Source organism: Pseudomonas sp. S2_F03 (genome assembly GCF_054668335.1).
The window spans coordinates 5,967,017-6,024,687 of sequence record NZ_CP162759.1 but is presented as its reverse complement, the minus strand read 5'-3'; the positions used below and the strand labels follow the sequence as shown (position 1 = coordinate 6,024,687).

General features: G+C 59.1%; 45 protein-coding genes and 13 pseudogenes (2 of these 58 running past the window's edge). 31 read left to right on the top strand and 27 right to left on the bottom strand.

The window, feature by feature from the left end:
• From AB4N76_RS28395 to AB4N76_RS28380, 4 genes and pseudogenes are all read left to right on the top strand, one after another.
• Positions 1-6: pseudogene (locus AB4N76_RS28395) on the top strand (ArnT family glycosyltransferase); its annotated part reaches 1,561 nt to the left of the window's first position; the annotation flags it as partial.
• Positions 7-192: 186 nt separating this feature from the next.
• Entirely contained in the window at positions 193-636 is a 444-nt protein-coding gene (locus AB4N76_RS28390) for an Hcp family type VI secretion system effector (protein ID WP_460164652.1), read from the top strand.
• An 81-nt stretch (positions 637-717) separates the two neighbouring features.
• Entirely contained in the window at positions 718-1,128 is a 411-nt protein-coding gene (locus AB4N76_RS28385; RefSeq protein WP_460163853.1) for a DUF4225 domain-containing protein, read from the top strand.
• A 34-nt stretch (positions 1,129-1,162) separates the two neighbouring features.
• Positions 1,163-1,459, top strand: coding sequence for a DUF4225 domain-containing protein (locus AB4N76_RS28380; RefSeq protein ID WP_460163852.1), 297 nt, complete (start codon positions 1,163-1,165; stop codon positions 1,457-1,459).
• 248 nt (positions 1,460-1,707) lie between these two features.
• On the opposite strand, the pseudogene AB4N76_RS28375 reads toward AB4N76_RS28380, so the two are convergent.
• Positions 1,708-1,976, bottom strand: a pseudogene (locus tag AB4N76_RS28375) (LysR family transcriptional regulator); the annotation flags it as partial.
• A 7-nt stretch (positions 1,977-1,983) separates the two neighbouring features.
• Here AB4N76_RS28375 and AB4N76_RS28370 point away from each other — a divergent pair.
• The 5 genes and pseudogenes from AB4N76_RS28370 to AB4N76_RS28350 all read left to right on the top strand — a co-directional run.
• Positions 1,984-2,463: pseudogene (locus tag AB4N76_RS28370) on the top strand (MmgE/PrpD family protein); the annotation flags it as partial.
• A gap of 141 nt (positions 2,464-2,604) precedes the next feature.
• Positions 2,605-3,784, top strand: a pseudogene (locus tag AB4N76_RS28365) (MFS transporter).
• Between the two features lie 158 nt (positions 3,785-3,942).
• Positions 3,943-4,651, top strand: a pseudogene (locus AB4N76_RS28360) (HPP family protein).
• Between the two features lie 132 nt (positions 4,652-4,783).
• Complete coding sequence (locus AB4N76_RS28355; protein ID WP_460163851.1) at positions 4,784-5,890, top strand: enoyl-CoA hydratase/isomerase family protein; 1,107 nt, start codon at positions 4,784-4,786, stop codon at positions 5,888-5,890.
• A gap of 3 nt (positions 5,891-5,893) precedes the next feature.
• A pseudogene (locus tag AB4N76_RS28350) lies at positions 5,894-7,046 on the top strand (acyl-CoA dehydrogenase family protein).
• A 116-nt stretch (positions 7,047-7,162) separates the two neighbouring features.
• Here the strand turns inward: AB4N76_RS28350 and AB4N76_RS28345 are convergent.
• From AB4N76_RS28345 to AB4N76_RS28320, 6 genes and pseudogenes are all read right to left on the bottom strand, one after another.
• Complete coding sequence (locus AB4N76_RS28345; protein ID WP_077430195.1) at positions 7,163-7,936, bottom strand: enoyl-CoA hydratase; 774 nt, start codon at positions 7,934-7,936, stop codon at positions 7,163-7,165.
• Positions 7,937-7,949: 13 nt separating this feature from the next.
• Positions 7,950-9,077: an acyl-CoA dehydrogenase gene (locus AB4N76_RS28340; RefSeq protein ID WP_046027328.1), complete on the bottom strand. Its 1,128-nt coding sequence runs from the start codon at positions 9,075-9,077 to the stop codon at positions 7,950-7,952.
• A 145-nt stretch (positions 9,078-9,222) separates the two neighbouring features.
• The gene (locus AB4N76_RS28335; RefSeq protein WP_046027329.1) at positions 9,223-10,416 is read right to left on the bottom strand and encodes an acetyl-CoA C-acyltransferase; all 1,194 of its coding nucleotides are present in this window, start codon (positions 10,414-10,416) and stop codon (positions 9,223-9,225) included.
• Positions 10,417-10,427: 11 nt separating this feature from the next.
• Complete coding sequence (locus tag AB4N76_RS28330; protein ID WP_046027330.1) at positions 10,428-11,189, bottom strand: SDR family NAD(P)-dependent oxidoreductase; 762 nt, start codon at positions 11,187-11,189, stop codon at positions 10,428-10,430.
• A 16-nt stretch (positions 11,190-11,205) separates the two neighbouring features.
• Positions 11,206-12,870, bottom strand: coding sequence for an AMP-binding protein (locus tag AB4N76_RS28325; RefSeq protein WP_460163850.1), 1,665 nt, complete (start codon positions 12,868-12,870; stop codon positions 11,206-11,208).
• A 252-nt stretch (positions 12,871-13,122) separates the two neighbouring features.
• Positions 13,123-14,140: pseudogene (locus AB4N76_RS28320) on the bottom strand (AraC family transcriptional regulator).
• Between the two features lie 275 nt (positions 14,141-14,415).
• On the opposite strand from AB4N76_RS28320, the pseudogene efeU reads away from it, so the two are divergent.
• The 5 genes and pseudogenes from efeU to AB4N76_RS28295 all read left to right on the top strand — a co-directional run bounded on the left by efeU (position 14,416) and on the right by AB4N76_RS28295 (position 20,029).
• Positions 14,416-15,254 (top strand): annotated as a pseudogene (gene efeU / locus AB4N76_RS28315) (iron uptake transporter permease EfeU).
• 8 nt (positions 15,255-15,262) lie between these two features.
• The gene (gene efeO / locus AB4N76_RS28310) at positions 15,263-16,459 is read left to right on the top strand and encodes an iron uptake system protein EfeO (protein ID WP_460163849.1); all 1,197 of its coding nucleotides are present in this window, start codon (positions 15,263-15,265) and stop codon (positions 16,457-16,459) included.
• Positions 16,460-16,476: 17 nt separating this feature from the next.
• Positions 16,477-17,760: an iron uptake transporter deferrochelatase/peroxidase subunit gene (gene efeB / locus AB4N76_RS28305; protein WP_460163848.1), complete on the top strand. Its 1,284-nt coding sequence runs from the start codon at positions 16,477-16,479 to the stop codon at positions 17,758-17,760.
• A gap of 22 nt (positions 17,761-17,782) precedes the next feature.
• Positions 17,783-18,607, top strand: coding sequence for an iron uptake system protein EfeO (efeO, locus tag AB4N76_RS28300; RefSeq protein ID WP_046027335.1), 825 nt, complete (start codon positions 17,783-17,785; stop codon positions 18,605-18,607).
• A 207-nt stretch (positions 18,608-18,814) separates the two neighbouring features.
• Positions 18,815-20,029: an MFS transporter gene (locus AB4N76_RS28295; protein WP_046027336.1), complete on the top strand. Its 1,215-nt coding sequence runs from the start codon at positions 18,815-18,817 to the stop codon at positions 20,027-20,029.
• Here AB4N76_RS28295 and pssA read toward each other — a convergent pair.
• The gene (pssA, locus tag AB4N76_RS28290; RefSeq protein ID WP_046027337.1) at positions 19,986-21,329 is read right to left on the bottom strand and encodes a CDP-diacylglycerol--serine O-phosphatidyltransferase; all 1,344 of its coding nucleotides are present in this window, start codon (positions 21,327-21,329) and stop codon (positions 19,986-19,988) included. The two genes, AB4N76_RS28295 and pssA, sit on opposite strands and share 44 nt — an antisense overlap.
• 247 nt (positions 21,330-21,576) lie before the next feature.
• Here pssA and AB4N76_RS28285 point away from each other — a divergent pair.
• Positions 21,577-22,141, top strand: a pseudogene (locus tag AB4N76_RS28285) (TetR/AcrR family transcriptional regulator).
• 57 nt (positions 22,142-22,198) lie between these two features.
• Positions 22,199-22,675, top strand: a complete 477-nt coding sequence (locus AB4N76_RS28280; RefSeq protein ID WP_460163847.1) for a nuclear transport factor 2 family protein — start codon at positions 22,199-22,201, stop codon at positions 22,673-22,675.
• Positions 22,676-22,790: 115 nt separating this feature from the next.
• On the opposite strand, the pseudogene sfnG reads toward AB4N76_RS28280, so the two are convergent.
• Positions 22,791-23,887: pseudogene (gene sfnG / locus AB4N76_RS28275) on the bottom strand (dimethylsulfone monooxygenase SfnG).
• 267 nt (positions 23,888-24,154) lie between these two features.
• On the opposite strand from sfnG, the gene AB4N76_RS28270 reads away from it, so the two are divergent.
• Positions 24,155-24,934: a TSUP family transporter gene (locus tag AB4N76_RS28270; RefSeq protein ID WP_046027341.1), complete on the top strand. Its 780-nt coding sequence runs from the start codon at positions 24,155-24,157 to the stop codon at positions 24,932-24,934.
• Here AB4N76_RS28270 and nudC read toward each other — a convergent pair.
• The 3 genes from nudC to AB4N76_RS28255 form a co-directional block, all read right to left on the bottom strand.
• Entirely contained in the window at positions 24,902-25,732 is an 831-nt protein-coding gene (gene nudC / locus AB4N76_RS28265; protein WP_460163846.1) for an NAD(+) diphosphatase, read from the bottom strand. The genes AB4N76_RS28270 and nudC overlap by 33 nt on opposite strands.
• Positions 25,733-25,738: 6 nt before the next feature.
• Positions 25,739-26,551 (bottom strand): crotonase/enoyl-CoA hydratase family protein, encoded by an 813-nt coding sequence (locus tag AB4N76_RS28260; protein ID WP_046027343.1) that lies wholly within the window; start codon positions 26,549-26,551, stop codon positions 25,739-25,741.
• A gap of 161 nt (positions 26,552-26,712) precedes the next feature.
• Positions 26,713-27,483, bottom strand: coding sequence for a class I SAM-dependent methyltransferase (locus AB4N76_RS28255; protein ID WP_460163845.1), 771 nt, complete (start codon positions 27,481-27,483; stop codon positions 26,713-26,715).
• Positions 27,484-27,642: 159 nt separating this feature from the next.
• Between AB4N76_RS28255 and AB4N76_RS28250 the strand changes: the two genes are divergently transcribed.
• The 3 genes from AB4N76_RS28250 to AB4N76_RS28240 all read left to right on the top strand — a co-directional run bounded on the left by AB4N76_RS28250 (position 27,643) and on the right by AB4N76_RS28240 (position 29,501).
• Positions 27,643-28,185: a tetratricopeptide repeat protein gene (locus AB4N76_RS28250; protein ID WP_046027345.1), complete on the top strand. Its 543-nt coding sequence runs from the start codon at positions 27,643-27,645 to the stop codon at positions 28,183-28,185.
• 66 nt (positions 28,186-28,251) lie between these two features.
• Positions 28,252-28,737: a sigma-70 family RNA polymerase sigma factor gene (locus AB4N76_RS28245; protein ID WP_080942989.1), complete on the top strand. Its 486-nt coding sequence runs from the start codon at positions 28,252-28,254 to the stop codon at positions 28,735-28,737.
• Entirely contained in the window at positions 28,734-29,501 is a 768-nt protein-coding gene (locus AB4N76_RS28240) for an anti-sigma factor family protein (RefSeq protein ID WP_460163844.1), read from the top strand. The genes AB4N76_RS28245 and AB4N76_RS28240 overlap by 4 nt, the downstream gene beginning before the upstream one ends.
• 256 nt (positions 29,502-29,757) lie before the next feature.
• Here AB4N76_RS28240 and AB4N76_RS28235 read toward each other — a convergent pair whose 3' ends face one another.
• Together AB4N76_RS28235 and AB4N76_RS28230 are read right to left on the bottom strand one after the other, a co-directional pair.
• Positions 29,758-31,059 (bottom strand): ATP-binding protein, encoded by a 1,302-nt coding sequence (locus AB4N76_RS28235; protein ID WP_460163843.1) that lies wholly within the window; start codon positions 31,057-31,059, stop codon positions 29,758-29,760.
• Between the two features lie 4 nt (positions 31,060-31,063).
• Positions 31,064-31,765, bottom strand: coding sequence for a response regulator (locus AB4N76_RS28230; protein ID WP_109784784.1), 702 nt, complete (start codon positions 31,763-31,765; stop codon positions 31,064-31,066).
• Positions 31,766-32,058: 293 nt separating this feature from the next.
• Here AB4N76_RS28230 and AB4N76_RS28225 point away from each other — a divergent pair.
• The 8 genes and pseudogenes from AB4N76_RS28225 (at position 32,059) to AB4N76_RS28190 (ending at position 40,389) form a co-directional block, all read left to right on the top strand.
• Positions 32,059-33,215 (top strand): annotated as a pseudogene (locus AB4N76_RS28225) (efflux RND transporter periplasmic adaptor subunit).
• A gap of 15 nt (positions 33,216-33,230) precedes the next feature.
• Positions 33,231-36,328, top strand: a pseudogene (locus tag AB4N76_RS28220) (multidrug efflux RND transporter permease subunit).
• 131 nt (positions 36,329-36,459) lie between these two features.
• Complete coding sequence (locus AB4N76_RS28215) at positions 36,460-36,936, top strand: hypothetical protein (RefSeq protein ID WP_460163842.1); 477 nt, start codon at positions 36,460-36,462, stop codon at positions 36,934-36,936.
• Positions 36,933-37,397, top strand: coding sequence for a hypothetical protein (locus tag AB4N76_RS28210; protein WP_460163841.1), 465 nt, complete (start codon positions 36,933-36,935; stop codon positions 37,395-37,397). Before AB4N76_RS28215 ends, AB4N76_RS28210 begins: the two co-directional genes overlap by 4 nt.
• Positions 37,398-37,523: 126 nt before the next feature.
• Positions 37,524-38,159, top strand: coding sequence for a DUF1345 domain-containing protein (locus AB4N76_RS28205; protein ID WP_460163840.1), 636 nt, complete (start codon positions 37,524-37,526; stop codon positions 38,157-38,159).
• A 76-nt stretch (positions 38,160-38,235) separates the two neighbouring features.
• Complete coding sequence (locus AB4N76_RS28200; protein WP_046027353.1) at positions 38,236-39,075, top strand: AraC family transcriptional regulator; 840 nt, start codon at positions 38,236-38,238, stop codon at positions 39,073-39,075.
• A gap of 50 nt (positions 39,076-39,125) precedes the next feature.
• Positions 39,126-39,731 (top strand): LysE family translocator, encoded by a 606-nt coding sequence (locus AB4N76_RS28195; RefSeq protein WP_046027354.1) that lies wholly within the window; start codon positions 39,126-39,128, stop codon positions 39,729-39,731.
• Positions 39,732-39,930: 199 nt separating this feature from the next.
• A complete protein-coding gene (locus AB4N76_RS28190; RefSeq protein WP_046027355.1) occupies positions 39,931-40,389 on the top strand; it encodes a hypothetical protein in 459 nt (152 codons plus the stop codon).
• A gap of 54 nt (positions 40,390-40,443) precedes the next feature.
• On the opposite strand, the gene AB4N76_RS28185 is transcribed toward AB4N76_RS28190, so the two are convergent.
• The 11 genes and pseudogenes from AB4N76_RS28185 to AB4N76_RS28135 all read right to left on the bottom strand — a co-directional run bounded on the left by AB4N76_RS28185 (position 40,444) and on the right by AB4N76_RS28135 (position 52,597).
• On the bottom strand, positions 40,444-41,883 hold the full coding sequence (locus tag AB4N76_RS28185; protein ID WP_460163839.1) for an autotransporter outer membrane beta-barrel domain-containing protein: 1,440 nt from the start codon (positions 41,881-41,883) through the stop codon (positions 40,444-40,446).
• Positions 41,828-43,012 (bottom strand): beta strand repeat-containing protein, encoded by a 1,185-nt coding sequence (locus tag AB4N76_RS28180; protein WP_460163838.1) that lies wholly within the window; start codon positions 43,010-43,012, stop codon positions 41,828-41,830. The genes AB4N76_RS28185 and AB4N76_RS28180 overlap by 56 nt, the downstream gene beginning before the upstream one ends.
• 265 nt (positions 43,013-43,277) lie before the next feature.
• On the bottom strand, positions 43,278-43,811 hold the full coding sequence (locus tag AB4N76_RS28175) for a hypothetical protein (protein WP_460163837.1): 534 nt from the start codon (positions 43,809-43,811) through the stop codon (positions 43,278-43,280).
• A 131-nt stretch (positions 43,812-43,942) separates the two neighbouring features.
• On the bottom strand, positions 43,943-44,365 hold the full coding sequence (locus AB4N76_RS28170) for a hypothetical protein (RefSeq protein ID WP_460163836.1): 423 nt from the start codon (positions 44,363-44,365) through the stop codon (positions 43,943-43,945).
• A 125-nt stretch (positions 44,366-44,490) separates the two neighbouring features.
• Positions 44,491-45,324 (bottom strand): hypothetical protein, encoded by an 834-nt coding sequence (locus tag AB4N76_RS28165; RefSeq protein ID WP_460163835.1) that lies wholly within the window; start codon positions 45,322-45,324, stop codon positions 44,491-44,493.
• Between the two features lie 196 nt (positions 45,325-45,520).
• Positions 45,521-45,856, bottom strand: a complete 336-nt coding sequence (locus AB4N76_RS28160; RefSeq protein WP_460163834.1) for a hypothetical protein — start codon at positions 45,854-45,856, stop codon at positions 45,521-45,523.
• 166 nt (positions 45,857-46,022) lie between these two features.
• Positions 46,023-46,235, bottom strand: coding sequence for a hypothetical protein (locus tag AB4N76_RS28155; RefSeq protein WP_460163833.1), 213 nt, complete (start codon positions 46,233-46,235; stop codon positions 46,023-46,025).
• Positions 46,236-46,667: 432 nt separating this feature from the next.
• Positions 46,668-47,896 (bottom strand): annotated as a pseudogene (locus tag AB4N76_RS28150) (pyridoxal phosphate-dependent aminotransferase).
• A gap of 43 nt (positions 47,897-47,939) precedes the next feature.
• Positions 47,940-49,565: a methyl-accepting chemotaxis protein gene (locus AB4N76_RS28145; protein WP_046027359.1), complete on the bottom strand. Its 1,626-nt coding sequence runs from the start codon at positions 49,563-49,565 to the stop codon at positions 47,940-47,942.
• Positions 49,566-50,068: 503 nt separating this feature from the next.
• Positions 50,069-51,205: a glycerate kinase gene (locus tag AB4N76_RS28140; protein ID WP_460163832.1), complete on the bottom strand. Its 1,137-nt coding sequence runs from the start codon at positions 51,203-51,205 to the stop codon at positions 50,069-50,071.
• A 279-nt stretch (positions 51,206-51,484) separates the two neighbouring features.
• Positions 51,485-52,597, bottom strand: a complete 1,113-nt coding sequence (locus AB4N76_RS28135) for a sugar diacid recognition domain-containing protein (protein WP_046027361.1) — start codon at positions 52,595-52,597, stop codon at positions 51,485-51,487.
• Between the two features lie 168 nt (positions 52,598-52,765).
• Between AB4N76_RS28135 and AB4N76_RS28130 the strand changes: the two genes are divergently transcribed.
• The gene (locus AB4N76_RS28130; protein ID WP_077430212.1) at positions 52,766-54,076 is read left to right on the top strand and encodes an MFS transporter; all 1,311 of its coding nucleotides are present in this window, start codon (positions 52,766-52,768) and stop codon (positions 54,074-54,076) included.
• 226 nt (positions 54,077-54,302) lie between these two features.
• On the opposite strand, the gene AB4N76_RS28125 is transcribed toward AB4N76_RS28130, so the two are convergent.
• Positions 54,303-54,668, bottom strand: coding sequence for a DUF6124 family protein (locus AB4N76_RS28125; protein WP_223525285.1), 366 nt, complete (start codon positions 54,666-54,668; stop codon positions 54,303-54,305).
• 549 nt (positions 54,669-55,217) lie between these two features.
• Between AB4N76_RS28125 and AB4N76_RS28120 the strand changes: the two genes are divergently transcribed.
• A complete protein-coding gene (locus AB4N76_RS28120) occupies positions 55,218-56,231 on the top strand; it encodes an aldo/keto reductase (RefSeq protein ID WP_460163831.1) in 1,014 nt (337 codons plus the stop codon).
• A gap of 194 nt (positions 56,232-56,425) precedes the next feature.
• Positions 56,426-57,313: an EamA family transporter RarD gene (gene rarD / locus AB4N76_RS28115; protein WP_046027365.1), complete on the top strand. Its 888-nt coding sequence runs from the start codon at positions 56,426-56,428 to the stop codon at positions 57,311-57,313.
• A gap of 53 nt (positions 57,314-57,366) precedes the next feature.
• Here the strand turns inward: rarD and hppD are convergent, their stop codons facing one another.
• On the bottom strand, positions 57,367-57,671 hold the final stretch of the coding sequence (gene hppD / locus AB4N76_RS28110; RefSeq protein WP_046027366.1) for a 4-hydroxyphenylpyruvate dioxygenase. 772 nt of this gene lie beyond the right edge of the window; the window shows 305 of its 1,077 coding nt (coding positions 773-1,077); the start codon falls outside the window, past its right edge — the gene reads right to left on this strand; the stop codon is at positions 57,367-57,369.

Sequence of the window (57,671 nt, the reverse complement as noted above, 5' to 3'; positions counted from 1 at the left end):
AATGATTTGTGCTGCTGCACTTCGTGCAGTAGTGCGGCAACGCGCCGCGCAAAACACCTTCGTCCCACCGAAAACTCAGAAACCTCCTACATCCTCCCTGAGACATTTTCAATATGGTGCCTCTCCGACGAAAAGGAGTGGCACCCCTATGGCCAATCACGGCTACATGACCATCACAGGCAACACCCAAGGGTGGCGGGCTGTTCAACTCAAGCGTCCATCGGCAATAAATGTCAGACAGGACATACAGACGAAATCATGGTGCTGTCCTACAGCCACAACATGGCCAATATAGGCAACATCAATAAGCCTACGCACAGCCCTCTCGTCATCACAAAGAACGTCGACAAGTCCTCTCCGTTACTCGCTCAAGCGCTATCGACCCGAGAAGAAATAAGCGGTGCAATCAATTTCTATCGAATTTCTGCGTTTGGTCTCCAGGAGAAGTTTTTCAGCATTGAAATCGAAGGCGGCATTATTGCCAACCTGACACTTGATATGCCCCACGTTGTTTTACAAAACGACGTCGAACCCCAAGAGCACGTGGCTATTCGTTATCGCGAAATCACCTGGAGGCACCACCTCGCGGGCACCAGCGGGCACGGATCCTGGGGAAACAGCGAATGGGACAGTTGAAGGTGCGCTGCGAGGACAGAAGTTGCGATGACTGGGCCGTCAGCAAAGCGGCGGCTAATTTGATCCAACAAGCCTCGCACGTTGGGCGCCCGTTATATCAATGACGGGACGCTGCGCCTGCAGTTCAATCGCGAGGTGTCTTACTACGCGAGGGGAATTGTTAATGATGTGGCTCAGGGACGGAAGAACGCTGATCAGGGTTTGAACGAGATAAAGAGCGAACAGAGTAGTTTGCTCAGTCAGGCGTCGGAGATTGCACAGAAAGGGGTCGGTGTGATTGCAGGCGCACTTCAATTCGCAACGGGTGCCGGAATTTGTTATGGATCGGCGGGTACGCTGTGTCTTTTTATTGGGACGCCCATGATGGTCCATGGCGCGAACAATGTTTATGAAAACGGAAGAAACCTCCTAGAGAACCGCGGTGACACTGAAGGGCCGATTAGAAAAGGATATCAAGCGGTGGCCAAGTCATTTAAATATACGGAGCTGTGAAGGAAACATCGCCTATGGTTCCCTCGACGTCGGGATGTCTATATATAGCGCTGGAAGACTCGTATTAAAGCCTGATGCATGGCGACTATTTAGATACGCACGAACAGACTATGTTCGCGCATACAAAAACACACATACCCCTGTGCTTCTATTGGAGCGAACTGCCGACACAATAACCACACAAGGAATATATAAAGAATGGAAAAACAAAGATAGGGACCAACTAATGATTACTGCAAAAAATACAAACCATAATATTTTCCGCTCGAATTTATCTATTAATCATTGCTTGTGCCGGATTCCACACCATGGTCATCTTATCCGCAATTAATTACTTTATAGATATGAATTATATGATTGCCAGACTAGTAGGAATCATTTGCTTTTTCGGCTTATCAGCTTATTTTTTAATAGCCTTCTCAAAAAACTTCGGGAAGCGTTACAAGGAAAACTGGAACAATAAAAACAATTGACACCCCGCATTAACTCAACGACAAAAACCTAACTTTACCTAGGCATTCCAGCCCCGGATACGCTGTCTGCATTTGTCCCAATTTACACGTTAGATATATTTTACTTTCAAACCGCCGCCTTCAAATCCACACCCAACGCATGCGCAAACGCCTTAACTAACGGACTGCGTACCGTGTTGTGACGCAGGTTCAAATTGAACGGCGTAACGATGTTGATCAGGTCCGGGCGTACGGCGCGAAACGGCCCTTTAGCTTAGATGTCTGCGGCGAAATGCTGCGAAAGCCCCCCGTCCTGACCAAGAGCGCCACGGCCTCCACCTGGGTGGCGGACGCCGAGAAGCTGTCGTAGTGAGCGAAATTCAGCTTGTCCCGATGAGACGTCGATCAGGTCGAAGACATTCATGTTTCTCTGTGCGGGTTTCTTCAAGGCATGTGCGATGACCATGAAGTCAGCACATTGGCGGCGGCGCAGATGAGTTTGCCGTATGCCCTGCTGCAAGGTTGGCTCATGGTCTTGGCCGGTTGCAGGCGCATGACGATGCGCAACGCAGCGATCCGCGTATCGTGCACTGGATGTCGCGCATTCGTCTTGAAGTGGACCCGCAACTATCAGAGGATGGCGAACCGGTCGTCAGCCTGCGCACCGTGGACGGTCGGCAGGCGAGCCTGTGCGTTGAAGTGCTGCTGGGTGCGCCCGGGAATCCGTTGAGTGCTGCGGAGCTGGAGCATAAATTTTTCAGCCTGGCTGGGCGGGTGATGTCGCAGGAACGGGCTGCTGGATTGCTTGGGCAGTTGAGGCGGATGGATGAGATGGAAATCGGTTCGTTTACTGGATCGGTGGCTGGGTTGGATCAAGAGGTAAATCGGCGCTGACGCCATCGCGAGCAAGCTCGCTCCCACAGGGGGAACGCATCTCAAATGTGGGAGCGGGCTTGCTCGCGAATGGCCGCGCCTCGGTCCAGCGCCGAGCACTGAAAAACTAAATAAGGAAATTTGCCCCACCGTGGCCACTTACTCGCTCGTTATCCAGCCGCTTGATGATCGTCTCGCTGACGATTGTCGTCAGCCGCGCCATCACCAGCCCGTTGCTCACGCTGTTTGTGAGCGACAAGCTTGACCTCAACCAACAGGACGTTGGTTTGCTGCTGGGCATCGCCGTGTTCGTCGCCACCCTGCTCTCTCTTTACGGCGGCTACATCATCGATCGCTTCGAGAAGCGTCGATTGCTGATCCCTCGCCATGCTCTCCAGCGCTGTCGGCCTGGTGCTGCTGACCTTTGCTGAAAACCTGTACCTGACCACCCTCACATTAATTGTCACCGAAACTGCATCATCGTTATTCCTGATCGGCTCTGAAGGCGATCCTCAGCGACAACCTGCCCGTGGGCCAGCGCGCCAAGGCATTTTCCTTGAGCTACACGTTGACCAACATGGGTTACGCGGTCGGGCCGATGCTCGGTGTGTTGATCGCCGGCGTTTTTGCCAGCGCGCCGTTCCTGATTGCGGCGGCCATCGCTTTTTTCAGCATGTTCTTGATGACCGGCATTGCGAAAGACCCGGGCACGGCTCCCTCATCGGCCAGGCCCAGAGTTTCCTCAAGACGCTGGTCACCCTGAAAAACGATCGCACCCTGATCATGTTCACCGGGGCTGCTTGCTCAGCACGGTAGTGCATGGCCGCTTTACCTTTTATCTGTCGCAGTACCTGCTGGCGACCAGCAACCCAAAGCACACCATGGAAATCATGGCCGCCCTGCTCGCCTGCAATGCCATCAGCGTGATCCTGCTGCAATACCAGATCGGCCGGTTCCTCAAGCGCGAGCAATTGCGCTACTGGATTGTCGGTGGCACAGGCCTGTTCATTGTCGGGTTGATTGGCTTCAGCCTGGCTGACAGTCTGGTGTCGTGGTGCGTGGCGATGTTCATCTTCACCCTCGGCGAAATAATCATTTACCCCGCCGAATTCCTCTTCGTCGACACCCTCGCCCCGGAAGAACTGCGCGGCAGCTATTACGGCGCGCAGAACCTCGCAGCGCTCGGCGGCGCGTTGAGCCCGGTGATCTGCGGTTTCCTGCTGATGCACACGCCCGCACCCACGATGTTCTATGCCCTGAGCGCATTGGCAGCGATGGGCGGCTGCCTGTGTTTCATGAGTGGGCGACGCGGCTCCATACTGCAAAATTAGTGCACTGAAAGCTCATTAATATGAATTTGTCAGTGCCAGGAATGCGCGGCAAACTGTGTCCCGTTCCTCCCCCAATAGTGGGAACAACTTCAAGGGCTTTCTGGGTATCCCAGCCAAGCCTTTTTTGCTCACGTTTTTGTCCTCGGATCGATTTCATCATGCTCGCTCGCTGGTTGCCCGCCGCCATCAACACCCGTCCCTCCGAATGGAGCCGCGCCGCCATCGGCATGGCCCTTGGGACGATGCTCAGCGTCTGGTTGTGCGGTCAGGTATTCGGCATGGAGGTAGCATTGCATTTGATCGGACCACTGGGCGCATCGGCGGTGTTGTTGTTCGCCGTCTCCTCCGGCGCCCTCGCCCAGCCATGGTCGATTCTGGGCGGCTACTTGAGCGCCGGTGTCGTTTCGTTATTGGTTGCGCACGTGCTCGGTCGCACGCTGGGCAGTGCTTGCCCTTGCGGCCGGCATTGCGCTGGTGTTGATGTGCTGGCTGCGTTGCCTGCACCCGCCAGCCGGCGCATTGGCCTTGCTCCTGGTGTTGGCCGACCCGGACACCATTGCCATGGACTGGAAAGCCCTCGGCCCGGTGATGCTCGGCGCCTGCACCATGCTGTTCTGCGCCCTGGCCTACAACAACCTGACGCACATTCGCTACCCAAAACGCTCCGCCGAACCGGTAGCCATATTACCCGCCGGCCCTCCGCCCATCGACAGCCAGGCCATCACCGCCCAAGATCTGAAACTGGCCTTGGCGGACATGGACGCGTTCATCGACGTCACGCCTGAAGACCTCGAACAGCTTATCCATGCCAGTGAGCTGCACGCCAAGCGACGCAGTATCAGTGAAGTGTTTTCCAGTCGGCCTTAGATGTCTCCCATGCATTAATGCAAAGACGACCTGCATTATTCCGGGTTGTACAGGGCAAATTTGCACTGGTACGATCCGGGATCGCTCGCGTGCGAGCATCCTATAAAGAACAATAAAAGCAGGGAGTTAGTGATGACTGCTCAGGTTTCTTCTCCGGGGACTGGCTCCATGGACCCCACGCAAAATGAAGTGCTGGCCGAAGTTCGCAACCACATTGGCCACCTGACCCTCAATCGCCCCGCCGGCCTCAACGCCCTGACCCTGGACATGGTGCGCAACCTACAACGTCAGCTCGACGCCTGGGCGCTGGATTCACAGGTGCACGCGGTGGTTTTACGCGGTGCCGGTGAAAAGGCTTTCTGTGCTGGCGGCGATATTCGCTCGCTGTATGACAGCTTCAAAAGTGGCGACACGCTGCATCAGGATTTTTTCGTCGAGGAATACGCCCTCGACCTCGCCATCCACCATTACAGCAAACCCGTACTGGCCTTGATGGACGGCTTTGTCCTCGGGGGCGGCATGGGTCTGGTGCAAGGCGCCGATCTGCGAGTGGTCACCGAGAAAAGTCGCCTGGCGATGCCGGAAGTGGGCATCGGTTATTTCCCGGATGTCGGCGGCAGCTACTTCCTGCCACGCATTCCGGGCGAGCTGGGGATATACCTCGGTGTCAGCGGTGTGCAGATTCGCGCCGCCGATGCGCTCTATTGCGGTCTGGCCGACTGGTATCTGGACAGTGCCAAACTGGCGTTGCTGGACGAAAAGCTCGATCAACTGAAATGGCACGACACACCACTCAAAGACCTCCAAAACCTGCTGGCCACACTCGCCGTGCAGCAATTGCCCGACGCGCCGCTGAAAGCTATGCGTCCGGCCATCGACCATTTCTTCGCCCAGCCCGATGTGCCGAGTATTGTTGAGCAACTGCGTGCAGTGAAGGTTTCCGATAGCCATGAGTGGGCACTCACCACCGCCGACCTGCTGGACAGCCGTTCGCCGCTGGCCATGGGCGTGACGCTGGAAATGCTGCGCCGTGGTCGGCACTTGAGTCTGGAAAACTGCTTCGCCCTTGAGCTGCACCTGGACCGTCAATGGTTCGAGCGCGGCGACCTGATCGAAGGCGTGCGCGCGTTGCTGATCGACAAAGACAAGAGCCCGCGCTGGAACCCGCCGACCTTGCAGGCGCTGGACGCCGAGCACGTCGCGAGTTTTTTCAGCGGGTTTGATGAGAGCGGGAACTGAGCCATGCACGATATCGAATTGAGTGAAGAGCAAGTCATGATCCGCGACATGGCCCGGGACTTTGCCCGTGGCGAAATCGCGCCCCACGCCCAGGCCTGGGAAAAGGCTGGCTGGATCGACGATGGTCTGGTGGCGAAGATGGGTGAGCTGGGCCTGCTGGGCATGGTAGTGCCCGAAGAATGGGGCGGCACCTATGTCGACTACGTCGCCTACGCCTTGGCGGTGGAAGAGATTTCCGCTGGCGACGGCGCGGTCGGTGCGCTGATGAGCATCCACAACTCGGTGGGCTGCGGGCCGGTGTTCAATTACGGCACTGAAGAACAGAAACAGACGTGGTTGCCGGATCTGGCCAGCGGCCAGGCCATTGGCTGCTTCTGCCTGACCGAACCGCAAGCCGGTTCCGAAGCGCACAACCTGCGCACTCGCGCCGAACTGCGCGACGGTCAGTGGGTGATCAACGGCGCCAAGCAATTTGGTCAGCAACGGCAAGCGGGCGAAACTGGCGATTGTGTTTGCCGTAACTGACCCGGCCTTGGGCAAACGCGGCATTTCGGCCTTTCTGGTGCCGACCGACACCGCCGGTTTCATCGTCGATCGCACCGAACACAAGATGGGCATTCGTGCCTCGGACACCTGCGCGGTCACCCTGAATAACTGCACCATCCCCGAAGCGAACCTGCTGGGCGAACGCGGCAAAGGCCTGGCCATCGCCCTGTCCAACCTCGAAGGCGGCCGCATCGGCATCGCAGCGCAAGCGTTGGGCATTGCTCGTGCGGCGTTTGAAGCGGCGCTGGCGTATTCGCGGGATCGGGTGCAGTTCGGCAAAACGATCAATGAACACCAGAGCATCGCCAACATGCTCGCCGACATGCACATGCAATTGAACGCCGCCCGGTTGATGATCCTGCACGCCGCACGCCTGCGCACGGCCGGCAAACCCTGCCTGTCGGAGGCGTCACAAGCCAAGCTGTTTGCGTCGGAAATAGCGGAAAAGGTCTGCTCGTCCGCCATTCAGATTCATGGCGGTTATGGCTACCTGGAAGACTATCCGGTGGAGAAGTACTACCGGGATGCGCGAATTACGCAGATCTACGAAGGGTCGAGCGAGATTCAGCGGATGGTGATCGCCCGCGAGCTCAAAAACTATCTGGTCTAAAGGTTAAAAAGCTTCGCGAGCAAGCCCGCTCCCACCTTTGACCGTGTTCCTCCTGGAAGAATGCGATCAAATGTGGGAGCGGGCTTGCCCGCGATGGCGTCAGCGAAAACGCCGCATTACTTACCGACGAACTGCGCCTCACGCTTGGCAATAAACGCCGCCATCCCTTCTTTCTGATCCTGCGTCGCAAACGCTGCATGGAACACGCGACGCTCAAAGCGCACGCCTTCGGACAGGCTCACTTCAAACGCGCGGTTCACGCTTTCCTTGACCATCATTGCAATCGGCAGCGACTTCTTCGCGATCAGCGCCGCGACTTTCAGGGCTTCTTCCAACAATTCATCCGCCGGAACAATCCGTGCGACGATCCCGCAACGCTCCGCTTCCACGGCATCGATCAAACGCCCGCTCAGGCACATTTCCATGGCCTTGGCCTTGCCCACTGCGCGAGTCAGGCGTTGAGTGCCGCCCATGCCTGGCAGCACGCCGAGGTTGATTTCCGGCTGACCAAATTTGGCGTTGTCGCCGGCCAGGATGAAGTCGCACATCAGCGCCAATTCACAGCCACCACCCAAGGCAAAACCATTGACCGCCGCGATGATCGGCTTGCGGCGGTTGGCCACGCGGTCGCTGTCGCTGAACAGGTCGTCGATGTAAATCTGCGGGTAGGTCAGCTCGGCCATTTCCTTGATGTCGGCACCGGCGGCGAAGGCTTTTTTCGAGCCGGTCAGCACGATGCAGCCGATGTTCGAATCGGCTTCCAGGCCATCGAGGGCGTGGTTCAGTTCACTGACGATCTGCGCATTCAACGCGTTCAGCGCTTGTGGCCGGTTCAGGGTAATCAGGCCAACGCGACCGTGGGTTTCCAGCAAAATCGTTTCGTAGCTCACAGGGGACTCCTTCTCAAAGATTGCGCGAAATAACCATGCGCTGAATATCGCTGGTGCCTTCGTAGATCTGGCACACCCGCACGTCGCGGTAGATCCGCTCCAGCGGGAAGTCATTCAAGTAACCGTAACCGCCGAGGGTTTGCAACGCCGAAGAGCAGACTTTTTCAGCCATTTCCGAGGCAAACAGTTTGGCCATGGAGGCTTCGACCAGTGCCGGTTTGCCGCTGTCCCTCAAAGCCGCTGCGTAATGCACCATCTGCCGGGCCACGGCAATTTGCGTGGCCATGTCGGCAAGGCGGAACGCGACGGCCTGATGTTCGATGATCGGTTTGCCGAAACTCTCGCGCTCACGGGCATAGTCGCGGGCTGCTTCGAACGCGGCACGGGCCATGCCCACCGATTGCGAGGCGATGCCGACACGGCCGCCTTCAAGGTTGGCCAGGGCTATTCGGTAACCTTCACCCTCCTCACCCAAGCGGTTGGCCACCGGCACTTTGACGTCTTCAAACAGAATCTGGCAGGTGTCGGACGCGTGCTGGCCGAGTTTGTCTTCGACCCGGGCGACTTTATAGCCTGGCGAATCGGTCGGCACGATCAATGCGGTAATACCGCGCTTGCCGGCACTTGGATCAGTCACGGCAAACACAATCACCACCCCGGCGTTCTGCCCGGAGGTGATGAACTGTTTGCAGCCGTTGAGCACGTAGTGATCGCCTTCCAGGCGCGCACGGGTTTTCAGGCCGCTGGCGTCGGAACCGGCCTGCGGTTCGGTCAGGGCAAAGGCACCCAGCATCGCTCCGCTGGCCAGGGGCTTGAGGAAGCGCTCTTTCTGGTCGTCGTTGCCGTAGTGCAGGATCGGCACGCAACCGACCGAGTTGTGCACGCTCATGATGGTCGAGCAGGCGCCGTCGCCGGCCGCGATTTCTTCCAGGGCCATGGCGTAGGCCAGGTAACCGGTGTCGCAACCGCCCCACTGCTCAGGCACCAGCATGCCAAAGAAGCCCAGGTCGGCCATCTCAGCGATGGCTTCCTTGGGGAAGCGGTGTTCGCGGTCCCACTCGGCGGCGAACGGTTTCAGCCGTTCCTCGGCGAATTGCCGAGCCATGTCGCGAATTTGTTGTTGGTCGTCATTGGGAATCATGCCAATTCCTTAAAAAATTTAGCCTGAAGGCGCAGAACCTGTGGGAGCGGGCTTGCTCGCGAAAGCGGTGTGTCATTCAACATTGATGTCGACTGACACGGCCTCTTCGCGAGCAAGCCCGCTCCCACATTGAATAGCGCCAGCCTCAATAGAGGCATTCAACCGCCATGGCCGTGGCTTCACCGCCGCCGATGCAGATCGCAGCAACGCCACGCTTCAGACCTTTCTGGCGCAGGGCCGAGAGCAAGGTCACCAGGATCCGTGCGCCGGATGCGCCGATCGGGTGGCCCAAGGCGCACGCGCCGCCGTGAACGTTGACCTTCTCGTGCGGGATTTCCAGTTTGGCCATCGTCACCAGACTGACCACGGCGAAGGCTTCGTTGACTTCGAACAGCTCAACTTCATCCAGCGACCAGCCGGTTTTCTTCATCAGTTTTTTGATCGCGCCCACCGGCGCCACCGGGAACAGGCCCGGCGTATCGGCAAACGCGGCATGGCCGTGAATCACTGCCAGCGGTTTCAGCCCTTGTTTCTCGGCATCGGAACGGCGCATCAGCACCAATGCCGCCGCGCCGTCGGAAATGGAACTGGAGTTCGCTGCCGTCACCGTACCGCCATCGCGGAACGCCGGTTTCAACGACGCGATTTTGTCCAGCTTGGCTTTCGGTGGCTGCTCATCGTTGCTGATCAGCACCTGTTCTTTACCGACCATCACCGACACCGGGACGATCTCGGCGTTGAAGCTGCCGTCCTTGATTGCCTGTTGCGCACGGGTGGTCGACGCGACGGCAAACGCGTCCTGCGCCTCGCGGGTGAAGCCGTTGGTTTCGGCGCAATCCTCGGCGAAGGTGCCCATCAGGCGGCCCTTGTCGTAGGCATCTTCCAGGCCGTCGAGGAACATGTGATCAAGCACCCGACCGTGGCCCATGCGGTAACCGCTACGTGCGCGGTCCAGCAGGTACGGCGCGTTGGACATGCTTTCCATGCCGCCCGCCACCACCACGTCGGCGCTACCGGCCACCAACATGTCGTGGGCCAGAATCGCCGCTTCCATGCCCGAACCGCACATTTTGTTCAGCGTGGTGCAACGGGTCGATTTATCCAGCCCGGCACCCAGCGCGGCTTGACGCGCTGGCGCCTGACCGAGGCCTGCGGACAGAACGCAGCCGAACAGCACTTCTTCTACCGATTCGGCGTTGATGCCGGCGCGCTCGACCGCGGCGCGGATCGCGACAGCGCCGAGTTGCGGTGCGCTCAGGCTTTTCAGTTCGCCCTGAAAACCGCCCATCGGGGTGCGGACGGCGCTGACGATAACGATGGGATCGTTGGCAATAGTCATGACAAATCTCCTTACTTGGCGGCCATGCGCAAGGCACCGTCGAGACGGATCACCTCGCCGTTGAGCATGCTGTTTTCAATGATATGCCGGACCAGCGCGGCGTACTCGCCAGGCTTGCCCAGACGCGGCGGGAATGGCACGCCAGCGGCCAGCGAATCGCGGACTTCCTGGGTCATGCCGGCCATCATCGGTGTTTCGAAAATGCCTGGGGCGATGGTCATCACGCGGATACCAAAGCGCGCCAGTTCACGGGCGGCTGGCAGAGTCAGGCTGACAATGGCGCCCTTGGACGCGGCATAAGCAGCCTGGCCGATCTGGCCGTCATACGCCGCAGCCGACGCGGTATTGATGATCACACCGCGCTCGCCATCGGCATCCGGCTCGGTTTCGGCGATAGCGGCAGATGCCAGGCGCAGCATGTTGAAGCTGCCGATCAGGTTGACGTTGATCACTTGGCTGAAACTGGCGAGCCCATGCGGGCCGTTCTTGCCAAGGATCTTCTCGCCGCGCACGATGCCAGCGCAATTGACCAGGCCGTTGAGACCGCCAAAGGCCTTGACCGTGGCCTGCACCGCCGCTTCGGCAGCCGCTTCGTTGCTGATGTCGGCCACCACACTTTGCGCGCCAAGGCGTTGAGCCTGAGCCGCTACAGCCTCGGCATTCATGTCCACCAGCATCACTTTGGCGCCGGCCGCGACCAGCATTTCAGCCGTTGCCGCACCCAGGCCGGAAGCACCGCCGGTGACGAGAAAAACCTTGTTTTCGATCTGCATCATTGTTTCCTTGGATTCAAGCTGAAACGTTCTTCGCGGCGGCCTCTTGAGCCTTGGCGATTTCCTGGTTGCGCAAGATAAAGCGCTGCAATTTGCCGCTTGGGGTTTTCGGCAACTCGCTGACAAATTCGATTTCACGGGGGTAAGAATGCGCCGCCAGACGCTTGCGCACGTGTTGACGCAGTTCTTCGGCCAGCTCCGGCGTGGCGCGGTATTGCGAGCAAATCACCACGAAGGCTTTGACCAGCTCGGTACGCTCCGGATCGGGTTTGCCGACCACGGCGGCCTCGACCACGGCCGGGTGTTCGATCAACGCGCTTTCCACGTCGAACGGGCCAACGCGGTAGCCGGACGTGGTGATCACGTCATCGCTGCGACCGACGAAACTGATGCTGCCGTCAGGGTTCCATTCCACGGTATCGCCGCTCAGGTAATAGTCGCCGACGAACGCTTTGGTCGGCGCGCCTTCGTAACCGTTGAACCAGCACATCGGCGACTGGGTGCGGTCGATGGCCAAAATGCCCGGCTGACCCACACCCAGCTCGTTGTACTCTTCGTCCAGCACCACGATGCGGTGGCCGGGTGAAGCAAAACCGGCGGCGCCGACGTGCACGGGATGTTCCAGTGCGTGGTGGTTGCACAGGACCATACCCAGTTCGGTCTGGCCGTAATGGTCGTGAATCACCACGCCAAGGTTATCGGCGAACCAACGGATGACTTCCGGGTTCAGCGGCTCTCCGGCGCTGCTGACAATGCGCAGCTTGCCCTTGATCGACTTGGCAAACTCGTCGCCGCCCGCGATCAGCAGACGGTACGCGGTCGGTGAACCGGTGAGGTTGGTGATGCCGTACTTGTTGATCACCCGGCAGGTGCTTTCGAGGGTAAACGGGCCATCGTAGAAGGTGATCGGATGCCCCATCGCCATCGGCCCGGTGACCCCGAAATAGATGCCATAGGCCCAACCCGGGTCGGCGACGTTCCAGAACGCGTCTTCAGGGCGCAAATCCACGGCGTCGCGGGTGTAGCTCTGGAACGCGACGATGGCCTTGAGCGGCACCGACAGCGCTTTCGAGGGACCGGTGGTGCCCGAGGTGAACATCAGCAGGAACGGGTCTTCGCCGGTCAGCAGCACCGGCTCGCAGTCTGCGGAAAAATTGGCCAGTTCGGCCCAGAAACTGAAATCGCCCTGCACGATGCCCGTGCCTTTAGGGCCACCGACCGTGACGATGGTCGGGCAGTCGGCGACTTCCGCGAGTTTCGAGCGATTGACCGCGTCGGTCACCACCACTTTGGCACCCGAGCTGCCGAGACGGTGTTCAATGGCTTTGGGGCCGAAAGCGGTAAACAGTGGCTGATACACCGCGCCGATGCGCCAGGTGGCGAAGACGGTGATCAATAGTTCGATATTACGTGGCAGGAGGCCGGCGACCTTGTCGCCCTTTTTCACCCCTTGGGCCAGCAGGAAGTTGGCAAACCGTGCCGCTTTGTCCTGCAAGTCAGTGAAGGTGTACGAAGCGCTGGCGCCATCGCGCCCTTCCCAGAACAGCGCAATGCGCCCCGGCAAGGCGTGCCGGTCGCAACACTCGACGCAGGCGTTGAGCGCTTGCAAGGAACCACTGAGTGCGGCATCGACGGTGTGCTGATAATTGAACTGTGATGTGGCAGACAAGTAATCGCGCATTGCCAGAATCCCTCGGTATTTTTATTAGGTTGGGGGAACCGTATAAACCAGAGAAATACTCGCTCCAGTGCGTAGAACGGGGCAATGGTCAAAGCCTTCAGATTGCGTGACTGGTTTGGCCAAAATTCAAGAGGTGTGCCGCCTGGACGCACGCTTTCGCGGGCAAGCCACGCTCCCACATTTGCAATGCACTCCCCTGTGGGAGCGTGGCTTGCCCGCGATGGCGTCAGTCGATCCAATATGGGGACCGGATCAGTGCGCCTCGTTAAGAATCAAACTCCGGTAATGCCCCGGATTGGACCCCGACCACTTGCGAAACGCCTTGTAGAACGAACTCGCATCGGCAAACCCCAGCCGGGCCGCAATCTCGGCGAAGCTGATGTTCGGCTCTGCCAGCCAAACGATCGCCAGTTCCTTGCGCACGCTGTCCTTGAGCCCTTGGTAGGTCTGCCCTTCTTCCGCCAGACGTCGGCGCAAGGTCGAGGCGGACATGTGCAGTTGCTGCGCCAACGGTTCGGTTTCCGGCCAATGTTCTGCGGGCAAGTGCCGCAAATTCTGTTTGATGCGGCTCGCCAGGCTCTCAGGATCACGGTACTTGACCAGAATATTGGCCGGCGCGTGCGCCAGGAAACGCTTGAGTTCTTCCGGGCTGCGCTTGATCGGCAAGTCCAGGCACTCAGCCGAGAAAATCATCCGCGTGCGCGGCCGGTCGAAGCGCAGGTTTTCGGAGAACATCACCTGATAGTCGCCGCAAAAATCCGGCACCGGGCAGCGCAGTTCGATGGCCAGGATTGGAATCCGCCGCCCCGCGAGCCAACAGGCAACGCCGTGAACGATCATCCAGTAGGTGAAATAAGTGAAGGCACGACGCGGATCCTGATCGTCTTCCGCCAGCACGATTTCGGCCAGGCTTTGCTGGCGAACCAGCTGCGCGGGCATGTTTTCAAGCATCAGCGACAGAAAACCCAGGCCCGAGGTCAGCCCAGCGGCCAGGCTCGGCTGGACCATCGAGCAACGACACAGAAACTCAAGACTGCCGGATTTGAGCTTGCGCGGGTCCATGCCAAAAAACTCATCGTCACCGCGTCGCGCCAGCAGGCGCCAGAGTCGCGCATAGGCCGTCGCCGGAACTCGCGCGTCAGGGGTTTGCAACCATGCCGGATCGATGCCGACCTTGTTCAACACCTCATCGGTGGCCTGGCCCGGGGCGCAGCTTTTGCAACAGCGCTTCGCGCACCAGTTGAATGGAGATGGTGTCTTTTTCCGACATTGAGCGCGGTGAGCCCTGTTGTTTTTTGAGTGCGGGCATCTTACCGCAGCACGCTTGAGCAAAGGAGATCCTGTGGGAGCGGGCTTGCCCGCGAAAGCGGTGGATATGCCGACATATGTATCGAAGGTGACGGCGTCATCGCGGGCAAGCCCGCTCCCACAGTGATGTTCAGGGTTGTTCAGCTTAGGTTCAGGTAAATGTCAATTATTGGCATATGGGAATTAATGTCATTATGTTACAAATTAGCACCCTAACTAATTGTGTCCCGGTGCTGAATGCTCGTCCCTTTCCTGATCATGCTGCGCGAAGGCATTGAAGCCGCGTTGATCGTTGGCATCATCGCCAGCTACCTCAGCAAACCGGCCGGGGTCAGTGGATGCCCGCGGTGTGGATCGGTGTGTTCCTCGCTGCGGCGTTGGCCCTGCTGGTGGGGGGTGGTCTGGAGCTGGTCAGCGCCGAATTCCCGCAGAAACAACAAGAGCTGTTTGAAGGCGTGATCGGTCTGCTGGCCGTCGGCATTCTCAGTTCGATGGTGTTCTGGATGCGCAAAGTGGCGCGCTCGATCAAACATTCGCTGCAGGCGTCCCTCGATCACGCGCTGGCCGGCTCCAGACATCAGGTCGTCGCCCTGATCGCCATGGTGTTTTTCGCCGTGGCCCGGGAAGGCCTGGAGACGGTGTTCTTCCTGCTGGCGGTGTTCCAACAGAGCGAGGGCCCGGCCGCGCCCATTGGCGCCCTGCTCGGCCTGATCCTGGCCATCGCCGTCGGTTTCCTCATCTACAGCGGCAGCATGCGCCTGAACCTTGGTGCATTTTTCCGCTGGACCGGGTTGTTCATCCTGTTCGTGGCCGCCGGCATTCTCTCCAATTCGGTGCAGGCGCTGCATGAAGCCGGGCTGTGGAATCACCTGCAAACCGTGCTGTTCGACTTCAGCGCAACGCTGCCGATGGATGGCCCGTTGGGCTCGGTGCTGGCGGGCATGTTCGGCTATCAGGACGCCCCAACGGTCAGCACCCTCGGTGCCTACCTGATTTATCTGGTGGTGGCGTTGGTGATGTTTTTCGTCCCGGCCCCGACGCCCGCCAAACAGCCTTCTTCCGTTTCCAGTCAGTAAGGGCCTTCATGTCAAAGCCTATTCCTACAGCCGGCCCGTCCCGGGCCTTGCGTTGGGCAGTGGCCGGTTCGGTGATCGTGATGATCGCCGCCGGTGGCCTGTTCTATTACGCCTCGAAAATGGCCGCCGCCAAGCGCCAGGCCAACCATGACGACGTGGTGGTCAACATTCACCCGCACAGCTGCGAGCCCAATGCGCTGACGGTCCCGGCCGGTCGCGCCAGTTTCCGCATCGTCAATCGTTCCGACCGGGCCGTTGAATGGGAAATCCTCGACGGTGTGCTGGTGCTCGAAGAGCGCGAAAACATCGCACCGGGCCTGAGCCAGGTGATCAACGCCAACCTGTTGCCCGGCGACTACACCATCACTTGCGGTTTGCTCAGCAACCCGCGCGGCACCTTGCACGTGACCCCGACCGAGGTGTCCGAGGCCGCCGCAAAAGCCAAACCGTCGATGGTCGCGTTCGTTGGTCCGTTGTCAGAATTTCGCGTGTACCTGAGCACGCAAGGCACGGCGTTGATCAAAGCCGTTACCGCGCTTGAGCAAGCCATCGAGGTCGGCGACCTAAGCCAGGCGCAATCCTTGTATGCGCCGGCCCGCGCTGCGTATCAACGCATCGCCCCGGCCGCCCAGCGCCTGGCCGAGCTGGATAACGCGATCAATGCCCGCGCCGACTATTTCGAAAAACGCGAGCAGGACCCGGCCTTCGTCGGCTTCCATCGCCTGGAATATGCGCTGTTCCAGCAACGTAGCCTCGATGGTTTGGCCCCGGTTGCCCAACGTCTGACCGCTGACATCACCACGCTCAAGCAGCAACTGCTGGCCGAACCGCTGCCGCCGGAGCAACTGGTGAGCATTGTGGTGCGCAACCTCAATACCCTCGCTGATGTACGTGCCAGCAGCGGTGAGGAAGAACGCTACAGCCACACCGACCTGAACGGTTTTGCCGCCAACCTCGACGTCGCCCGCAAAGTTGTCGACTTGCTGCGCCCGATGCTGAGCATATCCGCCGCCGATTTACTGCCCAAGCTCGACAGCGCCATCGTCGCCTTCGACACCGAACTTAACGGCCTCAAGGTCAACGATGGTTACGCCCGCTACGACAGCGTCAGCGCCGAACAGCGCAAAAAAATCGCCGAAAAGGCTCAGGCACTGGCCGACGCCCTCGATGCCATCGATCCCGCCCTTGGCCTCTCCGGCCTGTAAGCAGAAGACTTGAACCCATGAATGACTCAGAGCAATTCAACCTCCAGCGTCGACGGATATTGATGGGCATGGGCGCGGCCGGCGTGGCGTTGAGCTGTCCGGTCATGGCCGCCAGCCCCGCGCAGGTCACTGAAGCGCCGAGCAGCGACAAGACTGAAGACCGCCACGAATTCCACGGCAAACACCAGGCTGGCATCGTCACCCCACGTCCGGCATCCGGCATGCTGGTGTCGTTTGATGTGCTGGCCACTGACCGAGCCGACCTCGAACGGCTGTTTCTCACCCTCAACGAGCGCATCGCGTTCTTGATGAAGGGCGGCCCGGTAACCCAGGTCGATCCGAAACTGCCGCCAGTGGATTCCGGGATTCTTGGCCCGGTGGTCACACCGGACAACCTGACCATCACTGTGTCGGTGGGCGAGTCGTTGTTCGACGAGCGTTTCGGTCTGGCCTGCGTCAAACCCAAGCGACTGACGCGCATGGTCGGTTTCCCCAACGATGCACTGGAGGCTGACTGCTGCCACGGCGACCTGAGCCTGCAGTTCTGCTCCAACACTCCCGACACCAACATCCACGCCCTGCGCGACATCATTAAAAACCTGCCGGACTTGCTCCTGGTGCGCTGGAAACAGGAAGGCAGCGTGCCGCCGCAAGCTCCGGCGAAACCGGGTGTTCCGGCGCAGAGCGCGCGCAATTTCCTGGGTTTTCGCGACGGCTCGGCCAATCCTGATTCCAACGATGCCAACGTCATGGACCGCATCGTCTGGGTCCGACCCGGCAGCGATGAACCAGGCTGGGCAACCCATGGCAGCTATCAAGCGGTGCGGATCATCCGCAATTTCGTTGAGCGCTGGGACCGTACGCCGTTGCAAGAACAGGAAAGCATCCTCGGACGGGTCAAAAGCACCGGTGCGCCCATGGGTGGCGCCCATGAAACCGAAGTCCCGGACTACGCCAAGGACCCGCAAGGCAAGCTGACCAGACTCGACGCGCACATCCGGCTGGCCAACCCGCGCACCGCCGCCACCCAGGCCAATCTGATCCTGCGCCGGCCGTTCAACTACTCCAATGGCGTGAACAAAAACGGCCAGCTCGACATGGGCTTGTTGTTCATCTGCTACCAGGCCGATCTGGAAAAAGGCTTTATCACCGTGCAAACCCGTCTGAACGGCGAGCCGCTGGAGGAATACCTGAAACCCGTCGGCGGCGGCTACTTCTTCACCCTGCCAGGTGTCACCAGCGACCAGGACTTCATCGGTCGCTCGCTGCTTCATGCCACATCCGCAACAACAACCGCCTGACAACTCCCACACGGAACCGCCCATGAAAAAGTCGCCACTCGCTTTGCTGCTGACCCTTGGCTTGCTCAACACTCCGCTTTCGGCGTTCGCGACCACAGCGCCGATGGACCTGGTGGGGCCGGTTTCGGACTATAAGATTTACGTCACAGAGCAACTGGACGAATTGGCCAGCCACACCCAACAGTTCACCGACGCGGTGAAAAAAGGTGATCTGGCCACCGCGCAAAAGCTCTACGCCCCGACCCGCGTTTACTACGAGTCGATCGAGCCGATTGCCGAGCTGTTCAGTGACCTGGACGCGTCCATCGATTCGCGCGTAGACGACCACGAAAAAGGCGTGAAAGCCGACGACTTCACTGGCTTCCACCGCATCGAGTACTCGCTGTTCTCGGAAAGAAGCACCCAAGGCCTCGGCGATTTGGCCGACGGCCTGAACAAAGACGTCAAGGACCTGCAAACCCGCGTGGCCGGCCTGACCTTCCCGCCTGAGAAAGTCGTCGGTGGCGCGGCGGCGCTGCTCGAAGAAGTCGCGGCCACCAAGATCTCCGGTGAAGAAGACCGCTACAGCCACACCGACCTCTATGACTTCCAGGGCAACGTCGACGGCGCGAAGAAAATCGTCGACCTGTTCCGTCCGCAGATCGAGAAGCAAGACGCGGCATTCATCGCCAAAGTCGACAAGAATTTCGCGACCGTGGACAAGATCCTGGCCAAGTACAAGACCCAGGACGGTGGTTTCGAAACGTATGACAAGGTGAAAGAGAATGACCGTAAAGCGTTGGTTGGGCCGGTGAATACCTTGGCTGAAGACTTGTCGACGTTGCGCGGCAAACTGGGTTTGAACTGATCGTTTTCTAGCGTCTGAGCGGGCCCCATCGCGGGCAAGCCCGCTCCCACAGAGGATCTTCGGTGTTCACAAGATCTGTGGGAGCGGCGGTGCGACGATTCGACTTGCCCGCGATGGCATTATCACTGCCACCGATATTCCTCCTGCCTTTAACCAACCCGCGCTACCATCCCCCGCACACTCTAAAAGCTCACGGACGACTCTCCCATGAACACCCCTGCCTTCGATCTGCGCCCATTGATGGTCGCCAACATGGCCTGTTCCATGTCGATGATGGCGTTCGTCTCGCTGATCGGCCCGATTGCCCGCGTGCTGGGCCTGGCCACCTGGCAGGCTGGTGCGGCGGTGACGGTGTCCGGGGTGATCTGGATGCTGCTCGCCCGCCCATGGGGCCAGGCCAGTGATCGCTATGGCCGACGACGAATATTGCTGATCGCCACCGCTGGCTTCACCCTCGCCTATTGGGCCTTGTGCCTGTTCATCGATGCTTCGTTGCGATTTCTACCCTCGGCGCTGCTGGGGTTCATCGGCGTGATGATCGGGCGCGGTTTGATCGGTGTGTTCTATGCGGCGATTCCGGTGGGTGGCAACGCGCTGATCGCCGACAACATCGAACCGCAACACCGCGCCAAAGCCATGGCCGCCTTGGGTGCCGCCAATGCGTGCGGCCTTGTAATCGGCCCGGCCATCGCCGCATTGCTGTCACGCTTCAGTTTGAGCCTGCCGTTCTACGCCATGGCCGTCCTGCCGCTGCTGGCTTTTCTGGTGTTGCACTTCAAGCTCAAAGGGCAAGAACTGCACCTGCGCCAGGCGCCGCGCAAGGTACACCTGAACGATCCACGCCTGCGCCGGCCCATGGCTGTCGCGTTTGTCGCGATGCTGTGTGTGTCGATTGCGCAGATCACCGTCGGTTTTTTCGCCCTCGACCGCCTCGGCATGAACCCGGCCGACGCCGCGCAAACAGCAGGCATCGCCCTGACCATGGTCGGTTTCGCGTTGATCTGTGCGCAATTGGTGGTGCGCAGACTCGATTGGCCGCCATTGCGGTTGATCCGCGCCGGGGCGCTGGTGGCATCAGCAGGATTTGCCGGCAGTATCCTCGCGAATACAGCGTGGGGGTTGTGGTTGTGCTTTTTCGTGTCGGCGGGCGGGATGGGCTTGATCTTCCCGTCTTTTGCCGCGTTGGCCGCCAATGCGGTCGAGGCCTCGGAGCAAGGCGCGACGGCGGGCACCATCGGCGCGGCACAAGGGTTCGGCGTGGTGATCGGGCCGTTGGCGGCCACTCTGATTTACGACCTCGAACCCCGCCTGCCCTATCTGGTGGCCGCGGCGTTACTGCTGTTGGTGGCTTTGTGGCCAAAGCCCCGCGAACTGAAGCTTACAAAATGCGATACAGCAGACGCTCGATCCGCACCCGACTGACGCGGGTGAGAAACTTGGCCACCGCCGGCGGGTAATCCAGCAGCGTTTCAAGGTCCTGGTATCGCTCGATTCGCTGGGTATTCTGGAAAATCTGCACCAGTTCGCCAGCGCGCGATTCAAGCAATTCGCCTTTCGGGTCATCGATCAGCAGTGCGTTTTCCAGGTCAAGACGGAACGCCCGCGGGTTGAGGTTGTTGCCGGTCAGCAAGGTGTAGCGCTGGTCGATCCACATGCCTTTGAGGTGATAGGTGTTGTCGCCATCACGCCACAAATGCAAGTTCAATTTGCCGCTGTCGATACTGTGCTGATGCTTTTTGGCAAAGCGTCGCAGGCTGATCTCGTAGAGATACGGCAACGCGGCGATCACCTTGAACGGCTCACTCGGCGGAATGTAGAAGTCGTTGGCGGTCTTGTCACCGACCACAATATCGATCTTCACGCCCCGGCCCAGCGCCCGGTTTATTTCCCGAGTCACCGCCAGTGGCAGGTTGAAGTACGGCGTGCAGATGGTCAGTTGGTGCTGGGCGCTGGCGATCAACTCGCAAATCACCCGATTCAATGGATTGTTCTTGCCTACACCGAGTAACGGACTGACGGATAAACCACCTTTTTCCGTGGTGCCCGCCGTGGTGTCGTACGCGGCATGCTTGAGGCGGCTGCGCAAGTCACCGATATCGTGGCGCAGGCTGCGAGTGGTCGGCAGGTTCGGCAAATCGAGGCGATGCACGGCCTTGGAAGCGATGAAACCGTGCTGGACAAGGTGTTGCATCGAATTGGCCAGCGCCTGGTTTTCCAGTACGTGATAACGGTCAAAGCGGTATTTGTCGAACTTGTGCAGGTACACGTTGTTCAGGCTCGCACCGCTATAAATCACACAGTCATCGATCACAAAGCCCTTCAAATGCAGCACGCCGAACAGCTCACGCGTCTGCACCGGCACGCCATACACCGGCACTTCACTTGCGTGGGTACGCGTCGCTTCCTGATACCAGGCCGAGTTGCCCGGCTGCTTGCCGGCACCAATCAAACCGCGTTGGGCGCGCAACCAGTCAACCACCACGACCACGTCCAGTTCCGGACGCGCCAGTTTGGCGGCGTGCAAGGCATCGAGGATTTCCTGGCCCGCTTCATCTTGTTGCAGATACAGCGCAACGATATAGATGCGCCGGGTCGCCTGGGCGATTTTCTCCAGCAGGCAGCGACGAAACCCGGCAGCGCCAGACAGGATGGTGACGGCATCGGCGGTCAGCGGAAAACTGCGCAGTTTGGGCAGCAGAGAGCGTTTGAAAAGCGACGGCATAGGGCTCGCAATGGGTCAATTCCGAATAGTCACAGAGCTTACACCATGGATCAGTTTGGGTCTTGTTACGGTCTGTAATGCCGCCTCAGTTCGCTCCCGCGCTCTGGGTGGGAATGGCTCCGCGTTCGCTTCTAAATGCGACGCGGAGCGTCACCGGATGCATTCCCACGCAGAGCGTGGGAACGATCTTTAACAGACGTAAAATTTTTTGTTGACCAAGAAGAATGATCGTTCTACTGTTCAGCACATGAACAAAATAACCAGCAACGACACACGCGACATCATTCTGGACGTCACCGAAAAGTTGATCTACAAAAGTGGTATCGCTGCCACTGGCATGGATCTTCTGGTGAAAACCGCCGGCGTCTCCAGAAAAAGTATTTACCGCTACTTCACCAACAAGGAGGAGCTGACCGTCGCTGCCCTGCAACGGCGCGACGTGCGCTGGATGCACTGGTACCGGACGGAAGTCGGCATGGCCGAGACCCCGGCAGACCGGTTGCTGAACCTGTTTACCGTGCTCAAGGCCTGGTTCGCCTCGGAAGGCTTCCGTGGCTGCGCTTTCATTAACACCAGTGGTGAAACCGGCGACCCGCAAGACCCGGTTCGCCTGGTTGCCAAAGAACACAAACAGAAGCTGCTCGACTACGTGCGCGAGCTCTGCTACCGAACATGGCGCTGCCGACCCGGAGACGCTGGCCAAACAGCTGCTGATCCTGATCGACGGTGCCATTACCGTAGCGCTTGTGATGGGTGATCACAGTGCCGCCGATAATGCGCAATGCATGGCGCGAAAGTTATTGGACCTGTAACCACTTTATATAAGCCTGACAACTTTGTTTAACTTTACTTTTACTGGGAGACATTAAATGTCTAACGCAGAAGTTCGTCCGCCATTGCCGCCCTTTACCCGTGAAACAGCCATCGAAAAAGTTCGCCTGGCCGAAGACGGGTGGAACTCACGCGATCCGGAACGGGTGTCGCTGGCCTATACGCTGGACACTAAATGGCGTAACCGCGCCGAGTTCGCCTACAACCGTGAAGAAGCCAAGGGTTTCCTGACCCGCAAATGGGCCAAGGAACTGGATTATCGCCTTATCAAGGAACTCTGGGCCTTCACCGGCAACCGCATCGCCGTCCGTTACGCCTATGAATGGCACGACGACTCGGGCAACTGGTTCCGTTCCTACGGCAACGAAAACTGGGAGTTCGATGAGAACGGTTTGATGGCTAACCGGTTCGCCTGCATCAACGACCTGCCGATCAAGGAAAGCGACCGCAAATTCCACTGGCCGCTGGGGCGTCGGCCGGATGATCACCCGGGGCCGTCTGATCTCGGCCTCTAAGTTCACCTAAATCCAACTATAGAGGCGGGCTTGCCCGCGATGGCGATGTCACAAGCAACTGAAGTGTTGAATGTGATGCCGCCATCGCGGGCAAGCCCGGCTCCTACAGGGGGAATTATGCGGCTGCGGTGGCTGGCCTGGATTGGGCTTTGGCTTCCAGCTCGCGCACCAACGGCAACACGCGCTGGCCGAAGTATTCCACCTCTTCCTGAAAATGTAGAAACGCCGCCCAGCACAAGATCCACGCCGACCGCCTTCAACGCCACAATCCGCTCGGCAATCTGCTGCGGTGTGCCGATCAGATTGGTCTTGAAGCCATCGTTGTACTGCACCAGATCCTCGAACGTCGACTTCGCCCAATTGCCCTCGCCTTCCGGCGATGCCCTGCCCGCTTGTTTCGCCGCATCGCCAAAGGCGTTCACCGCGTCTGGATCAGCCTGATCGATGATCTGCGCCAGCACCTGCTCGCGCTTCTTCTTCCGTGTCCCGGGCGATGACAAACGCATTGACTCCGATTTTTACCGAATGGTGGTTGGCGGTGGCTTTGGCCCGGATATCGTCTACTTGGGCCTTGATGCCTTCCGGCGTATTACCGTTGGTGAAGTACCAGTCCGAGACCCGCGCAGCCATGTCTGCGCCGCGCGAGAACTGCCGCCCTGGAAGATTTCCGGTTGGCCCAAGGGCTTGGGTTTGAGGCTGTAGTTGTCGAAACGGTAGAAATCCCCGCGAAAGGTGAAATTGTCCTGGCTCCAGATGCCCTTGAGCGAGCGAATGAACTCTTCGGAACGGCGATAACGCTCATCGTGCTCCAGCCAGTGTTCGCCTATCGCTTGAAACTCACCTTTGAACCAACCGCTGACGATGTTCACCGCGACTCGCCCATGGGTCAGTTGATCGATTGTGGCCAACTGCTTAGCCGCCAGCGCCGGTTGCCAGGGACCTGGCAGGATTGCAGCGATCACTTTCAATGTGGTGGTGGCCGCGAGCAGCGCATGGCTGAAGGCGACCGACTCATGCTGGTATTCGGCGCCGTAACCGGCAGTAAAGCGAATCTGGGTGAGCGCGTATTCGAACCCGGCTGTCTCGGCCAATTGCGCGAGTTTGCGGTTGCAGTCGATGCCCCAGTGGGTGCGTTGTTCGATTTTACTGACCACCAGCCCGCCGCTGACGTTCGGTACCCAGTAGGCAAATTTGAACCGCTTGCTGACTCATTGGCGTGTCCTCGGGACTCAGGGATGCCCCATGGACAGAGCAGCAAGCGTGCCAGGGCTGAAATCGCGGGTTTGTCGGGATATTCGGGGGGATTAACTGTTAGTCCACATCCTGTTTGTCGGCGGGCTGTTGGCTGAGCAACAGTTTTAGTGGCTGTAGCGCCTGCTAGCGAAGCGGCCTGACGGCTCGCCGCTAAGTCCGGATATAGGTAAGATACCGGCCCTTCCCCGCAGCCCTTTCCTGCACCCCGCCGAATAAGCCGACTCCATGCCTTTCGAACTCAGCGTTGACCTCACTACCCTGGCCATTCTGGCCATCGTTGCCTTCATTGCCGGTTTCATCGACGCGATTGCCGGCGGTGGCGGCCTGCTGACCACGCCGGCATTGTTGACCGCCGGCCTGCCGCCGCACTTGGTGCTGGGCACCAACAAGTTGAGTTCGACGTTCGGCTCGGCCACCGCCAGCTTCACCTTCTACCGGCGCAAGCTGTTCCATCCGCGGCAGTGGGTGCATGCCATCGTCGGCACCCTGGTCGGCGCATTGACCGGCGCCATCGTCGCGCATTACTTGCCCGCCGAATGGCTGAACAAAATGCTGCCGGTGATCGTGTTCGCTTGCGGCCTGTACCTGTTGTTTGGCGGCACACCGAAAGCACCGTTGGACAGCGATGCACCGATCAAGAAAAAGTGGCAATCGACCCAAGGCTTCAGCCTCGGTTTCTACGACGGTGTGGCGGGTCCAGGCACAGGTGCATTCTGGACCGTCAGCAGTCTGCTGATGTACCCCATCGACCTGGTAAAGGCCAGCGGCGTGGCGCGCAGCATGAACTTCGTCAGCAACATTGCGGCGCTGTCGGTGTTTGTGTTTTCCGGGCAGGTGGACTGGATCATCGGCCTGAGCATGGGCCTGTCGGTGATGGTCGGCGCATTCTTTGGTGCTCGCACCGCCATCAGCGGCGGCGCGAAATTCATTCGGCCGGTGTTCATCACCGTGGTACTGGGCTTGACCGTGCGGTTAGCCTGGCAGCACTGGTTCAGCGTGGCCTAAGCGCCGCGCCACATAGACATCGATCAGGTAACGGGCAATCGAGCGCGACGCCGGCAACGGCGGCAGCGCGTGGACATTGAACCACTGGGCGTCTTCGATTTCGTCCTCCTGACAGACAATCTCGCCACCGGCGTACTCGGCATGGAAGCCGAGCATCATCGAGTGCGGGAACGGCCAGCACTGGCTGCCCAGGTACTGGATGTTCTTGACCTCGATGCGCACTTCTTCGCGCACCTCGCGAATCAGGCAGTCTTCTGCCGACTCCCCCGGCTCGGCAAACCCCGCCAACGTGCTGTAGACCCCGCTGACAAAGCGTGGCGAACGGGCCAGCAAGACTTCATCGCCACGGGTGACCAGCACGATCATGCTCGGCGAGATCCGTGGGTAATAGCGCAAATCACAGGGCTCGCAATACATCGCCCGCTCACGCGGAACCTGCGTTGCCGCCTGCCCACAGTTGCCGCAGAAGCGATGCTCGCGATACCAGGTGCCAATTTGCGCGGCATAGCCGAGCACCTTGTACACCGTGTGATCGCCTTCCAGCATGAACGCCCGCAGGCCTTTCCAGTTGCAACCCGGCACGTCGCTGTGACTGCGCAATTCCAGCAGATAGACCGGCTCGCCGTCGAGATGGCCAATGCCGTGCTCGGCGAGAATCGACAAATCCTGACGCTTGAGCCACTCACGTGGGAACAGCGCGCCATTGTCATCGAACAGAAAACCTTCGGGGCTACGGGCCACAGCCCAGCCGCCGGGTATATCGGTGTCCAGTACTGCGGTGGTCCAGCGTGAAGTCATTTTTAATCAATCCAGAAATTCGGGTTTCTGTTTGCTCATATGGGCGGCCATGGCCACGCGCAAGTCGGTGGATTGCAGCATGGCGGCGTTCCAGGTGGCGACATATTCGAGGCCGTCGTCAATACGATGGTCGCGCATGTAGCTGATCATTTCCTTGGTGCCGGTGACGGCAATCGGCGACTTTGCGGCGATCTCGCGGGCAATGCCCATCACGCCATCCAACAGGCTGGCTTTGTCGCTGTAGACGCGATTGACCAAGCCTATGTTACGCGCTTCGTCGGCGCCAAAAGTGCGACCAGTGTAAGCCAGTTCACGCAGCATGCCGTCACCGATGATGCGCGGCAAGCGTTGCAAGGTGCCAACGTCGGCGGCCATGCCGATGTCGATTTCCTTGATCGAGAATTGTGCGTCTTCGGCGGCGTAACGCATGTCACACGCGGCAATCAGATCAATCGCGCCGCCCAGGCAATAACCCTGGATAGCCGCCAGTACCGGCTTGCGGCAATTATCGACGGCATTGAAAGAGGCTTGCAGGGCGAGAATCTTGCGGCGCAGCAGGCGCGCGTTGCGGCCGACGTCCTTGCCCAGTTCATTGGCCACGCCGGCCAGCATCATCAGGTCGATACCGGAGGAAAAATGCTTGCCGGCGCCGCTAAGGACCACGACGCGCGCTTCATCGGTGTCGTCGATCCACTGGAAAATTTCGATGATTTCGCTCCAGAACGCGGCGTTCATCGAATTGATTTTTTCCGGGCGGTTGATCTGCACATGGGCGATGTTGTCGGCAAGTTCGACGGTGAACGCGGTGTACTGAGTCATGGCAGGGATCCTTTACCGGGCAAAAAAAAGAGGCCCGGACTATAACAAGGCATCAGGGTGGACAGTAAGGCAGTGGTTCGGCCAAAAGCGGGACTGGCTTCTGGATCGCCAGTGACTGGGTGGGCTTCATCGCGGGCAAGCCGAATCGTCGCACCGCCCGCTTAACTGGCCTTCACCACCACAAACGCCGCCGTCTCATACGGAACCGTCACCACCTCTCGTCCACGCAACGCCGGCTCTGAAGCAATCAACGCACGAATCTGCTCATCCACATTCGCCCGCTGGGCCTGCGGCAACGCCGCAATAAAACTGGTGGAGCGCACCCGATTGAAGATCACATCCTCAGGCGACCCCGTGTGTCCATGGTTGAAGTGCTGCACCTGCAATGGCCCGAACGCGGGATGTGGAAACGCCCGGCGCCAGGCGCCGGTGTAATAACGCGGCGTATCGCCTTCCAGCGCGTTGACGATCGCATCCAGTTTCGGCACCCAACTGACCTTGGTATCGCGCAGGTTCCACACCAGCCCCAGCTTGCCGCCCGGCTTCAGGACCCGCGCTATTTCGGTCAGCGCCCGGGCGTTGGCGAACCAGTGAAAGGCCTGGGCGCAGACCACCACGTCCACACACGCATCCGGTAGCGGCAAATCCGTAGCGGTGCCGTTGACCGCCAGCACTTCGGGATAGGCCTGGGACAGCTTCTCCAGCATCTGCGCCACCGGTTCCACGGCAATCACCTGCGCTCCGGTCGCCAGCAACCGGCCGGTGAACTTGCCGGTGCCGGCGCCCAGGTCCACCACGCTTTTGTCGGCGTTCAAGCCCAACGTACCCGCCAGCCAGTCAGCGACCGCTGGCGGGTAGTCCGGGCGGCCGCGCACATAGGTTTCGGCGCTGGTTTTATAGCCCGCCGTCGCGTGATGAACGTGGTCTGTCATGGCAGTTCTCCTGGTGGACAACGGATGCTGTCGAGCATAGCGCCAAGGTCTGAGCTTTCGTTGCAATGTTCGCCAGAAAGAAATGAATAATTGTTCACGCTGCGGTGTTTTCAATTCATCACCCCACATTATCGTGATTCAAACCCTGGAGCCTTGCCCATGAACGTGCGTTTTGCTGTTTTCACCGCCCCGCTGCTGCTTGCCGGTTGCCTGACGGCAGCATTGACCAGTTCGCTCGCCCAGGCCCATGGCGAAGAAGACGCACCCGCCAGGCCCAACTGCCCGAAAGGCCAGGTGTTCGACTCCAGATCGCAAAAATGCCTCAAGCAAACCAGCAACCTCGTGCCGGACGCCGACCGAACCAGCTACGCTTATCGTCTGGCCAAGGACGGACGCTACGAGGAAGCCTTGGCCCTGCTCGACACCCTGAAAGAGCCGAACACCGCCATCGCCTTGAACTATCGGGGCTACGCCACGCGTAAACTGGGGCGCACCGACGAAGGCATCGGTTACTACCTGCAATCGGTCAAACTTGACCCGCAGTATGCGAAAGTGCGCGAGTACCTCGGCGAAGCGTACGTGATCAAGGGTCGACTGGACCTGGCCCAGGAACAGTTGCAGCACATCAAATCGATTTGCGGCAACACCTGCGAGGAGTATCAGGACCTGGCCGAAGCCATCAACGACTCATCGAAAACCTGACAACCGAGATAGACGGAGTTCGTCATCGCCAACGATCAAGCAATCAGGGCCGAACTGGGGCAGCACTTGGCGCGTTTGTGGCGCTATGGCTTGTTGCTGTCCCGGCAACGGCATGTGGCCGAAGACCTGGTGCAGGCGACTTGCGTGCGGGCGCTTGAGCGTGCCGGGCAGTTTATCCCGGGCACGCGTATGGACCGCTGGTTGTTGAGTATTCTTCACTCGATCTGGCTCAACGAAGTGCGCAACCGGCGCGTGCGTCAGGGCCAGGGATTGGTGGATGCCGACAGTCACTTGTCGTTTGACGGCGAACACGCGGCGCAAACCCATGTGCTCGCCGCTCAAGTGATCCGGCGTGTCGACGCGTTGCCCGAAGCACAACGCGAAACGGTGTACCTGGCGTATGTCGAAGGTTTGGCGTATCGCGAAGTCGCCGAGGTGCTGCAAGTGCCCATCGGCACGGTCATGAGCCGGCTGGCCGCGGCACGGGTGAAACTGGCCGAGTATCCGCCGCTGCACGCGGTACCGAACCCTTCCACGGGAGAACGTCGATGAACGAGCGTGGCATACCGTCGGATGAGCAACTGGTGGCGTACCTCGACGATCAACTCGATGTCGAGCAACGCAGCCGCATTGACGCGGCCATCGCCGAGGATTCGACGCTCAACCTGCGCCTGCAATGGCTGGCCCGCAGCTGCCTGCCGTTCAAGGAAGCCTATGCCGAACTGGGCCAACAGGCGCCCCTGGATCGCTTACAGTCGATGCTCGACACCTTGCCGTCCCCTGAACTCCCGTCGATGAATCGTCGCTGGTTTCTCGCGGCAGCTGCCGGGTTGGTGCTCAGCAGCGTGGTGGCGGACCGTTTGTTCCTGGGCTGGCAATTGAGTCAGGAAAAAACCAATTGGCGCGGCCTGGTGGCGGACTACATGTCGCTTTACGTGCCGCAAACGCTGGAGCACCTGCCCAGCGATGAAACCAGCCAAAGTGCGCAACTGCGCATCATCGACACACGCCTGGGCCTGAACCTGACGCCGGCCCAACTGGTCCTGCCAAGGTCCGAGTTCAAGCGCGCGCAAATCCTCGAATATGACGGCGTGCCCATTGCGCAGATTACGTACCTGGATCCGGTGCACGGCCCGATTGCCTTGTGCGCCACCCGCTCCAACAGCGGCAGTCGCCACCTCGCCCATGAGCGCCGACACGACATGAACGTGGTTTATTGGGCGGACATGGAGCATGCCTGGATGCTGATCGGACACAACCCGGCAGCCGAGCTGGAGGGCATGGCCACCGTGTTGCGAACCCGGCTTGGCGCATAGTTTTGTAGCCGCTGCCGAGCTTGCGAGGCTGCGTCCGCCGTAGCAGCTGTCGAGCCTACGAGGCTGCGTCCGCCGTAGCAGCTGTCGAGCTTGCGAGGCTGCGTCCGACTGCGAAGCAGTCGTAAATCAGACGGTGCGGTGCTTCATAAAGAATGCTTGTGCAGGTTTTACGACCGCTACGCGGCCGGACGCAGCCTCGCAGGCTCGACAGCTGCTACGGCGGACGCGGGCTCGGCAGCGACTACATCGGTCTGCGTCAGGATTGGGTCGGCAACCACAAACGAAAGCGCGCGCCACCCAGCGGCGACAGTTCGACGGTCAGTGTACCGCCCTGCGCTTCCAGTGCCCGACGGCTGATCGCCAGCCCCAGGCCGAACCCGCCCGTCGCCCGGTCCCGACTTCGGTCCAGTCGATAAAACGGCTCAAAGACCCGCTCGCGCTCGTCATCGGGAATGCCGATGCCGTCGTCATCGACCCAGATTTCACAGCCCTTGGTACAGACCTGAACGCCAATTTGAATGCGTTTTTCGCAATAGCGCATGGCATTGCGCAGCAGGTTCTGAATTGCGCGGGCGGTCAGGCGCGGGTCGAGCGTGAAGCGTTCGAGCTGGCCTTGAAGCAGGACGTCTATCACGATGTGCGGCGACTCCAGTTCTTCATCGACGCTCCCCAGGATGCTGTCGATAAACTCGTCCAGCGACACTTCAACCCGCTCTGGCAGGCGAGCCGGGTTTTGCAGGCGGCTGTAGGACAGTAACTCCAACACCAATTCATCGAGTTCGCGGATGTGTGCCACCAGGCCTTGCAAGCGCTCGCGGCTGGCGGCGGGCAAGTCGTCGGACAGCGCCAGCGCCAGGCCAAAATCCAGGCGGGTCAGCGGTGTACGCAGTTCGTGGGAGACCGCGTTGAGCAAGTCGCGCTGCTGGTTGAGCAGGCTTTCGATGTCGCCGGCCATGGTGTCGAAGACGTTGGCCAGGCTGCCGATGTTGGAGTGTCGGGAAATCAGTGTGCGTTCGCTCAAGTGACCTTTGCCGAAACGTTCGGCGGTGCCTTTGAGGCGTTCCAGATCGCGCCAGTGCGGACGCAACCATAGCAACAGGCACGCCAGCATGGTTGCCCCGATCAGAACGTTGATGCTCCAGTACAGCAAGCTGACGTCCATCGGGTCCGGCGGCACGATCATTTGCACCACTGTCTGTTCGTTCAGTGGTGCCACGGCGAGCGTGCGCCAGCCCCAGTCGCCGATGCGCACCACGTTCTCGCCGCGCTGCAGGCGTTCGCGCTCAAACAGGGTAAATTCGGGATCATCATTGCGTGTCAGAACGATGTGCAGCGGGGCAAACTCCTTGTCCATCTCGACCGCCAAGGCCGGCCACTGCGCGTCGGGCACCGCATGGAACTGTTTGACGATGAGGGTCTGCAAACCTCGCGAATAGTCGAGGTTGTAGATGATAAAGCGTTCATGGAAGACCTTGACCACCAGGTCTGGTACCAGATAAATCGCCGCGCTGAAGGAGACGATGGTTACCAGGTACAGGCGAAACAGAATTCTGAACATCGTCTCAGCATTCCCACTCGGAACGGCTGAACAGATAACCTTTGCCCCAGACAGTCTTGATCTTGCGCGCCTCGCCGGCGTGGTCGTCGAATTTGCGCCGCAACTTGGAAATCGCCACGTCCACCGAACGGTCTGTGCCGTTGAATTCGATACCGCGCAAACGCTGCAGGATCTGGTCGCGGCTCAGCACTTCGCCAGCATGCCGGGCCAGCACCACCAACAGGTTGTACTCGCCGCTGGACAGTTCGACCAATTGCTCGCGCCAGGTCACGGTGCGCTCGGACAGGTCAATGCACAGGTTGCCCATGAGGATGCGGTCGTTGGCGGTTTGCGGATCGGCAAGGCTGCTGCGGCGCAGCAATGTACGCACCCGGGCCAGCAAAACCCGGGGCTCGCAGGGTTTGGTGACGTAGTCGTCGGCGCCCATTTCCAGGCCCAGAACCTGATCGTGACTGTCGTCGCGAGCGGTGAGCATGAGGATCGGCAGCGTGGCCGAATCCGCCCGCAGCAAGCGGCAGACTTGCAGGCCATCGAGGCCCGGCAACATCAAGTCGAGGATCACCAGGTCCGGCGGATTGACCCGCGCGCGCTCACGTACGTGGTCGCCACGACTGATCACACTGACCGAGTAGCCGTTGCGTTCCAGGTAGCTGGCAATCAGTTCGGAGAGCGCGGTGTCGTCTTCGACCAGGAGAATGTTGGGCATGGGTGTTTCCAGAAAGAGCTGTGGCTACTGTTAAGGCCTCATCGCGGGCAAGCCCGCTCCCACAGTGGTCGGTGGTGTTCACAAAATCTGCGTTCACATGAGATCCCTGTGGGAGCGGGCTTGCCCGCGATGACGGCGTAACAGTCGCAAAAAATATCAAGTCGCCAAGGATATACGCCCTCACGCCCGCCCGAGCAAAACCCTTACACAATTTCACACAGCACCAACAAAGCTTCACCGCTACCCTCGTCGGCGCCCCGTAGGATGCGGGTGGTCATTATTGGGGTATTTCCATGTCAAAGAATCTGTTTGCCACGCTCGGCGTGTTTGCGCTGGCGCTGACGCTGAGCGCTTGCGACAAGTCCTCCAACGCCGAAGAACAGGCGCCGCTGGCCACCGTGCGCATCGAAACCATCGAAGCCGGCCCCTTGTCGATCACCAGCGAATTGAGCGGGCGGATTGCCGCGCCACGGATTGCCGAAGTCCGTGCCCGAGTCGCCGGCGTCGTGTTGCAACGCACCTTCAATGAAGGCAGCGATGTGAAAAAAGGCGACGTGTTGTTCCGCATTGATCCAGCACCGTTCAAGGCCGACCTGGACAGCGCCGAAGCTGCATTGCGCAAGGCCGAGGCCAACGCCTTCCAGGCCCGGCTGCAAGAGCAGCGGTTTGCACAATTGATCGAAGGCAACGCCATCAGTGGCCAGGACTACGACAACGCCCGCGCCAGCGTCCGGCAAACCGCGGCCGACGTGGCCGCCAACAAAGCCGCCGTGGAACGGGCGAAACTGAACCTCGGCTACGCCACCGTCACCGCGCCGATTTCCGGGCGGGTCGGCCGCGCACTGGTGACCGAGGGCGCCCTGGTTGGCCAGAACGAAACCACGCCAATGGCGCTGATTCAGCAGCTCAATCCCATTCATGCCGACCTGACCCAGTCGACCCGCGAACTCAACGACCTGCGCCGGGCCTTCCGCTCCGGCCAGTTGCAGCAAGTCGGCCAGGGCCAGACCAGAGCGACATTGATCCAGGACGACGGCAGTCTCTATCCGCTGCCGGGCAAGCTGTTGTTCACCGACATTACCGTGGACCCGGGCACGGGCCAGATCATCTTGCGCAGCGAGTTTCCCAACCCGGACCTCGATTTGCTGCCGGGCAGTTTTGTGCGTGTGCGCCTGGAGCAGGCGGTGAACCAACAAGGCATCAGCGTGCCGCAACGGGCGATCCAGCGTGACAGCGCCGGTATTGCTCAAGTGTGGCTACTCGACGCCGAGCAACGCGTGGGTCTGCAACCGGTTGAACTGGGCGCGGTGCAGAACGATCGCTGGATCGTCACCGGAGGTCTCAAGCCCGGCGACCGCATCGTCATCGAAGGCCTGCAACACGCACGCCCCGGTGAGCAAGTCCAGATCGACAACACCCTCTTCCACTTGCCCAGGTTTCTGGTCAGTAAGCAGGACGCTTTTTTATGCCGCAGTTCTTTATCGATCGCCCGGTGTTCGCCTGGGTGGTTGCCCTGTTCATCCTGTTGGCCGGTGCGCTGGCCATTCCGCAGTTGCCGGTGGCGCAGTACCCCGACGTCGCGCCACCGCAAATCGAAATCTATGCCACGTACCCGGGCGCCTCGGCGCAAACCGTGGACGAAAGCGTGGTCAGCCTGATCGAGGAGGAGCTCAACGGCGCTGATCACCTGCTGTATTTCGAATCCCAGAGCAGTCTCGGCAGCGCCACGATCAAGGCGACCTTCAACCGGGCACCGATCCGGAAATGGCTCAGGTCGATGTGCAAAACCGCCTGAAAGTCGTGGAATCGCGCCTGCCGCAAGCGGTGAACCAGCAAGGTTTGCAGGTGGAGAAAGTCTCCGCCGGTTTCCTGTTGCTGATCACGCTCACCTCCAGCGACGGCAAGCTCGACGACGTGGCGCTCAGCGATTACCTGGCGCGTAACGTGATGAACGAGATCAAGCGTCTGGACGGTGTCGGCAAGGCTCAGTCGCATGGTGCCGAACGGGCGATGCGCATCTGGATCGATCCACAGAAGCTGATCGGCTTCAACTTGACCCCGGCCGACGTCAACGCCGCCATCGTGGCGCAGAACGCTCAAGTGTCGGCCGGCAGTATCGGCGACTTGCCGACCCGCACCACCCAGGAAATCACCGCGACCATTCTGGTCAAAGGCCAATTGTCGACGCCGCAAGAGTTCGCCGACATCGTCCTCAAGGCCAATCCCGACGGCTCCACTGTGCGCATCGGCGATGTGGCACGGGTCGAGATCGGCAGCCAGGACTACAACTTCTCCACCCGCCTGAACGGCAAACCGTCGACCGCCGTCAGCGTGCAATTGGCACCGGGGGCCAATGCCCTGAGCACGGCAACGCTGGTGCGGGCGAAGATGGATGAACTGTCGCGCTATTTCCCGGCCGGGGTGGAGTACAAGATCCCGTACGACACTTCGCCTTTCGTCAAAGTCTCGATCACCAAAGTGGTCTACACCCTCGGCGAAGCGATGTTGCTGGTGTTTGCGGTGATGTTCCTGTTCCTGCAAAACATCCGCTACACACTGATCCCGACCCTGGTGGTGCCGGTCGCACTCATGGGCACCTTCGCGACCATGCTGGCGCTGGGTTTCTCGATCAACGTGCTGACTATGTTCGGCATGGTGCTGGCCATCGGCATTCTGGTGGACGATGCCATTGTGGTGGTGGAAAACGTCGAGCGGATCATGGCCACCGAGGGCCTGTCACCGAAAGAAGCGACGCGCAAGGCAATGACACAGATCACCGGCGCAATCATCGGCATTACGCTGGTGCTGGTGGCAGTGTTTATTCCGATGGCGTTCATGCAAGGCTCGGTCGGGGTGATTTACCAGCAGTTCTCGTTGTCGATGGCCACGTCGATTTTGTTCTCCGCGTTCCTTGCGCTGACGTTGACCCCGGCGCTGTGTGCGACGTTGCTCAAGCCGATTGCCAAGGGTGAGCATCACGAAAAGACCGGCTTCTTTGGTGGGTTCAATCGTGGCTTCGAACGGTTGACCGAACGTTATCAAGGCTGGGTCGCCTATGCGTTGAAACGCACCGGTCGATACCTGCTGATCTATGGCGTGTTGCTGATCGGTCTGGGCGTTTGTTTCAGTCGTCTGCCCTCCTCGTTCCTGCCGGTTGAAGACCAGGGTTACACCATCACCGACATTCAATTGCCGCCGGGCGCGAGCAAGAACCGGACGGTGCAGGTTGTTGAGCAGATTGAAGCGCATAACGCCACGGAACCGGGCATTGGCGACAGCACGATCATTCTCGGCTTCAGTTTTTCTGGTAGCGGGCAGAACGCGGCGCTGGCGTTTTCCACGCTCAAGGATTGGTCTGAACGCAGCAGTGACGACTCGGCGACTTCGATTGCCGACCGGGCCAATATCGCGTTGAGCCAGATCAAGGACGCCGTGGCTTTTTCGGTGCTGCCACCACCGGTTGACGGCCTGGGCACCTCCAGCGGTTTCGAGTTCCGCTTGCAGGACCGTGGCGGTCTCGGCCACACCACACTGATGCAGGCGCGCAGTGAATTGCTCGCCGCCGCCGAGAAAAGTCCGATCCTGATGAACGTGCGTGAAAGCGCTCTGGCTGAAGCGCCGCAGGTGCAACTGGAAGTCGACCGCAAACAGGCCAACGCACTGGGCGTGTCCTTTGCTGACATCGGCAACCTGCTGTCCACCGCCGTCGGCTCGGCCTACATCAATGACTTCCCCAACCAGGGCCGAATGCAACGGGTGGTGGTTCAGGCTGAAGGCGATCAGCGCAGCCAAGTGGCTGATCTGCTGAAAATGCACGTGCGCAACGACGCCGGAAAAATGGTGCCGCTGTCGGCCTTCGTCCAGGCCAAATGGACCCAGGGCCCGGCGCAACTGACTCGCTACAACGGTTACCCGGCGGTGGCCATTTCCGGCGAACCGGCGCCGGGCCACAGTACCGGCGAAGCCATGGCTGAAATCGAGCGGCTGGTGGCACAAGGGCCGGCGGGATTGGGTCAGGAATGGACAGGGTTGTCATTGCAGGAACGTTTGTCCGGCAGCCAGGCGCCCATTCTGCTTGGGCTGTCGCTGCTGATCGTGTTCCTGTGCCTGGCGGCGCTATACGAGAGCTGGTCAATTCCGACGTCGGTATTGTTGGTGGTGCCGCTCGGCGTACTCGGCGCGGTATTGGCGGTGACCTTTCGCGGCATGCCCAACGATGTGTTCTTCAAGGTGGGGTTGATTACCATCATCGGCCTGTCGGCGAAAAACGCGATTCTGATCATCGAGTTCGCCAAGAGCCTGTACGACGAAGGCCATGACCTGGTCGACGCCACGTTGCAAGCGGCACGGTTGCGACTGCGGCCGATCGTCATGACGTCGCTGGCGTTTATTCTCGGCGTGGTGCCGCTGGCGATTGCCACCGGAGCCAGCTCGGCAAGCCAGCAAGCGATCGGTACCGGGGTGATTGGCGGGATGATCACGGCGACGCTGGCGGTGGTGTTCGTGCCGGTGTTTTTTGTGGTGGTGATGAAGCTGGTGAAAGGACGTAGAGGTAAATCCTGAATCTGGGGTTTACGCTATAAAAACTATGCTTTTATACCTGTCAAGAATGACAGTATCGGATAAAAATAAAAGTCCCTAAGCTCCCTGTGCAGTGTCTGTTTTTCTAACCTATTGCGCGGCAGGGAGCTTTCATGACTACTTCCAACAACAAACAAAATGTAAATACTTTCACGGCAAAAGTTTCACGAGCCGATGGAAGCATTGAACATTACGTCGGTGATAAAGACCGGATGAGTGTTTATCTTAGCGATGACCTTGGCATTTGGACGATATCTTCAACCCAAGTGGTTAACCAGGAAGAGGAAATTTACCGGGATATTGTTTTTTTCATTCACGACGACGATGTAGTCCCGGGCCAGACCTATCGCATTTCGGACGTTTTCCCGACACCGGGTTCTTATTTGGCCTCGGCCGCCTGGTCGATCAGAACCACTTCCAGTGCCACCCCGTTTTTAGGTCAGTCAGGACAGCTGAAGCTCACCCTGGACAAAACGACAAACGCGGTGAGTGGTTCCTTCGCATTCGTAGGCGAAGGCGGGGAATCGGGAGCTCGAGAAAACGTGACCCTAAGCTCGGGGAGTTCAATTTTGACGGGCTGTCCGTGGTGAAAAATAGTCAACCCACGCCTGGCAGCAACGTCAGCGCCCACATAAACGGCCTCGAAGAACTTGAAAACTTCGCTTACCGTTCGACAGAGGTAACGCTGACTCATCATTTGGCAGGGCCCAACTTGAACGTAATACATTGGGCTGCCCGGTCAAAACAGGTTTTGAACGAGGGGCCGGGAGTTCATCACATTCTTCTCAGCGTTTATGTGGCCGAGAGTCTTGAGCTGAACAAACCGTACACACTTAGTGTCGACAGTTTGGAAGTCCGAGCGTTTTGCATTGATCTTAAAGGATCATTCCTGTCATACCCTGCGGTCAGTGGCATAGCGACATTCACCTCTCTTCCAGCGAAGGGCTCGTCGACCGGAAAACTGGAAGGTACTATCAACTTTATCGGACAAGCCTCAGGTGCTCCCGACATTACCGTTTCCGCAGGAGAGTTCTCCATCGAGAACAAGTAAATCGTTAACCAAAGCCTTTTGGCCATTGTCAAAAAGGCTTGCCTGCGCTTTAACCCATTCATGCGGTATCACCCTCGCTGGCAATACTGGGCTATGGTGCTGTAAAGCCCAAGACAGTAATTCTCCATGCACTTCCTCACCCACACCCACCCTCGCCTGTCCGCCGCTACTACCCTCGGTGTCGCTGTGGGCATATTGGCGCCGGCCAATTCAATCATTAGCAAAATCCTCATTGGCTGGAATGTCGCGGTCTGGACTTACCTGATTCTGATGGTTTGGCTCGCCGCCCGCACCCAGTCGCCAGATGTGAAGCGCATTGCCGAGATCGAAGACGAGAACGCCGGGCTGGTGCTGTTCGTGGTGTGCATCGCCGCTATTGCCAGCCTGGCCGCCGTCACCTTCGAACTGGCCGGCAACAAGGAAACCACCCACAAGCTGCTGCATTACGCTTTCACAGCGTTGACCGTGATTGGTTCATGGCTGCTGATCGGGGTGATTTTCTGCCTGCATTACGCCCGCCTGTTCTACACCTGGGGCGGCAAAGGCCTGGCGCTGCGCTTCGCCGAAGGCCTGGAAAACCCCAATTACTGGGACTTCCTGTATTTCTCGTTCACCATCAGCGCGGCAGTGCAGACCTCCGATGTCGGCGTGGCCACGCGAGAATTGCGCAAGATTGTGCTGGCGCAGTCGCTGATCGGTTTTCTGTTCAACACGGCGATTCTCGGGTACTCAATCAACATTGCCGCGGGACTCTTCAACTGATCCGCGCACAAACGTTCTAGTCAGCACCCTCGACGCAGGCGTTAAATACGTCGGCAATCCGTCCCACAGGTGCCGCATGAATACTCACAACTGGATCGACCTGGCCCAGGACGCCGACACCGGCATCGAGACCCTGCGCGCGCATTTCGAGGGCCATGCCTACGATCCGCATTGGCATGACAGCTATCTGGTGGGGGTCACCGAACAAGGGGTTCAGCAATTCAACTGCCGGCGGGCGAAGCATCAGAGCACGCCGGGCAAGGTGTTTCTTCTCGAACCCGGTGACATCCACGACGGTGAAGCGACGACCGAGGAAGGTTTCACCTACCGCATGCTGTACCTCGACCCGCAATGGCTGAGACGAGAACTGAGTGCGGTGTTCGAAAATGCCCCCGACTCCAGTCAATTGAGTTTCGCCAATACCCTGACCAGCGATCCGCGACTGGCCCGCGCCACCAGCGTAGCCTTCCAGACCCTGCATGGCGGCGAACTGAAGATCGTGCGCCAGACTGCCCTCGACGGTTTGCTCGAACGCCTGACCAGTCATCTGCACTGGCGCACCCGTTACGCCGAAGACCCACGCCTGCCGTTGATCGCGCAAAAAGCCCGGGAGTACTTGCACGCTCACGCCCACGAGGACATTGGCCTCGATCAACTGGCCGCCAGCACTGGCGTTGATCGATTTCGCCTGACCCGCGCGTTCAAAGCCGCGTATGGCCTGGCGCCCCACGCTTATCTGGTGCAATTGCGCCTGTCCAAGGCCCGGCGAATGCTTGCCAGCGGCCTGCAACCGGTGACGGTGGCGGTGGCATTGGGCTTTGCCGACCAGAGCCATCTTGGGCGCTGGTTCGTGCGGGCTTATGGTTTGACGCCGGCCATGTACCGCAAGCGCTGCTCAAATCTTCCAGACGCCTGACTCACTGCTCGTGAAGATTGACCCTCGTCAATCATTCACTGGAACCCGTCATGCTGCCCACCTTGTTACCTTTTCTACTGTTTGCGTTCGTCGCCGCCATTACGCCCGGCCCGACCAATATTCTGGTGCTGAGCCACAGCGCCCGTCATGGCTTCAAGGCCGCGCTGCCCATCGTTATCGGCGCCTGTACCAGTGCCGCGTTGCTGGTCATGGTGGTCGGCAGCGGGTTGGGGCAAGTCTTGAAAACACACCCGAAAATAGAAACGGCCATGCAGTGGGCGGGCATTATCTGGTTGAGTTATCTGGCGTGGCAGATTTTCCGCCTGCCGCCTGAGCGTCTCGACCGGCCCTCTCCTTTACAGGCTCCTCGACTCGGATTGTGGGGTGCGGCTGCGCTTCAGTGGATCAACCCCAAGACCTGGATGATGGCATTGGCCGTGATCAGTGTTTTTACTGGGAGCGGTGCAGAGAAAACAACACAGGTAATGCAGCTGTCGCTGGTGTTCTTTCTGGTATCGCTGCCGTGTATGGGAGCCTGGTCTGCAGTGGGCGCAGGGTCCGGGAAATTATTACGATCGACAGCCGCGCAAACGTACTTCAATCGAGGCATGGGCCTGCTGTTGCTTTGTTCTACCTGGTTGCCTGTCACGGTATAGAAGCGAATGTTACTAACACCGAAGAATGCAAACATTTAGCGCGATGATTTCACTATTAATTTCACATGCATCAGCACTTGTAAACTGTCAACTATGACAGTTTACAAGTGGCTCGCTAACAGGCTTTTATAGTTCATCCAGGATTAGGGTCGCGTACGGCCTTTGGATACCTTACCTAAACGTAACGGAGACCGAATCCATGAACGCTGTGATCAAACGTACCAGCTTTGCAGAAGGCAATTACATCAATGCGTCTGCGTTTGCAACTGAAAAGGACATTACGGATTTTATTGCGACATCGCGACTGATCGACCGAGTAAAGTCTGGCCCACAAAAGACTGAAACCGTGAAAATTACTGCCATTGATCGGCCAGCCTCAAAAACAAAAGCGAAAAGCTTGCCCGCCCGCGAGTTGGTTATCTGCATTCCCGCAGACTTTGCGCCGGGTGAATACCCATTGAAAAGTCGTGACGATGTGAGTTTCAGCTTCAAAGACGCCGACGATACTATTTATGAAGGTATTTCGGGCGATATCGTGCTGGAGCCGGGCGTGGGAGACAGTGTCAAAGGTAATTTCAAGATCGATCTCGAATTCCCGGACACCGACGGAGAAACCTTTTTGCTCAAAGGTGCCTTTCAGGTGTTGAAAGCGGGATAGTCCAGATTGAAATCAATAAAAAGGGAAGCCAATGCTTCCCTTTTTACTGCTGCATTAAAACGCGAAATGAACCCCCATATTCACACCCAGCTCCTTGGTCACGTTGTCGCCTTTACTGGTATCCAGTTCAGCATGCAGCTGCCAGCGATCGTTCAACGTCCATGAAGCCCCTGCTCCGACTTCGAACCGGGTACCCGACAAGTCATTGTTGAACTTGTTATCGTTGACTCGCACCTCATTGTTGTTCACAAACTCATGGACAACGGCAGCACGAATATGTGGTTGCACTACGCTGCCGTTGGCCAGTGTCATGCCGCGCCCCAGAGTTACGCCGGCCTTGCCCAACATCGAGCGCGTCGTGTCGGCATCCGCCTTCAAACCGTTATCCAGAGTAAAATCATCGCCTTGTACGGAGGCTGCTTGCCACTGGGTAAACACTTCTGCGTAATAGCCGTCCTTGATATCGATGTGTTTACCAAACTCGACCGAAGCACTGGCCCCCAGATTGTTGTAGTTGCCTTCGGTTCGGGTGCCATAACTCAGCGCCACCTTGGCGTCGTTACGGAAATGATTGAGTTTGACCACGGTATCCAGGTAATAGCCGCTATCACCCATCCACGTGCCGTAGACACCCACAGAGGTGCTGTCGATTTCGCCGGAGCTGCCGCGACTCAAGTCGAGATCGGATTTGCTGTAGCCGGCAAATACGCCCAATAGCACACGCTCTCCTGCGATTTCGAAAGGCGTATCGGCACCGATGGAAAGGCCATATTGGTTCTGGCTGTAACCATCGCCATACGCGTTGTTGCTGATGTTGTAACGATTGCCGTAAGTGCGAACCCATCCACCGGTCTGCCCGCCATTAACCCGCAAGTCGCCCATGCGGTTGTTCAGGGAAGCCATCTCGCCGTAAATCACGGTGGGGGCAGTGCCGAATATCGCCAGCACCGAGCGAGTCGGTGTGCTGACCATCGTCTTATCTGGTTGTAGAAACCAATCGTCGCCTTCCTTGACCAAGCGATAGGTGAACGCCCCGACATCGACCCGCTCATTGACCAAGCCATATTGAGCGCTGGCAGCAACGCTCTGCACCACCTTGATCGACGAATCATTGACCGGCTCAAGACCGGTGCTTGAGACCAGCAACTGATGGTTGCCGGTAGCGCTACCGGTGACGTTCAGCAAGTCACTGATACCTCTGTTGAAATCAGTGCCCATTTCAAACGTGCCGTTGCCCGACAAATTGGCCACGTTCAGCTGGAAATATTCCTGCCCCCCCCCAAAGCGCACTCTGCCGCCATTGTTGAGCGTGAGATTGTTCACCGACTGACTGTCGGTCATTTGCCACAGCGCCTGATTGTTGATGGAGAAATTGGCCACATTGTTCACTTGGCCGGTGAGGCTCGCACCGTTGTCCAGGGTCAGACTCGAAACGCTATCAGCGGCGGCCGTCACATTCCCGATCATGACGCTCTGGTTGTTGATCGATACCATTGGCCACGTCTTGCACGTTGCCATTGAGCGTGGACCCGTTGTCGATCACCACGCTTGAGCCGCCCAACACGTTGCCGGTCATGACGCTCTGGTTGTTGATCGATACATTGGCCACGTCTTGCACGTTGCCATTGAGCGTGGACCCGTTGTCGATCACCACACTTGAGCCGCCCAACACATTGCCGGTCATCCGCGCCTGATTGGTGAGCGTTGTCGAGGTAACGTTCTGCAAATCACCGGTCAATGACGCATTGTTCTGGAGCGTGACGTTGGCCGAACTGCCTGAAGCAACCACGACATTGCCAGTCAAGGCACTGTTATCAACGAGCAAATTCGCCGAGGCGCCAACACCGACATCGAGCAGCGTATTGTTACCGGCCAACAAGGTCGAGCCGTTGCGTACCGCAATGTTGGCGACAGTCGGAAAATTCGGCGCATTGATACCGACCACAATGGCCGAGCCGCTGCCGCCTTCCACACGCGTACCGTCCAGCACGATCGTGGTTGGAATGATCGCCGAAGCCTGCGTGTCAGTGCCCACGGTCAAGCCATTGAGCCCGCCCGTGATCGTGCTGCCGCTGGCAGACAACGAACCTTCCAGCAGGCGAATCCCGAAACTGTTGGCCCCAGTGCCTTGCACGGTCGAATTCTGAAGGTTGATCTGGCTGAAACGGTTGCCCGCGATACCGCCTTGCAAACCTCGAACGACAGCCTGGTTGTTCAGTGTCACCGTGGAGCCGCCAACACTGGCGACACCGCGCACCGCCGATATACCAATCCCCGAGACGCTTGTAACCGTTGAATTGTTCAGCGTGGTGCTGGCGTTTGTCAGAACAATACCTTGGGCAAATCCGCCTTCCCCCGCAGAGGTGACGGTCGAGTTGGTCAGGTTGACCACGCCACCGGCAGAACTGGTGATACCGCGCGTTGTGGCTGCGGTGCCAATCAGTGTGGAATTGGTTTGAAGTTGCCAGTTATCCAGAGGTGTACTGGCATCGATGGATTGACTGGTGCCCGTTGGGACAGTGCCTGCGTGGGCCAGTGAAGCATTAACCAGCGCGGATGCAAACGTGAATATCCAGATGCCTGTTGATGTTTTAGGAAATAGGGACAGCGGCTTTGACGACATAATTGAGTCCTGCTCGATTGCATTCCATCAGGAACGAGTGACCGACTCAAACGATGTGCGAGCCGGACTAAAACGGCCGCCAGACTACGGTTAAGCTACTCCACCTTATGTAGGACAAATCCCTATGCATGTACGATTAGTCCCTGATTGTTGTGCGAGGCTCCATATCTGGACGTACGCCACTGCACTTCCACTGAAGGAGACGACAACCAATGTCGCCCCCCGCAGTAGGAAGATTTACCTGAAACATCATTTAAGAAGCGGACTAAGGACGCTCTTGCTCGCAATACACAAGACTTGAGTTCAATAGGGCCACAGGGACCGTAACCTGAGTCTCAATCCCGTTAACGGTGTAAGCGATACGCGCATAGCGGGTAACAGGACGTTGACCCGGCGCAGTGCTTGGCAACTGGATCGTCCTGATGGAGGTGTAGTCCGTCAGCCTGAACTCCAGATCGCCCGTGGGCGGCATCGGTGCCGAAGCGGTGATCAGCGTATTAGAAATGGCAGGTGCACCCACTGCATTGGTTGTCCGGCCTTCAAATACCAGATCCACTGTCGCACCCGTCGGGATATTGGCATCACGCCGGACTCTGATTCGCAACTGTCGCGGCTGATACGGCGGCATCGGGCCATTCACGACAGTCGGGCGGTTGAGGCTCGGGCAGTTGATACCAGTCACGATGCGCTCGGGCACCAATGGCGTTGCCGTTCTGAAGGCTGACACAATAATTTGTGGAACCGGCAGATTGATCACAATCGCTGTCACATCGACTTTGGTCGTAACCAGCTGTTTCATCACATTGTTACTGCCTGGGAATCCGACGGTGATGTACGCCTCTCGGGATTGGCCGCCAGCGACAGTACCGTTTCCTTCAGCCCGAATCGTCTCCCACGGCAAGGTGGTGGTGACCGTTGTATCACCAATTCTCACAGGAATGGAGCACCCACTTGTTTGCCCTGGTAGTAGAACGTAACGATTTCACGGCCTGTCACCGGCTGATCGCCGTCAGCCCACACAGGCCAGTTCATGATCGACCGCATCGCCGGCTTGCGCTGGGCCCAGGGTGTTGGGCGCTGGCAACGGTGTGCCCGCGCCCCTGAACCACCACCGGTGGAATGTTGGGGTTTTCGGTCCGGCAGGTTGGGTTGTTCAGGCCCTGCGTACGCAAAATCAACGACACCAAACGCTGATGGCGACACCGGATTGACCGCGATGGTCGGGCGCTCCAGCTCATACCAATATTCGAATTCGACCTCATCGGCGCTGTTGGGATCACCAAACACCTGGGCCCAAATGTCGGCCTCCACTTCGAAACGCAGTGGACCCGGGGTGCCCGCGGATGGAATCACTCTGTTCGCTCAAGGCGATAGAGCGTCATCGGCCTGGTCGGAGGTGATGTATGGGATGATCCGGTCACCGGGTAACGAATTCAGGGGGAAATCGATTTCCATAATCGACTTGGTGGGTGGAGGGTTCACCGAGGAGAAGGTAATCGGCGTGAGACCGGTGCTTCCGGTGATCGGAATCCGTGGTGCCTGGAGGACCGGTGCCGGGTTTTGACCCTTCTGAACATGGTGGTGATCGGAGCGTTGTTACTGATGTTCCCGGGCAAATCCGTGAGGTTGTACGAGTAGTAGAAAGTGCCTTCAGCCAACGCAGTCAGATAGGCCAGCGGAATAGTGATCACGCCACCGACGGGCAACGCAAAATCGGCCACAGCGGCGCCTTCGCCTTGCATCAATGGAAAGGTCGTTTGCGTGGAAATATAGAAGTTGACCTTGTCGTTGTTGGCTTCGAATTTGGTATAGGCGGTCGGAATGGTCAGGCGCAGGCCAGCGGCGTTGGCCGGATCGTTCAACCAGGCGTCGTCGATGACGTCAGGCACTGTGCCTGCCAGGGTCAGGAGTGCCGGTCTCGTACCCACGCCGTTGCCGGGGCCTGGTTGGCGTTGGTAGGGCGCGGTCAAGTCGACCAGGGCTTCGGCGAACGGACCGGAAGCGTCACTGTTATCAAACGCGTCATAGATGATGAAGGCAAGTTCGTAAGGGGTGTAGTCTCCGGCCGCATTGAACCTCTCGATCAAGCTGGTGGTGGGCACATCGAACTCGATCGGGAACGTCCAGTCTCCACCGGGTTCGTTGGCTTTCAATCGGGTTGCAACAACATACGTGGGATCGAACTCCACAGGGGAAACACCCTTCGGAAACAAATGGAGTTCAACTTTGGCGCCGCCATCCTGACCTTTATCATCAATATCGGCTAACTGCACCTTGATGGAACGGTCGACCCTGAGTTGCTGATAAGTCAATCGACCATCCGGCAGTTGATCGACAATAGTGGAGGTAAAGCAAGAACACCAACACCCGTTTTAACCTGCATATTCATTTTCGTAAACTCCATGGATGAGTTAATGACTGAACGAACAACGTTATTGTCCAATGGAGAACCACGCGACAGCGGGCTGCATGTTCCTGACATTGACGCCTCACAACCTTCAACATCATTTACTGTTGAGCTAACCCTCCCTGTGCAGTGGGACCACAAAGTTCACTTTGCCCAGGAATAACGCGATCAATTTTTACCAAACCCGACGCTGACCGGCCCAGGGCTGTGCCATTTCGATAAAGCGTGCATCGGGCCACCGCCGATGCGTTTTTTCCCATCGGCTTTATATGTTGCAGATAGGTATCGCTGCCGAGCGTGAAGTCGAACCCCTGGCCAGAATCGGCTTCGGCCTGGGTCAATTTTATAGAGAGTTGCAGCGCTGTACCCGGAATCGGACCGACGCCGTTCAGGCTGCTGAAACCTTCCCAATCCAGCGTGCATTCATCGTCCAGCACGAACCGCCCCCGCTGTGCGGGAACTCGCACGGTCACCGACTCCCCAGAGCTTTGGCGACGAGGCGCAATTGAGGTACCCCCACAACGTGGCACTGGGGAATGTCGGCTCAGCCAGATTGACGGGGATCACCCGCCTTACAGTGAACTGTTGACGGTAGGTGAGGTATCAGCGTTGCCAGTATCTTGCCGTTACCCGATACCGCAGGCTGATTTCTCCGTCTTGTCGCAGGTATTGCGCCGGTAACAGGAAAGAAGCCGGGATAGTCACTGGCACGGGGAACCGGTTGCTGTAGAACAGCGTCTCCGTCGAAGCACCGGGCTCAAGCACCCAGATTTCCAGCAGATCACCATTGCCGGGGATTTGGGAGGCGCGTCCCACATGGCAATCAGCAAGTTTGCACCGACGATGGAGGCTTCAGGCGGGAGCGTGCCGTTGCCATCCGCACCTTCAACAATCAGCGGTGCGGCAAAAATTCCAATGTTCATTACGCCGCTGTTAGAAGAGCCCATCCGCCGTTCTCCGAAGTGTAAGCACCTGTGGCCTTGGAGAAATTAGACGCGGTATTAGGCTCCTCGCCTACTGTCAGATCTGACAGGTTTTACGACCATTCGTCGGACTTTACGCGCCACAAGACAGGCTCCCGGCAAGCAAGGCGTGACGCGTTACCGATGTATGCGGTTTTCAGAAACCGGTTTCAGCGCTGAACGAGCGACCTTGAACAACGCCAACAAGAAGGCCCGACACGCACCTGCTGCGCCCCATGGCCCAAGGCGTTTTGCGGCGATGTTCATTGGCTTGGTCCGCTTGGAATTAACGTCGCGGGGCTGAGCCGGGGCGGTGTCGATTCGCCGGGCAGGCCCGCCAGGTCTCCAGAAGCTCCGCCGCACACAACGCGATCCGTTCACACGCGTCCGCCAGCTTCACTTGGTCCACCACCAATCCGATCCGGATATGCCCCGCCGCGCTCGGACCGAATGCTTCGCCGGCCAGAACCGACACGCCATAACCCACTAGCAGCCGTTCGGCGAACCGCTGGGCAGACAACCCGGTGGGACGCACATCGACCATGACGAACATCCCGCCATCGGGTCTGATCGGGCGAATCCCCGGGCAACTGCTCAACCGCGTGCACACCAGATCGCGACGCTGACGATATTCTTCGCGCATCAGCGCTACTTCCGGCAAGTCTTCATCAAGCGCCACTTGCGCCGCGTTCTGGATGAAGTCCGGAATCCCGAACAGCATGCTCAACGACAGGTTCACAAGGTGCTCGGCCATGGGTTTGGGGCCAATCGCCCAACCGACCCGCCGGCCACTCATGGCGTGGGATTTGGACAGGCTGTTGATGGTCGCGGTGCGTTCGGCCATGCCGGGCAAACTCGCCGGGCTGGTGTGTTCGCCCTCGAACAACAGATCGCTGTAGACCTCATCGCTGATCAGCCACAGGTCATGGCGCACGCATAACGCCGCGAGCGCTTGCCACGTAGGGAGCGGCAAACTGGCACCGCTCGGATTGTTGGGACTGTTGAGCAGGATGGCTCGGGTCTTCGGGCTGATCCGTGCCGCGACATCCGCCGGGTCGACGCGAAAGCCGTTTTCCGGTCGAACCGGCACCGGCACGACTGTCGCGGCGCAGGCACCGAACACGCCTTCGTAGGTCACGTACATCGGTTCGGCAACAATCACTTCGTCGCCCGGATCGAGCAGGCATTGCGCGACCGAATACACCGCGCATTGCGCTCCCGGAACACGATCACATGGTCGCCATCCACCGCTTGGCCGCTGCGCTGGCAATGGCGGCGCGCGATGCTGTTACGCAGCCCTCGACTGCCGCGCACCTCCGGGTAATGGGTGTCGCCGGCCTGCAAACTGTCGATGGCGGCCTGGACAATGGGTTGTGGCGTGTCAAAGTCTGGATCGCCAATCGACAACAGCAGGACATCGACGCCCTGCTCGCGCATTTCCAGCGCTCGGTCATGAATCTGCCAGGCGGCGGCTCCGTCGCCGGCGATTCGTTGGGTCAAGGCTGAATAGCGCATGTGGTTCTCCTGTCGCGCGCGAACTCCCAGCCCTCACCCTATCTCAAATCACGAAACGCGCCACCATGGCATTCAAGTCCACCGCCAGACGCGACAGCTCGTGGGTAGCGGCGCTGGTCTGGTTGGCGCCGGCGGCAGACTGAGTGGCCAGGTCACGGATGTTCACCAGGTTGCGGTCGACTTCACGGGACACCTGCGCCTGCTCTTCCGAAGCGCTGGCGATCACCAGATTGCGTTCGTTGATCAAATGGATCGACTGAGTGATCTGCTCCAGTGCGATGCCGGCGGCGCGGGCCATTTCCAGAGTGCTTTGGGTGCGCTGGTTGCTTTGCTGCATCGACGAGACAGCTTCGCCGGTGCCGTTCTGAATGCCGGCGACCATTTTTTCGATCTCCTGAGTCGACTGCGCGGTGCGATGAGCCAGCGCCCGCACTTCGTCCGCGACCACGGCAAAACCCCGTCCGGCTTCACCGGCACGGGCAGCTTCGATGGCGGCATTGAGCGCCAGCAGGTTGGTTTGTTCGGCGATGGCGCGGATCACGTCCAGCACTTTGCCGATGTCACGGCCCTGCGCGGCCAGGCCTTCGATCATCAGCGAAGTGTTTTGCACGTCATGGGTCATGGTCTGGATCGCGTCGACGGTTTCCACCACCCGGTCGCGCCCTTCGCGGGCTGCCTGGGTCGACTGGCTTGACGCTTCGGACGTGGACACGGCGTTGCGCGCCACTTCTTCCACGGCGGCGGTCATTTCGTTGACGGCCGTGGCGGCTTGTTCGATTTCGTTGTTTTGCTGTTGCAGTCCGCGCGAAGCTTCTTGCGTCACGGTGCTCAGTTCTTCGGCAGCGGCACCCAATTGCGTGGCCGAACCGGCAATCTGTTCGATGGTTTTGCGCAGGTTGGCCTGCATCGTGGCCAAGGCACCGAGCAACCGCGCCGGTTCGTCGTTGCCGTCAATGTCGATAACTTTGGTCAGGTTGCCACCGGCGATGGTTTCGGCCGCCTGCACGGCGCGGTTCAGCGGGGTAACGATGCTGCGGGTCAGCAACCAGGCCAGCAACACCGTCAATACTGCTGCCATGACCGAGACGGCGACGATCCCCGTAATGGCGCTGCTGTAATGTTCGCCCGCCTCGACACCCGCCGCCTTGGCGTAGCCGTTGTTGAGGGCCACCAGTTTGTTCAACTGCTCGCCCATCTGGTCGGTTCCGTCCTTGATCCGCGTATTGATCAGGGTACGCATCTCGTCGAGCTGGTTCTGGCGCGACAGCTCCATCATCTGGTTTTGCGCTTGCAGGTAGCCGTCCAGTGTTGTCATGAATGTCTTGTACAACGCCGCTTCTTCCGGCGGGGCAGGCAACGCTGCGTAACTGGCTTGGGCACTGTGCAATTTGTCGATGAGCACACCGATGCGTGTTTGCGCTTCCTGCAACGCGGCCGGTTCGCGGTTGGTCAGCACACGGAAAGAAAGGATGCGCAGTCGCAGGACGTTCTCGGTCATGTTGCCCAGGAAACCGACGCTGGGCAGCTGCGTGCTTTCCATATCAATGGAAGCCTGGCGGATGATCGACATGCGGTTGACGGCAAACACGCCCAGCACGATGACGAGCAAGGCAATAAAGGAGAAACCCAGGAAAGCTCGAGGCGCGATGTTCAGATTACGCAGTGACATAGGATGATTCTCGGAAGATTGAGGCTACGAGCGTCCATGCCGTGATCGCTGACTGGCGGGCGTTGGCGCGCACCTTGTCAGCTTGGCGCCACTGTCGAATCTGGTGTGTGAGCGTCTATTGTGGGTATCGGCTGAAGATGAGGATTTTTGCGGGGATTGGAGAAATATATTTCGGGGGCGAATGTTTCAACGGTGAAACACAATCACCTGTAGCAGCTGCCGGAGGCTGCGTTCGACTGCGAAGCGGTCGCGCTGTTCAAATCCTGCGACGGCTGCGCAGTTCGGACGCAGCCTCGCAGGCTCGACAGCTGCTACGAGCGTTGCGGCGGCGAAGCGGTCGCGCTGTTCAAATCCTGCGACTGCTGCGCAGTCGGACGCAGCCTCGCAGGCTCGACAGCTGCTACGAGCGTTGCGGCGGCGAAGCGGTCGCGCTGTTTAGATCCTGCGACTGCTGCGCAGTCGGACGCAGCCTCGCAGGCTCGACAGCGGCTACGAGCGTTGCGTCAGGCTTTGGCGATCCGCCAGACCCGGGCGATGTCACTGGCTCGATCCTGCAACAACCGAGGTGCCTCGGCGCACGCCTGTTCCAGCGTCATCGGCCCGCTCGCCAAGGCAAACGCGGCATCGATGCCATGTTCGTACAACGCCTGATACCCCTCACCCAAGGTGCCTGCGATCACGATCACCGGCACGCCCTGCTCCCGGGCAACGCGCGCCACGCCAAACGGCGTCTTGCCACGCAAGGTCTGGGCATCGAAGCGTCCTTCGCCGGTCATCACCAGATCGGCACCTTTAACGGCCTCGGCCAACCCGACCAACTCGGCGACCACTTCCACCCCGGCTTTAAATTGCGCACCGAGGAAGGCCTTGGCAGCAAACCCCAAGCCACCTGCCGCGCCGCTGCCGGGTTCATCCTTGACGTCGTGACCCAGCACATCGGCGCACAGATCGGCGAAGTGCCCAAGCGCGCTGTCCAGTTGCTGCACCTGCTCGGGCGATGCACCTTTTTGCGGGCCGAAAATCGCTGATGCGCCGTGAGGGCCACACAAGGGGTTGTTGACGTCAGCGGCAATGTCGAAGCGCACCCCGCTCAGACGCGAATCCATGTCGCTCAGATCAATGCGATCCAGTTGCGTCAACGCCAAGCCGCCCGGCGCCAGGGGCTGCCCCTGCGCATCCAGCAACTTCACACCCAGCGCCTGCATCGCCCCGGCGCCGCCGTCGTTGGTGGCACTGCCGCCAATCGCCAGAATCACCCGTTGCGCCCCGGCATCGAGCGCCGCACGAATCAATTCACCGGTGCCGAACGTGCTGCTGGTGCACGCGTCACGCTGGCCTGGCGGGACCAGTTGCAGGCCGCTGGCTTCAGCCATTTCGATGATTGCGGTGTGGTTCTTCGGCAGCCAACCCCATGCGGCGTCGACCATCGCCCCGAGCGGCCCCCGTACATTCGTGCGGCGCAATTCGCCTTCGCACGCGGCCAGAATCGACTCGACCGTCCCCTCCCCGCCGTCAGCCATCGGGCACTTGATCAATTGCGCGTCTGGCCAGACCTCTGCCAGCCCCAGCGCAATGGCGTCGGCCACACCTTGGGCACTGAGGCTGTCCTTGAACGAATCGGGGGCGATGACGATTTTCATGCGAGTTCTCCAGTTCCAATGCGCTCCATGCTGCCAGTCGGCAGAAACAATAACGCCAGTCCGTTGCACAAGTGGCCATGGCGTTTATTGTTCATTTCCACAAAACCCACACAGTCACCGTAGCAGCTGCCGAGCCTGCGAGGCTGCGTTCGGCGGCGAAGCCGTCGTGAAATCATGCGCTGCGGTGTGTCAGGTAAATCATGCTTACCGGTTTTACGACTGCTGCACAGCCGAACGCAGCCTCGCAGGCTCGGCAGCTGCTACAAGGTTTGTGTTAGGTCAGTCGGTTTGGGGCAGGAGCTGCACGCCGAGATAGAGCGCAAGCATGCCGTCCAGCTTGAGCGGATCAACGCCGCTCAACTCGGCGATTCGCTCCATTCGATAGCGCAAGCTGTTGCGATGAATGCCCAGTGCATCGGCACAGGCCTGGCTTTGGCCATCGTGATCACACCAACTGCGCAACGTCGCCAGCAACTGGCCGTTGCTGTCCTTGGCGATGACTTTGCGCAACGGCTTGAGCAACTCATCCAGTGCGTCGTCGTTACGATGGCGCCAGAGCATCACCGGCAATCGATAACGCGTCAGCGTCAGCAAACGTGATCGCGGCAATACATCTCGCCCATACGCCAGCAAGTCGCCGACCCGCCGGTAGCAGCGCCGCAACCCCGACAAGCCATCGGCCTGCCCGCCCACGGCGATGCGCAGAATGTTCCAGCCCAGGCCATCGAGCTTTTCCAGCAACCGATCATTCTCAATGGTTTGCGCGGCCGGTCGGCACCACAGCAACGACGACTTGGCTGAACTGACGCACCAACTGTCCGGGTAACGCGTGCTCAGCCAGGCACTCAGCGCTTCAACGGTTTGCGCCGGGCCGTGCTCCATACCCAACTCAAACAGGTAAGGCACCCGGGTCATTTGCGGTTTGAGCCCCAATTGCTGTGCTTCATCCAGCAACCGAGGTGAGTCCCCCGCCTCGCTCAGCAACAATGCCAGCAGATCATCGCAACGCTGACGCCGCCATTGCTGCTCGGCCTGCTGATTGCGCTGGCCCACGAGCATTTCCGCGGTCATTCGCACCAGTTCGGCATAGGTGCGCAGCGCCTCGGGTTCGCCGGTAATGCCGAGCACACCAATCAAGCGCCCATCGAGCAACAGCGGCAGGTTGATGCCCGGCTGCACGCCCTTGAGATGAATCGCGGTCTGCGCGTCGATTTCCACCACTCGACCATTGGCCAGCACCAGTTGCGCGCCTTCGTGGCGGGTGTTGATGCGTTCGGGTTCGCCGCTGCCAAGAATCAATCCCTGGCTGTCCATGACGTTGACGTTGTACGGCAGGATGGCCATTGCCCGGTCGACGATGTCCTGGGCCAGGTCGTGATCGAGTTCGAACATAACGGGGATCCTTGAAAACGGGGTGGGACGGGTTGTTCACCCGCACAGGCCTTGGTCGCAAACCCTGTGCTCAGGCACAAAGACAACAACCCGGGGCGTGACCGAGACTCACTGGGCGATCAACGTTACCCTTGCATCGCAAAAAATCATAATAAAGAGAGAGCCGCCATGTCACAGAGCGCCGCCGCTACCCAGGCCATCGTTGACGAAAAAAACGCCGTCTACAAACGCATTACCTTGCGTTTGATCCCCTTCATTTTCATCTGCTACCTGTTCAACTACCTCGACCGGGTGAACGTTGGATTTGCCAAACTGCAGATGCTCGACGCGCTGAAATTCAGCGAAACCGTGTACGGCCTCGGTGCCGGTATTTTCTTTATCGGCTACGTGCTGTGCGGCGTGCCAAGCAACCTGGCCCTGACCAAGTTTGGCCCACGGCGCTGGATCGCGTTGATGATGATCGTCTGGGGCACGCTCTCGACGTGCCTGCTGTTCGTCACCACCCCGACCGAGTTCTACACCTTGCGCCTGTTCACCGGCGCGGCCGAAGCCGGGTTCTTCCCGGGCGTGGTGCTTTACCTCTCGCAGTGGTTCCCGACCTTCCGCCGTGGCCGCATCATGGCGCTGTTCATGTCGGCGATCCCGGTGTCCGGCCTGCTCGGCAGCCCGTTCTCTGGCTGGATCCTCAATCACTTTGGTGCAGGCCAGGGCGGCTTGGCCGGCTGGCAGTGGATGTTTCTGCTGCAAGGCATTCCGACCATCATCCTCGGCGCCCTCGCCTATTTCCTGTTGAGCGACAGCTACGCCAACGCCAAATGGCTGACCCCGTTTGAGCGCTCGGTGCTGGAAGCGGATCACGCTGAAGACCTGGCCAACAAACCGAAAACCACCACCGATTCGTTGTCGGCGGTGTTCAAGAACCCGGCGATCTGGGCGTTCGGCTTGATTTACTTCTGCATTCAGAGCGGTGTCTACGCGATCAACTTCTGGCTGCCGTCGATCATCAAGAACCTGGGCTTCAGCGACAACATGGTGATTGGCTGGCTGAGCGCGATTCCGTACCTGTTGGCCGCCGTTTTCATGCTGATGGTCGGTCGCTCGGCGGATTTGCGCAAAGAACGCCGCTGGCACTTGGTGGTGCCGATGCTGATGGGCGCAGTCGGCCTGCTGATCGCGGTGAACTTTGCGACGACGCCGGCCATTGCGATTCTCGGCCTGACCATCGCCACCATGGGCGCCCTCACCGGCCTGCCGATGTTCTGGCCGGTGCCGACGGCGCTGTTGAGCGCGGGCGCGGCGGCGGGTGGCTTGGCGTTGATCAACTCGATGGGGCAAATGGCCGGTTTCCTCAGTCCGTACCTCGTGGGTTGGGTCAAGGACAGCACCGGTTCGACGGATGCGGCGCTTTATCTGCTGGCGGGTGTGATTGTGTGTGGCAGCTTGCTGGCGCTGCGCATGACGCGCACGTTGCGGGTGTAAGCCTGTTCTACATCGAAAAAAACGGCCCTTTCGGCTAATGCCGATGAATTTGCAGTAACGCAATTTGTAGCAGCTGGCGCAGCCTGCGTTCGGCTGCGAAGCAGTCGTGAAATCAGACGATGCGGTGTTTCAGGAAGACCACATGTTCCGGTTTTACGACTGCTGCGCAGCCGAACGCAGGCTGCGCCAGCTGCTACAGATCGCGTAGTGGCTTAACTAATCGGTGTTAGACATGGGGGTCGACGTTGTCGAGCATCTGGTTCACCGCCAGTTCGCCCAGCATGACCGAGTTTTGAATGCCCAGCAGGGTGTGGCGCTGTGTTCCGTTCAATTGCCCGGCGAAATCACTCAACATGACACTCGCTGACGCCAACGTCTCGCAGGCATTGACCAGCAGGGTTTCGTGATCGGTGTTGGAGCCTACGAAGTAGATCGTGCTGGGTTTGCGTGGGGTGTCTTTGGGGATGACCGGTTTGAGGTAGTAATCGAGGGCTCGGTCGGCGGCGGTGTTGAGCTTTTTGGAGTCGGTGGAATCGTAGGGGGAAACGTCGTCGGTGTCGGTTTCTGGTGGGTTGGGTGTGATCTTGAACATAGATGAAACTCCTTGCGTCGAATAAGGAGCCATCACTTTCGCTACCAAACGAAGAGGTGGTGGCCATACGCAGGTTGGTAGACCGGGACGCAAGGAGACCGGCGCGCCCGAAGACGCCCTGTGCATGACCACCATAAAGTCGAGACGAAAAACGCCACGAAATAGTGATGCTGCGAACCTTACGTAAATCCCGGGCTACCAAACCCGATCGCTGTTTTTCAGCGACGAGCAAACGATAGAGCCCAGGCCCAAGGCGCACAAGCCGGCGGATTCTGGCGCAGTCGTAGGTAACGGCGCAAGGCTATGTAGCCTCCAGCCCCATCCCTCCCGACCGTTTAAACATGTCTGTTTATTGCCGCCAATTCCCTGTGGGAGCGAGCTTGCTCGCGATGAGGCCGGGTCAGTCGACATCCATGCTGAATGATCAACCGCCATCGCGAGCAAGCTCGCTCCCACAGGGTTCTCCATTGAGCTGATATTCCGATTGCTCCCGACGACGGTTCTGGTATTTGATTGAGGCCTTTCTCCCACCGGTAAAAGGATTTCCTCATGAGCTATCGCACGCTGGGTCATTCGGGTTTGCAGGTCTCTACCCTGACCCTGGGCACGATGATGTTCGGCGAACAGACCAGCACCGAAGATTCCCTGCGGATCATCGACAAGGCCTGGGACCAGGGCATCAATTTCATCGACACTGCGGACGTTTACACGGGCGGACGTTCGGAAGAAATCGTCGGCGAAGCGATTGCCGGCAATCGGCATGAATGGGTGCTGGCGACCAAGGTCGGCTTCGGCCCGGTGGACGGTGTGCAGAACCGCAGCGGCTTGAGCCGCAAGCACCTGTTCAATGGCATCGATGCCAGCCTGACGCGTTTGGGCACCGACTATCTCGACATCTATTACCTGCACCGCGAAGACCACAACACGCCGCTGGAAGTGACGGTGTCAGCGATGGGCGATCTGATTCGCCAGGGCAAGGTTCGTCATTGGGGTTTGTCCAACTACCGTGGCTGGCGCATTGCCGAGGTGATCCGTGTGGCCGATCAACTGGGCGTCGACCGGCCGGTGATCAGCCAGCCGTTGTACAACATCGTCAACCGCCAGGTGGAAACCGAGCAGATGACCGCCGCGCAAAACTACGGGCTGGGGGTGGTGCCTTACAGCCCGTTGGCGCGGGGGGTGCTCAGCGGCAAATACGCGCCAGACGTCAAACCAGACGCCAACAGCCGCGCCGGGCGTGCGGACAAACGCATCCTGGAAACTGAGTGGCGGGTTGAGTCGTTGCGCATTGCCCAGCAGATTCAGCAGTACACCCAGGAACGTGGCGTGGGGATTGTCGAATTTGCGATCGCCTGGGTGTTGAACAACAGTGCGGTGACGTCGGCCATCGTTGGGCCCCGTACTGAAGAACAATGGGACGCCTACACCAAAGCGCAAGCGGTGAAGATTACGGCTGAGGATGAGGCGTTTATTGATTCGCTGGTGGTGCCTGGGCATTCGTCGACACCGGGGTTCAATGATGTGAGCCACTTCGTGTCGGGCCGTAAACCGCGCAATACCTGACGAAACACAATCCACTGTAGGAGCATGGCTTGCCCGCGATGGCATCGACGCGGTCTAACTGACGCACCGTGTTGCCTGCATCGCGGGCAAGCCATGCTCCTACGGTTGATAGGTGTTGATCGGTAGATCAGTGTTTAGATTGAAAACCACGTATCCTCTGCGCCCCGTTTCACGTTCAACCTCGCGAGGGCAGTTTGTCTAAAGGTATCGCTTTATCGGTCACAGCCTCGGTGCTGTTTGCCGTCATGTATTACTACACCTCGTTGCTCACGCCCCTGAGTGGCGTGGAAATTTTTGGCTGGCGGATGCTGCTGACCGTGCCGTGCATGACCGTATTCATGGTGGTGTCCGGTGAATGGAAGCATGTGGTCGGGATTGCTCGGCGCGTCAAAGCGAATCCGAAACTGGCTGCCGGCCTGATCGCCTCCTCGGCCCTGCTCGCGGTGCAACTCTGGCTGTTTATGTGGGCGCCGCTCAACGGCTACAGCCTTGACGTATCGCTGGGTTATTTCCTGCTGCCGCTGACCATGGTGCTGACCGGGCGGATAGCCTACGGTGAACGCCTCTCCTACCTACAAAAAATCGCCGTGTTTTTTGCCTGCCTAGGGGTGGCGAACGAGGTGTATCAAGTCGGTGGCTTTTCCTGGGCGACGTTGCTGGTGTGTATCGGCTATCCGACCTATTTTGTCGTGCGTAAACGCCTGGCAACGGACAACCTGGGCGGGTTATGGCTGGACATGGCGCTGACGCTGCCGGTGGCTTTCTGGTTCGTGCAGAGTGGCGAACAGGGCTTTGGTGTGTTCGATCAACATCCGTGGCTGTCACTGTTGATCCCGATTCTCGGGGTGATCAGCGCTTCAGCATTGGTGGTTTACATCATCGCCAGCCGCTTGTTGCCGTTCAGTCTTTTCGGGCTGTTGAGTTATGTCGAGCCGGTGCTGTTGCTGGGCGTGGCGCTGTTACTCGGAGAAAGCATCAAGCCTGGAGAATGGCTGACGTACATTCCGATCTGGATGGCGGTCGTGGTGCTGGTGTTTGAAGGGTTCAAGCATCTGATGCGACAGCGCCGCAAACCGATGTAACTGAAATGAAAAAGCCCGATCAATTGATCGGGCTTTTTTACATCTACTGCGGTTTAGTCGGTGGACAGCACGCCACGACGAACCTGGTCACGCTCGATCGATTCAAACAATGCCTTGAAGTTGCCTTCGCCGAAACCATCGTCGCCTTTACGCTGGATGAATTCGAAGAACACCGGGCCCATCAGGGTTTCCGAGAAGATCTGCAGCAGCAGTCGCTTGTCGCCCGACTCCGACGAACCATCCAGCAAAATACCCCGCGCTTGCAGTTCGTTGACGGGTTCGCCGTGGTTCGGCAAACGGCCTTCGAGCATTTCGTAGTAGGTTTCCGGCGGCGCGGTCATGAAGCGCATGCCGATGC

What these genes read in the sequence shown, in the direction of transcription:
- AB4N76_RS28380 (WP_460163852.1), top strand. Translation starts at nt 1,163, where the DNA reads ATGTCTATATATAGCGCTGGAAGACTCGTATTAAAGCCTGATGCATGG.
- AB4N76_RS28355 (WP_460163851.1), top strand. Translation starts at nt 4,784, where the DNA reads ATGACTGCTCAGGTTTCTTCTCCGGGGACTGGCTCCATGGACCCCACG.
- AB4N76_RS28340 (WP_046027328.1), bottom strand. Translation starts at nt 9,077, where the DNA reads ATGATTCCCAATGACGACCAACAACAAATTCGCGACATGGCTCGGCAA.
- AB4N76_RS28335 (WP_046027329.1), bottom strand. Translation starts at nt 10,416, where the DNA reads ATGACTATTGCCAACGATCCCATCGTTATCGTCAGCGCCGTCCGCACC.
- AB4N76_RS28330 (WP_046027330.1), bottom strand. Translation starts at nt 11,189, where the DNA reads ATGCAGATCGAAAACAAGGTTTTTCTCGTCACCGGCGGTGCTTCCGGC.
- AB4N76_RS28325 (WP_460163850.1), bottom strand. Translation starts at nt 12,870, where the DNA reads ATGCGCGATTACTTGTCTGCCACATCACAGTTCAATTATCAGCACACC.
- efeO (WP_460163849.1), top strand. Translation starts at nt 15,263, where the DNA reads ATGTCAAAGCCTATTCCTACAGCCGGCCCGTCCCGGGCCTTGCGTTGG.
- efeB (WP_460163848.1), top strand. Translation starts at nt 16,477, where the DNA reads ATGAATGACTCAGAGCAATTCAACCTCCAGCGTCGACGGATATTGATG.
- efeO (WP_046027335.1), top strand. Translation starts at nt 17,783, where the DNA reads ATGAAAAAGTCGCCACTCGCTTTGCTGCTGACCCTTGGCTTGCTCAAC.
- AB4N76_RS28295 (WP_046027336.1), top strand. Translation starts at nt 18,815, where the DNA reads ATGAACACCCCTGCCTTCGATCTGCGCCCATTGATGGTCGCCAACATG.
- pssA (WP_046027337.1), bottom strand. Translation starts at nt 21,329, where the DNA reads ATGCCGTCGCTTTTCAAACGCTCTCTGCTGCCCAAACTGCGCAGTTTT.
- AB4N76_RS28280 (WP_460163847.1), top strand. Translation starts at nt 22,199, where the DNA reads ATGTCTAACGCAGAAGTTCGTCCGCCATTGCCGCCCTTTACCCGTGAA.
- AB4N76_RS28270 (WP_046027341.1), top strand. Translation starts at nt 24,155, where the DNA reads ATGCCTTTCGAACTCAGCGTTGACCTCACTACCCTGGCCATTCTGGCC.
- nudC (WP_460163846.1), bottom strand. Translation starts at nt 25,732, where the DNA reads ATGACTTCACGCTGGACCACCGCAGTACTGGACACCGATATACCCGGC.
- AB4N76_RS28260 (WP_046027343.1), bottom strand. Translation starts at nt 26,551, where the DNA reads ATGACTCAGTACACCGCGTTCACCGTCGAACTTGCCGACAACATCGCC.
- AB4N76_RS28255 (WP_460163845.1), bottom strand. Translation starts at nt 27,483, where the DNA reads ATGACAGACCACGTTCATCACGCGACGGCGGGCTATAAAACCAGCGCC.
- AB4N76_RS28250 (WP_046027345.1), top strand. Translation starts at nt 27,643, where the DNA reads ATGAACGTGCGTTTTGCTGTTTTCACCGCCCCGCTGCTGCTTGCCGGT.
- AB4N76_RS28240 (WP_460163844.1), top strand. Translation starts at nt 28,734, where the DNA reads ATGAACGAGCGTGGCATACCGTCGGATGAGCAACTGGTGGCGTACCTC.
- AB4N76_RS28235 (WP_460163843.1), bottom strand. Translation starts at nt 31,059, where the DNA reads ATGTTCAGAATTCTGTTTCGCCTGTACCTGGTAACCATCGTCTCCTTC.
- AB4N76_RS28230 (WP_109784784.1), bottom strand. Translation starts at nt 31,765, where the DNA reads ATGCCCAACATTCTCCTGGTCGAAGACGACACCGCGCTCTCCGAACTG.
- AB4N76_RS28215 (WP_460163842.1), top strand. Translation starts at nt 36,460, where the DNA reads ATGACTACTTCCAACAACAAACAAAATGTAAATACTTTCACGGCAAAA.
- AB4N76_RS28205 (WP_460163840.1), top strand. Translation starts at nt 37,524, where the DNA reads ATGCACTTCCTCACCCACACCCACCCTCGCCTGTCCGCCGCTACTACC.
- AB4N76_RS28200 (WP_046027353.1), top strand. Translation starts at nt 38,236, where the DNA reads ATGAATACTCACAACTGGATCGACCTGGCCCAGGACGCCGACACCGGC.
- AB4N76_RS28195 (WP_046027354.1), top strand. Translation starts at nt 39,126, where the DNA reads ATGCTGCCCACCTTGTTACCTTTTCTACTGTTTGCGTTCGTCGCCGCC.
- AB4N76_RS28190 (WP_046027355.1), top strand. Translation starts at nt 39,931, where the DNA reads ATGAACGCTGTGATCAAACGTACCAGCTTTGCAGAAGGCAATTACATC.
- AB4N76_RS28185 (WP_460163839.1), bottom strand. Translation starts at nt 41,883, where the DNA reads ATGGTATCGATCAACAACCAGAGCGTCATGATCGGGAATGTGACGGCC.
- AB4N76_RS28180 (WP_460163838.1), bottom strand. Translation starts at nt 43,012, where the DNA reads ATGTCGTCAAAGCCGCTGTCCCTATTTCCTAAAACATCAACAGGCATC.
- AB4N76_RS28175 (WP_460163837.1), bottom strand. Translation starts at nt 43,811, where the DNA reads ATGAAACAGCTGGTTACGACCAAAGTCGATGTGACAGCGATTGTGATC.
- AB4N76_RS28145 (WP_046027359.1), bottom strand. Translation starts at nt 49,565, where the DNA reads ATGTCACTGCGTAATCTGAACATCGCGCCTCGAGCTTTCCTGGGTTTC.
- AB4N76_RS28140 (WP_460163832.1), bottom strand. Translation starts at nt 51,205, where the DNA reads ATGAAAATCGTCATCGCCCCCGATTCGTTCAAGGACAGCCTCAGTGCC.
- AB4N76_RS28135 (WP_046027361.1), bottom strand. Translation starts at nt 52,597, where the DNA reads ATGTTCGAACTCGATCACGACCTGGCCCAGGACATCGTCGACCGGGCA.
- AB4N76_RS28130 (WP_077430212.1), top strand. Translation starts at nt 52,766, where the DNA reads ATGTCACAGAGCGCCGCCGCTACCCAGGCCATCGTTGACGAAAAAAAC.
- AB4N76_RS28125 (WP_223525285.1), bottom strand. Translation starts at nt 54,668, where the DNA reads ATGTTCAAGATCACACCCAACCCACCAGAAACCGACACCGACGACGTT.
- AB4N76_RS28120 (WP_460163831.1), top strand. Translation starts at nt 55,218, where the DNA reads ATGAGCTATCGCACGCTGGGTCATTCGGGTTTGCAGGTCTCTACCCTG.